This window comes from Nocardia sp. NPDC049220 (assembly GCF_040647855.1).
In the GTDB taxonomy this organism is placed as follows: domain Bacteria; phylum Actinomycetota; class Actinomycetes; order Mycobacteriales; family Mycobacteriaceae; genus Nocardia.
On record NZ_JBEZDA010000006.1, the window covers coordinates 163,666 to 208,741 of the forward strand.

At 63.7% G+C, this 45,076-nt stretch carries 16 protein-coding genes (1 of these 16 cut by a window edge); 10 read left to right on the top strand and 6 right to left on the bottom strand.

Annotated elements, in window-relative coordinates:
* The 6 genes from AB0C34_RS17850 to AB0C34_RS17875 form a co-directional block, all read left to right on the top strand.
* Positions 1-665: the 3' portion of an AraC family transcriptional regulator gene (locus AB0C34_RS17850; protein ID WP_357073605.1), read on the top strand. 319 nt of this gene lie to the left of the window's left edge; the window shows 665 of its 984 coding nt (coding positions 320-984); the start codon falls outside the window, past its left edge; its stop codon occupies positions 663-665.
* Between the two features lie 905 nt (positions 666-1,570).
* Positions 1,571-3,157, top strand: coding sequence for an NAD(P)/FAD-dependent oxidoreductase (locus tag AB0C34_RS17855; protein WP_357073607.1), 1,587 nt, complete (start codon positions 1,571-1,573; stop codon positions 3,155-3,157).
* The gene (locus AB0C34_RS17860; protein ID WP_357073610.1) at positions 3,154-4,488 is read left to right on the top strand and encodes an FAD-dependent monooxygenase; all 1,335 of its coding nucleotides are present in this window, start codon (positions 3,154-3,156) and stop codon (positions 4,486-4,488) included. Before AB0C34_RS17855 ends, AB0C34_RS17860 begins: the two co-directional genes overlap by 4 nt.
* 14 nt (positions 4,489-4,502) lie before the next feature.
* A complete protein-coding gene (locus AB0C34_RS17865; protein ID WP_357073613.1) occupies positions 4,503-4,805 on the top strand; it encodes a hypothetical protein in 303 nt (100 codons plus the stop codon).
* Positions 4,806-5,152: 347 nt separating this feature from the next.
* Positions 5,153-6,232, top strand: a complete 1,080-nt coding sequence (locus AB0C34_RS17870; RefSeq protein ID WP_357073800.1) for a polyprenyl synthetase family protein — start codon at positions 5,153-5,155, stop codon at positions 6,230-6,232.
* Positions 6,233-6,610: 378 nt separating this feature from the next.
* On the top strand, positions 6,611-7,078 hold the full coding sequence (locus tag AB0C34_RS17875) for a hypothetical protein (protein ID WP_357073616.1): 468 nt from the start codon (positions 6,611-6,613) through the stop codon (positions 7,076-7,078).
* A 242-nt stretch (positions 7,079-7,320) separates the two neighbouring features.
* Here the strand turns inward: AB0C34_RS17875 and AB0C34_RS17880 are convergent, their stop codons facing one another.
* The gene (locus tag AB0C34_RS17880) at positions 7,321-7,494 is read right to left on the bottom strand and encodes a hypothetical protein (RefSeq protein WP_357073619.1); all 174 of its coding nucleotides are present in this window, start codon (positions 7,492-7,494) and stop codon (positions 7,321-7,323) included.
* A 109-nt stretch (positions 7,495-7,603) separates the two neighbouring features.
* On the opposite strand from AB0C34_RS17880, the gene AB0C34_RS17885 reads away from it, so the two are divergent.
* Entirely contained in the window at positions 7,604-8,221 is a 618-nt protein-coding gene (locus AB0C34_RS17885) for a hypothetical protein (protein ID WP_357073622.1), read from the top strand.
* 346 nt (positions 8,222-8,567) lie between these two features.
* The gene (locus tag AB0C34_RS17890; protein ID WP_357073625.1) at positions 8,568-10,196 is read left to right on the top strand and encodes an NERD domain-containing protein; all 1,629 of its coding nucleotides are present in this window, start codon (positions 8,568-8,570) and stop codon (positions 10,194-10,196) included.
* Position 10,197: 1 nt separating this feature from the next.
* Here the strand turns inward: AB0C34_RS17890 and AB0C34_RS17895 are convergent, their stop codons facing one another.
* On the bottom strand, positions 10,198-11,382 hold the full coding sequence (locus AB0C34_RS17895; protein ID WP_357073628.1) for a hypothetical protein: 1,185 nt from the start codon (positions 11,380-11,382) through the stop codon (positions 10,198-10,200).
* 657 nt (positions 11,383-12,039) lie between these two features.
* Here AB0C34_RS17895 and AB0C34_RS17900 point away from each other — a divergent pair.
* Complete coding sequence (locus AB0C34_RS17900) at positions 12,040-12,666, top strand: cutinase family protein (protein ID WP_357073631.1); 627 nt, start codon at positions 12,040-12,042, stop codon at positions 12,664-12,666.
* A gap of 330 nt (positions 12,667-12,996) precedes the next feature.
* On the opposite strand, the gene AB0C34_RS17905 is transcribed toward AB0C34_RS17900, so the two are convergent.
* The gene (locus AB0C34_RS17905) at positions 12,997-40,407 is read right to left on the bottom strand and encodes an SNF2-related protein (RefSeq protein WP_357073634.1); all 27,411 of its coding nucleotides are present in this window, start codon (positions 40,405-40,407) and stop codon (positions 12,997-12,999) included.
* Entirely contained in the window at positions 40,368-40,736 is a 369-nt protein-coding gene (locus AB0C34_RS17910) for a hypothetical protein (protein ID WP_357073637.1), read from the bottom strand. The genes AB0C34_RS17905 and AB0C34_RS17910 overlap by 40 nt, the downstream gene beginning before the upstream one ends.
* A gap of 520 nt (positions 40,737-41,256) precedes the next feature.
* Here AB0C34_RS17910 and AB0C34_RS17915 point away from each other — a divergent pair.
* The gene (locus AB0C34_RS17915; protein WP_357073640.1) at positions 41,257-41,994 is read left to right on the top strand and encodes a hypothetical protein; all 738 of its coding nucleotides are present in this window, start codon (positions 41,257-41,259) and stop codon (positions 41,992-41,994) included.
* Between the two features lie 350 nt (positions 41,995-42,344).
* On the opposite strand, the gene AB0C34_RS17920 is transcribed toward AB0C34_RS17915, so the two are convergent.
* Positions 42,345-42,731 (bottom strand): hypothetical protein, encoded by a 387-nt coding sequence (locus AB0C34_RS17920; RefSeq protein WP_357073643.1) that lies wholly within the window; start codon positions 42,729-42,731, stop codon positions 42,345-42,347.
* Positions 42,732-42,930: 199 nt separating this feature from the next.
* A complete protein-coding gene (locus tag AB0C34_RS17925; protein WP_357073646.1) occupies positions 42,931-43,935 on the bottom strand; it encodes a ParA family protein in 1,005 nt (334 codons plus the stop codon).
* Between the last annotated feature and the right edge of the window lie 1,141 nt (positions 43,936-45,076).

Consider the following 45,076-nt stretch of genomic DNA (forward strand, 5'->3'; position numbering starts at 1 on the left):
AGGCAGTTACGTTGGGGCCAGGACGGCCCGCGTTGCTTCGCATGAACAAGCCGCTGGGTGTAGCGCATGATGATGGCGCCCGCGCACTGATTGTCACGGTCCCTCCAGGTGGGATCACGTTTGCGCAGGCCGAGAGCGCCCCCCTCGCCCTGGACAAACGACGTGGCACGCTTGCAGCGGTGGTGGCGCTGATAGAAACTCTGGCTCTTAACCGTGAGACGACGTCCGCGCTCGAGTTTGTACAGATCTATCAACGGGCAATCGAGCTACTGGCACTGTCACTTGACGAGCGCTGGACACCACAACAGACGCGACTCGCAGCGGTTGCACAGGCCGCTAAAACCTATGTCGTGGCACACTCTGACGACCGCGATGTCACGCCAGATTCGATCGCGCTCTATTTGAACTGTTCCAAACGAAAAGTTGAAGTCGCACTACAAACCGTAGGGGAATTGTCTCCCGCCCGACTGCTGACTAAACACCGATTGGATCGAGCCCAAACACGGCTTCTGACCGAAGCCAGCACGATCACCGAAATCGCGTACGCATCCGGTTTCGGTTCGCCCACTGCCTTCGAGAAGGCATTTATAGATCGGCACAATGTCCCTCCAGGAAAGTGGCGACGCGAAGCACTCACTCAAACCTCCAGCCGTCGAGACGGTTAGCCACATTTCAGCGACAGCCAGCGATCTCGATGATGGCAAACCCGCTTGAGATGCGCGCTCCCAATCCGCAATGCTGGGCAGATAACCGTTCCCGCCCGGCAACGGTGTGCGGCAGCTTTGATCGTCCAGCCTGGTCAGCGGGTCGAGCACCGTACTGGCAGTGTGCCACGACCGTCTTCGGGGTGTGCTGCGCTCCAATGCCGTCCTCACCCTTGCAGTTTGGATGAGTTTCACAATCTGTGTTCGCACACAGCGTGTGAAGTTGCGTTGACCGTTCGTTCGCGAGACCGAATAGTTCAGAATCGTGATTACTGCCCGCGGATCGCGGTTCGGTCCTCGGAACATTTCGTCCCGGCCGCAAGTCCCGTCACCCGAATGGCGTTGTGCTGTGTGCGGGGTCGGTTCGGGAGGCAAACGCGACGCGCACGATCATTCTCAGTGCCACATCTCAACTCCGTTCTCCTCGAATGTATTCGGTGGCCCGTCACAAGCGCAATGTCGCCGACCTGCGACGCCTGATTTTCCGTTCTGGTTGCCCCGGCTGGTGGTGACCACCACGCCGCATCGTCTAGGTGGTCATGTGGCGTGGAAGCACACCTGGCCCCCGCCCTCGTGTGAGCGCAGGCCTTGCGCCGAGCCAAAACTCTGGTCTACCAACGTTGACGTCCAGCATGCGCGCCACAGCGCTTGGCGAATACCCGCGTCGTGCCTTCATCGCCGTCGTCATCTTCGCGGCTCGCGGCGAAGTTTCCGCTGCGCCCGACGACCGCGGGGCGCGGATGTACCGCACCAGCTGAAAACAGCTTGTCGCTATCGCCGCATAGGTCGAATAGCTCCCGACCAACTTCACCGCTATGGCCCCGCTGGAACGGTGCCCGCGGCACCAGCACAGAAAGGCACAGCGTGTGACGAAAACCAGCACTGACCTCGCGTCCGCTGCCCACAAGCCGACACCCCACTCGTCCGAAACGTTCACCGAGACACGCGCCTTGAGAGTGGTCGTGGTCGGCGCAGGATTCGGTGGACTCGGCGTCGGGCGGGAACTCAAGCAGGCCGGGATCGACGAATTTCTCATCTTCGACGAAAATCCGGAAGTAGGCGGAGTGTGGTGGGACAACACCTACCCCGGAGCCAACTGCGACATCCCCTCGCACCTGTACTCGTTCGGCTTCGACCCCTACGAGGACCCCACAACCCGATACCCTGACCAACAAGCCATCCTGAACTACCTGCGCGAGATCACGGACCGCCACGGTCTGCGTCCGCATCTACGCCCGAACACCGCCATCGCGGCCGCCTCCTACAACGACGCTGACGGCCGTTGGGCCATCACCACCCGCAGCGGCGAAACCTACTGCGCCGACTCGGTCGTCTGGGCGGTCGGACAACTTCACCGGCCACACATCCCAGAGATCCCGGGCCAGGGGGCCTTCGTCGGTGCCGCGTTCCATTCGGCACGGTGGGACCACGACATCGAATGGGCTGGCCGCGACGTGGCAGTGATCGGCACCGGATCGAGCGGCGCGCAGATCGTAGGTGAGGTCGCGCGCACGGCTCGCAGCGTCACGGTGTATCAGCGGACGCCGGCATGGATACTGCCGAAGCCGGCTGACCGCTTCGGGCCGCTGACCCGTTGGGCGTTCGCGCACTTCCCCGCCCTGCATGCGCTCTATCGTGCGGCGATCTATCACGCCACTGACCGAGTGCTGCCGGCGATCATGACCGGCGGCTGGTCCGCGCGGCCCGCGCAATGGGTCGCGCGGATGCATCTGTGGTGGCGAATCCGCGACCGTGAGTTGCGAGCACGATTGACTCCGCGCTATCGCATCGGCGAGAAGCGCATCCTCATCGACAACAGTTTCTATTCAGCTCTGCGGCAGCCGCATGTGCAGCTCGTCACCGATCCGATCGATTGCCTCACCACCGACAGCGTCCGCACCAGCGACGGCACCGAACGGCGTGCCGATATCGTCGTGTGGGCCACCGGCTTCAAGGCCCCTGAATTTCTGGCACCTATCACGATCCGCGGCCGCAACGGTGTCGCCCTTCACGAACAATGGCGCGAAGGCGCCGAAGCGTTCTGCGGGCTGGCTGTGGAGGGGTTCCCGTCCATGTGGTTGGTCGCAGGACCGAACGCATTCCACCCGGCGGGATCCAACCCCACGATGAAAGAGTTCGCGACCCGATTCATAGTGCGCGGTATCCAGTATCGCGACCAACTCGGCACCGCGATCGAAGTGAGCCCGGACGCAATGCAACAGTTTCGACGCTGGTTGGACACCGCCATAGCCCGAACCGTCTGGTCTGATGGCGTACACAGTTGGTTCAAGCACCCCTCAGGTCGCGTCACCAACCCGTGGCCAGCGACAAGCAGATTGTTCGACCAAATGACCCGCCAAGATCCGGCCGTGAGCTTCGTGGCGGTGCCCCAGGTGCAGTCACGCTCGCTGCCGCAGCCGTCATCGGTCAGCGAGGAGGGGCGCTCGGCATGAGCGCAACCATCGCCGAGGGACGTGGAACCGTCGTAGTTGCCGGTGGTGGGCTGGCGGGGACCCTGGCGGCCTCGGTGTTGCGAGAGTTCGCCGATCAGGTCGTGGTGGTGGAACGCGACCGCTACCCGGCTGAGCCGGGCTGGCGGCGAGGTACCCCGCAGTCCAATCACGCGCATCTGCTGCTCGAGGCGGGACACCGCGGCCTCGAGGAACTGCTGCCGGGCATCCGGGCCCAGCTGCTGGACGCGGGCGCAGTCAGTGTCGTGGTTGGCTCTGAACTGCGGTGGCGCAACGCGGTTGGATGGATGGCACCTCACGAATCCCCACTCGCGTTCCTGTCACTGACTCGTTCTCTGCTTGACCACATCGTGCGTTCGCGGGTACTTAGCGACCCTAAAGTGCATGTCGTCGAGGGGACGAAGGTCGTCGGGTTTCTCGGCGATGCCCGAGCGGTGACCGGTGTGCGGACCCGCGAGCTCGGCCGAACCGCCACCATCGATGTGCCTGCCGACCTGGTCGTCGATGCGTCGGGCCGCGACAGTGCAGCGGCCAGGTGGCTGGCAGAGCTGGGGTGCCCGCCGGCGCCGACGACCGAGGTAGATGCAGGGTGCGCCTACATCAGCCGACTGATCCACCTCGACCGCCGCATGGTCTCCGGTCTCGGGTTCGGCGCCCTCTACGTGCAAACCTCCCCCGGCCAGCCGTGGATGGGTTCGATGCTGCCCGTCGAAAATGACCAGTTCATCGTGAGCTTGGGTGGCATGCACAGTGCCCAGCCCGGTCAGGGAGAAGCCGGGTTCGAAGCCATCCTGAACCGGCTGCCCGACCCGATCATGCGGGACATCGTGCACCAGGCCGACTCCGCCACCAATGTGGAATGGCTGCAAGCCGGGCCGAGCATACGCCGCGACGTGCGGCAAGACCCGGACGGGCTGATCAGGATCGGCGACGCGGGACCCAACAAACTCAATCCGGTCTACGGCCAAGGCATGACCTGCGCGGTCCTCGCGGTCCTCGCGCTGCGTGATGCCGTCGCGCAGCACAACGGCATCACGCCCGCAGCGCAGAACGCAGCCCGCTGCGGCGCTATGGTGGCGACCCACCCCGCCTGGCTGATGTCCAGCAGCGAAGACGCCCGCTTACCAGAGACCGTCGGCGCACCCCGCGGGCCATTGATCCGAGCCCAGCACATGCTCTTTGATGGCATCTCGCTCCGAGCGACGAAGAAGCCGCGGGTCTCGGCTGCCGTCGCGTCGGTGATGGCGATGGTCGAGCCGCCGACAGCACTGATGCGGCCGAGCGTGGTCGCGGCGCTGCTGGGAATCGGCTGAGGCGGATGAGGTAAATGACACAGACCGATCCGAACACGTTCCCGTACACGCTCATCCCGACCACCCCAGTCACCACCATGCAGCGTGACGCCCACATACGTCAATTCACCATGATGGGTGACCCGGTCACTGACACGGTGGTTGGGATGTTCGGCCAGCAGCACCCGGCCGGCGAGAGCCGGGCGCTATTCGAGCCGGCATTGACCCACGGCATCACCACTAGCGATGGCTGCCCCGCCGAGCTGGTGCGTTTTTTGCCGATCTGGAAATGCCCAGTTGGGCCGATGAGGAGCAGCTCGACCTGGCGGCGCGCATGATCGGTCGCGCAGGTCGGGGCGGACGGCTCGGTGGCTGCCGGCCGTCGCCGAAACAAGTCCGCCGTGCAGCGAATGATGGCTCAGCACCAATGCAATCCAAGATTCGACCGCCGTGATCGCTACTCAGGTCAGCCACAGCCATCACAGACCAGCGCCACAGTTGGACGGCCCCGACTGAAATCTGCATCAGAGCAAACACTTCCGGTTCCTGACCTGAGAATCCGGGCTCAGCGATCCGGCTCGCGGCCACCACTTTCGTCTCGTCCTTAGTCCCAATCGTCGGCACCCGCACCTTCCCATACACCTGGAGCGCACCCATGAGCATCACCGAACCACTTAACGATCAAATGATCGCCCGATCAGTAACCGCGACGACGCCCCGCACGGCTCGGGAAGCCCACGCTACGACTGCCAGCGACCTGCTTCGCGAGGCACGGACTCTTGTCACTCCTGTACTGCGTGTCTGTGTCGCCACGCAGCCGACCCCGATCCGGCGCATCGCCGAGTACCACTTCGGATGGACGGACCTCGATGGCTGCAGGCACGCGACCGATGGCAGTTGGGGTGAAGGGGAGCGCGCCGCGCTCGTACTGGCTTGCGCACGGGCGGTCGGCGGCCAGACCGCACTGGCAGTCCCCGCGGCGGCCGCCGTCGAACTCGTGCACAACGCCTCTTTGATCCACGACGACGTCGTAGATCAAGACACCATGCGACGGCACCGGCCCGCAGTTTGGACCGCTTTCGACACCGCGGCGGCCATCCTTGCCGGCGACGGGTTGTTCTTCTCGTCGGTCGAGGCGCTACTGGACAGCTCATCTCGGCACTCTGTCACCGCGATCGCGGCATTGATCGATGTCGTCAAACGGCTACTCGCCGGTGAGCGCTCCGACCTGGAATTCGAGCGCCGCCGTGACGTCTCGCTGGCTGAGGCAATGGCGATGGCCGCCGCTAAGACCGCGGCCCTGACAGAAGGTGCCTGTGCGCTGGGGGCCCTCTATGGCGACGCATCCCGTGAGCAGATCAGCGCATTGCGTCTGTTCGGGCACCACTTGGGCATCGCATGCCAATTGATCGACGACTACATGGGGATCTGGGGCGAACCGGTGGTGACAGGCAAACCGGCGCTTGGCGACCTGCGCCGGCACAAGAAAAGCCTTCCGGTAGTGGCCGCGCTTGAGACCAAGACACAGGCCTCGACCGAACTGGCAGCACTGTATTTCGACGAAGGCCCACTGACCGACGCCCAAGCCGCTAAGGCCGCGGACCTGATCGAGCAGACGGGCGCGCGCACCTGGGTACTCGACGAAGCCCGCAACCACAGCGCCAATGCCCTCGAATATTTGGCTGCGGCACGACCCACTGCCGAAGGATTCACGCAGCTCACCGCACTTGCCGGCCTCGTTGCGAACCCCATCGCCCTACCCTGATCGCCTGGTTGTGTCAGAACCTGAATGCAAAGCAGAATGCCAATGAGTCACGCCTCGACGACAACGGGCGCTGCTGGCGGCGTCACGCCGCTACCGCACGGGGGTAGTGCAGCCAATCGAGGCCGTCGAACGCGACCTCAAGGATCCCACCAACCTGGTCTACGTACCCAAGCGAATTGTGCACAACTGCCAGGTTGTCATCGAACTTGCCTGTTGAAGAGCGGATTTCCTGCGATTCACACCACCGAGGCGGACACCGGTGGCGCGATCGAGTCCATGTGGAAGTGTAGGCACGTGTCGATTCGAGTCCGAAACATCAAACACCTCAGCTTGATCCGTCCGCGCGGTGCGGTGGTAGTCACTGCCCTTGTCGTCACCGTGCTGGCAATGTCGGGGTGTGGCGCGACGGCCTCCGAGTCGATGAAGGTCGGCGACTGCGGCTACTTCACGCAGGGGCAGGCGAACCGTGAGTGGGATCTGCAGCGCCGTAGCTGCACCGACCCCGAGGCAGCGCTTGTCGTCGTGCGTGAAGTTTCGACCGCAGAGTGTCCTGACCACTCGTTTAGCTGGTCCTCCCGCGGGAAGTCGAGTACAACGCTATACGTCTGCACCCACATGAATGCTCAGGTCGGTGACTGCTTCAACGACCCGAAGAACAAGGATTGGCACCTGGACCGGTTACGGAAAGTGCCGTGTTCGACGGCGGGCGCCTACCAGGTGAACACCCGCGTCGAGAGCCACGACTATAGCGTCTGCCGCACCGCGATCCGCAAATACGGCGAGACCGCCGATATCGAACACAAGCAGCCGCCAGTATCGTTTTGCCTGAACCGCATCGGTACCTGACGAAATCGTCGCCGAACGGCAAACGATCTTGTCCCCGCACAGTGGCGTGGTGCTGGTGAATCTGCCGATTGTCTCCGCCATCGTGGATGTAGCCGCGGAACACTCCACTCTGCCGCATTGAGTTCGAGGTCGCTCCGAGGGTGTTTGCCGCGCACGAACAACCCTGGACTATCAACACTGTCCATGCCGCGTTGCGCGCGCTCATCGACGCAGGCACGCTCCCCGCAGCCAGTGATGGCACTCTATGATCGCGCGGTCGTTATGCGACTCGGCTCGGCGATATCTGCCTTCTCGAACACGATGTGGTCGATCACCGCGTCAAGGCTCGACAGATTGCTGGCGAAGCCGATGTAGTCCACCGCCACCACCTGGGCCTTCGACTCCCACTCCAGCCAGGTGGTACACCCAGTTCGCACCGATGAAGCCCGCGGCGCCGGTCACGAGGTAGGTGGACATGGCTGCGGAGCACAGCCGAGACCTGCCCGAAGATGAGATTGTGTCGGTGCCCCGAGATAGCCTTTTTGGATGGGATTCGACTTGCCCAGCTTCATCGCGGTGGACACTCTCGCTGGACCAGACGCCGTAGATGGAGTCGTGATCCGCTCCGACCTTCTGCCGCCGAACACGCACGGCTCGAACCTTCGGGGGCTGCTGACGCGACAGATGTGGGATCGACTGCGTACGCCGGTCTGCGACGCTGCTGGTAACCGCTGCGAAATTTGCGGCGTCCAAACCATTCGCAACCGTCGACCAGCCCGCCCTGATTGCCACGAGAAATGGGCTTTCAAGTTCGTCAGTGGTCGCCTGATGCAGCAGCTACAACGCCTTATCGCGCTCTGCCCTGGATGCCACCAAGTGCAACACGTGGGGCGTGCCCGCATGAACGGCTTTGAAGCTCAGGTGATTTTCCAGCTTCGCGAATTGAACGGCTGGACTGCCGAACAGGCTGCAGAAGACCTGGATCGGGCGAGCCACCGCGTCGCGTTCTTGCATCGGTTCGATTGGGACTTGGATTTGTCCGCGCTCACAGGGCAACTTCTCATCGAAAACTATCCCCAGCTATACATTCCGGCAGTAGAACGGCCGACTCTGGGCAACTCCTATTTCCGGCTGCCACCAGCGGTCCGTTCGAGCTTGACATAGCCACCACTGTCCCAGTCGAGTCGGACATCGCTACAGAACGCTCAATGGCGCTGTAGGTGGCCCGTTCATGGTCAACTGAGCATTTCAGCGGGTTGAAGTCCAGCATGATGCGTGAACTACCTGCCAGTCCATCGACCATCGACCACTCGGAAAGATGCGTCGCCGCAGCTCGTGGAGCATCCTGCACCGTCGAACCGACGTCGTGCTGTCCGTTTGAGCTTGGCTCAATACTTCAACAAGCATCCCGCCTTGCTAGCGTGATAGCATTCTAGCAAGAAGGGTTCGCTAGGCGCTGAGGATGCTCGGGCTTATTTGAACCGCCCGCGAGCATGAAAAGGCCAGGTTTATGACGACCGAAGCGTCCATTGCTGAGGACTCGGCTGTGCTGAGGGAGTGGCGGCTGGACATTCCAGGTGCACGCCCCATCTTGACGCCGAACCAGCAGCGCGGCACCCATTGGTCCGTAACCGACAAAGCCGCCGAACAGGTCGCTGAACTGGTTACCGAGTGGTTGGAGCCATTGAAGGATCGACTTCCTCCCATCACTGGACCTGTATCTGCGTACATTATTTGGCGCGCACCCGATAATGTTGTGCGCGACAGCGACAGCCTCTCAACCTGGGGCAAAGCAGCCCAAGACGCATTGGTGAAGGCCGGAATCCTGTCGGATGACAACCATAAAATTGTGTGCGACACCGCCTATCGCATTGATGTTGACCCCGCGCGAACCGGTATGACCATCATGCTCATCCCCAACCCCGCCCGTGCGCCGCTGGTCCCTGCGACTGCACTGATCGACGCGCTCACTCCCTCAGCTGCGCCAGTGGTGGAACAGCCTGCTGCACCAACTTCTTTGACGAAGCCAGCAGTTTCAGAGTCGAAGCGGCGATCGCTTCGAGCTGTTCCGCCGCTCCCACAAACAAGTGAATCCGCTACTCGTGCTCGGGACGATCGTCCAAACCGCACATCAGAGCCGTCGATTCTGATTCTCAACGGCGACCGTCCGAAAATGCCACGCTCGGAGAAGGAGGTGATCAGCTGGCTGCGGGAGCTGGGCAGTGTGTCGGGTGTCGCGATCTCAGGCTGCTTGGTTCCTCGGGATGATCGCGAAGATATTAGCTGCGAGGCTGACCTGCTGCTGTTCACCCCGCATGGGTGTGTGGTGCTCGAAGCCAAAAGCCCGCAGCCTGGTGATGGTGGGAATCTGCCGTGCCTCGCCAACGATAGGTGGCGTTTCGACGGATCATCTGAGGATGCGCTGCTTGTCAGTGGCAAACATACCAACCCGCTTGATCAAGTACGGCGTCCGGTGTTCGGTCTGAAGAATCTGATCGAACACCTCACCCAACGCGAGGATGTCTTCGTTTCGGGCGTGGTGATCGTCGTTCCGAATGGCGCGCCGATCACGCTGAAGAAGCCGGCGATCCTGCCAGACGGATTCGATGTATGGCTCGGCGAAGGACCCACACAGCTTCTCGCCGATCTGAACCGCACGCTTGAGCGCCGCTACAGCGTGTGGGATGCCGAGATGGTACTTGGTGTGCTGCATGCTCTGGAGATCACGAGTATCACGCTTGATGATCTGCGTAAACGCGGGTTCCCCGCCGACCGTAGTGCTGCCGTATCGAAATCGACGGCACTCGCCGTCAGGCCTGCAGTTGAGATCGTCCCAGTCACCCCACCAGGACTTCCGATGGCGCCCCCGCCACCATCATTGGCGGTTATCGACAGTCACCTCGACTCTCGAGTAGTGTCCGCGCGGCCCAACTTGCACATCGGCAGCAGGACAATTACCGCGGGTGCACTTGCTGTTGTTGCTGGTTGCGTTCTTTGGTCGATGCTGACACAGAATTCGGATGCTCCTGCGCCAGCGGATCCGGGGCACAGCCAGGTCACACCGACGGTCTCCACGCCGAAAGTGCCGGACAACTACCAAGTCCCGAAGGCGTGCTATCCATTTCAAACTGGTTGCTGACTCAAGATGGCAGTGGCTGATTCGGATGTGCGATGCGAAGCTGGGCGGCATAGCCATCCAGACCGTATGAGGATCCCGTCAGCCCGCTCCATGCGGTAATCGACAGGATGGGCGGGTCCGAGATCCGTTCGAGGAAGCACCACTGTTGGAACAGTTCGGCGTCGGTGATCAGCTGCCACGCCTCATCCGCCCGAGCGCCCACAACCCGCAAGTTGTCGAGCACAACCGCGGCTCGCCGCTGTTCGGCGGCGTCGAGCACGACAATGGTGCGCTGCAGGTGATCGATCTGCCGGGCGATCCTGTCCCAGAGCTGATCTCGTGTCGAAGTCTGCTGTTGCGGCGCACGGTGCAGCACGCGCTCAAGGGTTTCCACGCTCGACAGCCACTCCCACCGGGTCAACATGGGGACGTCAGCGGCTGTTGTGGTGTGTGGCACGATCCTGGTGACGCGCGCGGTATGCCAATCTTCGTGAGCCGCGTCATCGGTGATGAGAGTCAACGCAGCAACGCTCTGCCCACGAGTGTCGAGCAGCTGTTCAAGGTTGAACAGGGCTGCCAGCACTCGATGCGCTCGGTACGCCTCCCCTGCGGTCAACCCAGAACGGTCTGGCTGGCGGAGGCTTTCGGCAAGACCGGTGGTTCGAAGCCGGCACTGCCTCACCCACTCCGCGCCGGCCTTGTCAGTGGTGGACGGGCCAGAGGTGACGCAGTCCGCCAGATCGGTGACTTCGTGCTCGAATCCGCTGCGACCCCAGTCCGCGGTCACATAGTCGGGCTGGATCTGCTCCAGTAGCGGGGCGTCCGGAAACTGTGGCCACACCCAATTCGGTGGAACGTCTCCGAGTCGCACCTTCTCCTGCCACTCGCGAAACAGCTCCAACCAGCGGATTCTCGCCCACATGCTGTACTCGTGACCTCCAGCGTCGAGTACGTCGGCGAATGTCGTGTCGAGGCGATCTGCTTCCTCGAGGGTCAACGCGTCACTGCCGTGGGCGGCTGTGCTGAGCCAGGTGGCGAGAGTTCGGATACTTGGGTCGGTGACTGGTTCGTCGACGCCAGCCGGCGCGATACCCAGTGTTCGTTGCTGAGCGAGCAGCGCTTCCAATTCGTGTATTCCGTCGATGATTTGTTGGCGGGTGGGATTGTGTTCTCGCAGTGGCGGCGACACGATGGTGTCGTCTGGCATGGCAATCTCCTTGTAGCGAGACGATGAGGTCGAGGCTGGCGGATGTGCGGTGATGGCTTCAACTCCGAGGACCGGCTTGCACCCAGCTGAGCCTTCCTCGCCCTTGCGGTGAGTCCAGGGGCCTGCGAAGCGTTGGGTGGGTGGGACGAAGGATGCATTGATGTCACTGACGTTACGACCGAACAAGGCGGACTTGGACGTGACTCACACTTGCGGTGTGAGTCCGATACGGATGCATGACAATCCCCGATGTTCATTCAGTGCGGGTGCCGCGTTCTGTGTTCTGTGGGGCGCTTGGGCGCGCTGACCCGCCGCGCGAACAGCTCCTTGCCGGGCGCCCCGCGGCTGCTTGCCAGTTCGCGGTAGTTGAGAGACAGATGATCCGCGGCCGTCGTCGCAATACAGACCAACCGCGGTCACAGCGCTCTCCATCGATGGGCTAGCACCAGGATCTTCGTCGGTGAACCGAGCAATGGTGATGCGCCGGCCAGCAACGGGCGAGCTTTCCAGGTCGTATGCCGGTGTGGCTGAAACTCCCACTGCGCGTGCGAAGTGCACGTCTACAGCACCTATCGTCCCGACAGCATGATTGCCATGCTGAGTAGATTGCGCGTCTGCCGAGTACGAGCTGATGCACCCACGTTGTTGACGATCAGAATGATTGTCAGTGTTCTCGCGTTGGTGTTGATGTTGACCGTGCCCAGCGTGATCGGCTCCGCTCCCGCGGCGACTGCCGCGCCGTCCTGTACACCCGGGGTCGAATTGGTGGTCGCGCGCGGAACCCATGAGCCGGGGTATCTCGGGTCGGAGGTCGGGGACCGTCTTACCGTCGCATTGCATGGCGTGCTGGACATGCCGGTGACGGCCTATCCGGTGTCCTATCCCGCCGACCTACTCGATCCGATGTCAGTCGGTCGTGGCAGCGCCGATTTGGTCCACCACCTGATCGAGGTGTCCGCAGCGTGTCCCCATCAGAGGTTTGTTGTTGCGGGGTACTCCCAAGGCGCGGTCGTTGTTCACGCTGCCCTGGGTAGCGATGTTGCGATCATCCCTGGCACTGTCCAGTTGCCATCACAGCTCGCGTCCCGAATCCAGGCAGTGCTGTTGTTTGGTGATCCGTTGCGGCTTGTCAGCGACGCCGGGCTGCCCGGGCCATGGCGAACCGGCAGCTGGTGCACCTACGGCGATCCGATATGCGAGATCGGCGGAAACCAGCCGTTCGCGCACGTCGCCTACGGCGAAACCATCACTGCTGCAGCCTTATTCGCCGCGAGCTCGCTGTGACAACAACTGAGGGCGAATTCGTTCGCCGGACCGACCAGGATCAGACGAGCGGCCGCACGATACAACAATCCGTAGAACGGGCTGCTTGTCACTGACCTTCACGGCGTCGCGATCTCGGCAGGTGATACTTCTTCACACACAGGAAGCACTTGCCGAGTCATGCATCGGCTTCCGACCATCGCGGGTCTTGTTCGTCACACTGCAACCCCAGGGGCGTGCTCCTTAGGTGACGCGGCGGCTGGATGTGACCGTGTCCGTCGCGAGTACTCGACATTCGGTGCGCATTCAGCGAGCGGGTGCGAGCGGAGGCAGTGACACGCTGGGTCGGGGCTATGGCCCGCTGATGCCAGGCTCGCAGAGCGGTTCGGCGGGTTGGGTGTCCACTAACGGATCGGTGGGGGCGGCTGGCGCGCTGTCTTGCATCCGGTGAGAGGCTGGCATCGTGTAGCCCGCGACCGCGGCGGCGAGTTCAGTGATGTGGTTTGACGTCATCTCATGCGGGACATCGCTGACGGGATCCTTCGCCGACGCCAGTCCTTGGCGGGTCAAAGCCCATACGATGTCAGCGACATCAGCAGTCTCATCGACCACCTCGCCGTCGAGGACGCCGTCGAGGACCCGTTGCTTGGCTTGCAACATGTTCCACATGAACTCGTCAACAGTACCCGGCGCGACGGTGACCTTGTAGGTGACGGGCAGGGTTTGGCCGATGCGGTGCAGGCGCTTGGCCATTTGATTGAGTTCGCCAGGTGTCCAGGGTAGTTCGGCTTGAATGCCGGTTCGCGCGGCGGTGAGGGTGTGGCCGCACCCGCCGGCAGAGACGGATACGGTGATGGCGGGAGCTTGGGTCACCGGCAAGATTTGGAACGCTTCCTTGTCGGCTTCTTTTTCCTCAACCGATTGCCCACCTTGAATTTTCAGGCCACCAAACCGCCTGGCGAATCCACCGACAACCTTTTGATGGTGGGCGGCAATCATCACCTTCTCCCCCGCTTTGATCTGCTGGTCTGCCCAGTCGATGACGGCAGGCATCTTGGCGCGGCCCAGGATCTCGCGCAGCGTGTTCAACCGCACAAGATGTTCAGCGGCTTCGGCGCGCATCCTCGCCTCCACCGCCGCGCTGGTGGGATCTTCGTCGAGTTCAGCGGCGATCTGCGCGGCACGTTTGGCAAGGAAGCTGAGAACATCGGCTTCGGCGGCCTCGTACTCGGCCATTACTGCCGCGTCGAGCTGTTCGGCGGTCAGCGGCATCGGGGTCATCTCGAACGGCGGCAGGTCCAGCACATCGTCGGTGCGCCGCAGGTACACGCCCCATGCCCGCAGGCGCTGGTGCAACTCTTCGAGGTGGGATGCTCCGTTGTAGTCCAAGCCATGCCCGTGGGAGCGGCGGGTCGGATCGCAGTAGCGGCGCAGGAAATGCCAGTATTCGCCGAACAGATGCTGCGAACTCGCTGGTTGCCCAGGCGGGGCCAGTAGCCCGAGAATGATCAGCTGCTGGGCCAGCTCTCGTGGCCGGTTGACTACTGGTGTACCTGTCAGATCCAATACCAGTCCATCGCGGGCGGTGACGTCGGCGCCGAGCGCCGCCAGCGCGCGCGAACGCGCCGCGGTGGGTTCTTTGGCCAGATGGCCTTCGTCGAAGATGACCGCTCGCGGCGCGATGTCGGCGACGAGGCGGTCGACCCACAGGAAGTGATCGGGTTTCTTCTCACCATCGGGGGCTGGTGGGCGTGAGGACAACGCGTTGTAGCCGATGATGACGATGTCGGTTCCGGAGGGAATCTCGGTCGGGGTCATGCCCTGCGCGAGGTACACCTTTCGGCCTGATAGCGCGCGTGTGATCTCGCTGTACCAGTTGTGGGTGAGGTCCGGTTTGCAGACGACCACGGCGGGATATGCGCCGTCGACTGCGACGGTTGCCAGTGAGGTGAGAGTTTTGCCCAGGCCCATGTGGTCGGCGTTGATGGCGCGGCGGTTGCGGTGCAGGTGGGATACTCCGGCGTGCTGGTGGGGCATCAACGCCATCTCGGCGGACAGGCCAGGTATTACTACGGGGGCTGCTGCGGCGGCGGTCGACGCGGTCAGGTTCTCCGCTTGGACACGGGCCTGCTCGGTGAGTGCCGTACGTACCTCGTTGGACACCCGCAGTTCGTTTCGGGCGTAGATCTGCAGTTGCTGTTCTGGTTCGACGTGGACGCTGATGCTGATCTCGGTGCCGTCGGCGCCGAAGGTGGTGCTGCCGAGCAGCTGGGCCAGTTCATCGCGTACCTGCTCGCGCGGCGCCGGCGGACAGGCAATCATGACACGACCGTCGTGCATCAGCACCTGGTCAGCGGTGTCGTGCGCCAGGATCCGCGTGGCCAACGCATTCTGTGCGTCTGGGGCGAGTTTGAGCCGATGCTCGGCAAAGACGTCGCGTGCGCGGTGCAGGTCAATGTCGAGGTCCAACCTCAGGATGTGCGCGTGTAGGCCGGGGTTCCAGGTGCTGGCACCGTTGAGCGTCCACAGATCATCGTTGAGGGTTTCGGAGTACTCCGCGCGGATCACCAAGTTGTCGCCAGCAAGGGTGACCGCCGCCGGTGTGTACCGATCGGGGTCGGCGGCCACCTTCTCCCCCAGGACCCGCAGGTCGTCGTCGACGGGAATGCGGTAGGTGTCGGCCAAGTCGATGACTTGCGGCAGAGACGACAGGGGGAACTCATTTGTTTTGGTCGAGTAGTCGAACTGACGACCAGGGATGGCGCGGGCGGCGGACACGAGTTCCTGGTTGTAGCGGTGGAAGCCGAGGAGCACCTTCTCGTCGATGATCTGCAGGTAGGAGCCGTTGACGGCGCGTTCGCGGGCACGGTAGTCCTGGCCTTCCTCGCGGACTGTGGTGCGGGCGGCCCAGTACTCGTCGCGGCTGACCTCGATCGGTTCTGCGAGTAAGTCCGCAGGGGTGAGCCCACCGAGTTGACGGTGGTAGCTGGCGAGCATCCCAGCCGCGGTGACCGCATGGTAGTTGTCCCACGTTTCGACATCGAGTTTGGCCAGGTAGTGCCCGATCGCCACGTCCGCGCCGCTGAATCCGACGTCGTCGCGTTTGACCGCTCCGTCGCACACTCCAGCGAGGGTCTGCAACGCCCAATGCAGTCCGCCCCATTGATGTTCGGACATTGCCGGTGTCGCCGCGGTCTGCGTAACCGGTGCGGATTCGGACGTTTCGGCATCGTCTATCCTGGTGGCAGGGGCGAGCTCGTCGAATTCTGCTGACGTTGCGTCAGTGTTGTCGACAGTCGTCGCCACCAACGCGGGTGGTGGTGTGGGTGCTGGCTGCGTGGAAATGTGGAAGGCGGATTGGCTGTCCGTTGTCTGCTCACGATCGGTGGCAATACGCTGCTCGCTGTCCAGGTCATCGAGCGCTCTTCTGGCGCGAGCCTGTATTTCGTGCTCGTCGTTGATGGCGGCGCGTAGCCGGGTGATGTGCGCGCGGAGGGAATCGAGTTCTTCGCGGGTTTCGTCGGAGATGTTGTCGCCGAGGTCTTTTACCCGATCGGCAAGGCTCATTTCCCGCTCGTTGGCGACGACCAGTTTGCCGAGCAGGTCTTCTTCGGTTTCCTTTGACCGCGCCAACGGGCGATAGGGGTTGTGCTCGCGGGCGAGGACACGGGTGGCGAGATCAGCTTTTCGAGCCGAGACGCGGGCAATGGATGCGTCGAGCTCGATCGTGTCGGTGTCGAGGTTGGACAGCAGCCGCTCCAACGCGATTACCATGCTGCGGCCGTTAGGGATCGATTTGCGCCGCTCCCATTCCGGTCGCCGGTCGGCGTTGTCGCGGCGGCTGGGGTCGGCCCATCCGAAGTCCAACCACAAGAATCGACCTGTCACGCCGACCTCGGCGCGGTAGGTTAGCCCGCCGAGCACACCCAAATCGAGAGTGTCTCCTGGGTTGGCGGTGGCGCTGAACTGCTTGAGTCGAGCGACGAGTGCTTTGCCAGCGTCCTCGCGTTTGTTGTAGGTGACCCCGTCGACGGTCATCGCGAACTTGTTGGCCTTCGTGGAGACCTGCTTGCCGCGGGCGACGTGCATGAGCGCACTGGCTGGCACTGCGGCGGTAAGGAAGGTTTCGGAGTAGGCGAGGTCAGCGGCGCGGCGATCTTGGTCGTTGTCCCAGTTTCGGGCCAAGCCTTGAAGCCGGGCTCGCTCGGCGGTCGCCTCGGCCAGCTGCATGATGCTGGGGTCTCCGGATGCCAAGGCGGTGAGCACTGCGAAGTTCACTGCCTCCTCGCCGATATCGTCCATCTCCCGCACATCGAAGCCGCGTTTTTGCAGCTGATCGATGAACCTGGCCTTTCTGGCGAGGGTGTTGAGCCGGAATTCGTCGAAGGTCCGCTCGGTGACGTAATACAGGACGCGGACCTCGTCGAGCGTGCCGGGGACTTCGGGCCGGTTGAGGTTGCCCTGGCGTTCGATGCGGCCTTCGCGTTGGGCGATGTCGGCTGGCCGCCACGGGTAAGACAAGTGGTGTAGCGCGACGGCACGGTCTTGAATGTTTGCGCCGGTGCCCATTTTCTCGGTGGAGCCGATCAGTACCGAGACGTGGCCGGCGCGGCAGTCGGCGAACAGCGCCTCCTTCTTCGCGTCGGTGGTCGCTTCGTGGATGAACCGGATCCGCTCGCGCGGGACACCGTGTTCGGCGAGCCGTTCGCGGATGTCGTCGTAGAGGTCGCAAGCGTATTTGGCGTCCGAGCCCGGTGTGCCTTCGTCGAGGAACACCAGCTGCAGGCCACCGGTTTCCGGTTGGGGGGTGAAGTCTTCTTCGGAGACCGGGTAGACGATGTCCTTGGTCTGGTCGTAGATCTCAGCGACCTTGTCGACCAAGAACGGGATTTTGCTGCCTTCATCGATGCTGCCGCCGACCAGCCGCATATCCAGGCTGGCGCGCAGGCCTTCACCGAGCGCTTTGAGGACTCCTCCTGGCTTGTCGATCCACTTCTGCTTGGGCAGGGATTTGATGTAGTTACGTTGCGCGTCGGTGGCAGGGATGATGATCTTTTCCCCGCGTTGGCCGTCTTCACCATGCAGGACCGGTGGGGTGGGCAACTTGAGGTCATCGGCGGTTTGTACGTCGGCGAAGGTCCAGTACGCGGCCATCAGCTCCGGCACGTTGAAGAACCGCGCCAGCCGCGATTTCAACTTGTAGCCTTCGCCTTTGGCGTCGGGCTCGAGCGCGGAGACGACCTCGCCGAAGATGCCGACCCAGTTGTCGAAGACGTCGATACCCATCTGCTCGAGCAGCTCCGGCGCCAAGTAGCGCATCATGACGTAGGCCTCGGTGACGCTGTTGGCGATCGGTGTAGCGGTCGCGAAGGTGGCGTAGCGGCCGGTGACGCTGGTGTCGCGCAGATAGTCGATCAGCATGTGCATCTTGGTGGCCTTGTTCGAGCCGTCGATGCCTGCTGCAGGGATGCCGGAGATGGTGCGCAGGTTCTTGAACTGGTGAGCCTCGTCGAGGAACACATAGTCGACGCCGGTGTCCTCAAGGCACACTCCGGGATCGGTGGTCTTGTCCAGTTCTTCCTTGAGCCGCGCTTCCGCGTTCTCCAGAATGGATTCGATCTGTTTGACCTTCATCGATTCCATCCCCACGCCATTAGCACGCTCGAGCTGGTCACGCAGGAACGACAGCTCGCGACGCAGATACCGTTCCTGGGTTTCCTTGCGCAGCGGGACCCGAGTGAACGCCTCGTGCGTGAGAATCACCGCATCCCAGTCGCCTCCGGCGATGCGTGCCATGAACTTCGGGGCACTAGCGCCGAGGTCACTGGCGTTGATCGCCAGCAACTTCGCGTTCGGGTAGAGACTGCGGAAATCGGTTGTCCACTGCTTGAGCATGTGGTTGGGCACCACGATCACCGGCTTGCGTGCCAGCCCAGTGCGACGCAATTCCATCGCCCCAGCGACAATGGTCGCGGTCTTGCCCGCGCCAACCACATGCGCGAGAAGGGTTTGCCCGCACAAGATTCGCCGGATCGCCGCATTCTGATGATCCCGCATCACCCACCCGGGCAACAGCCCCGGCAACGTCAGCGGGCTGGTGTCGTGTTCGGTCGCGACAAGGTTGTTGAGGGTGTCGTTGTAGATGCGGGCGAGCCGTTTGGCGCGAGCGGGATCGGCCCACACCCATTCCTCGAACGCGCGCGCCAGCTTGCGAGCCTTCTCCTGAGCCGCGTCGGTAGCTTCGCGGTCGAGATACTCCCGGCCGTCCACCTTTCGGGTGATCTTGATCGTGGATTCGGTTTTCTGCAGCAGTTCACCGAACAGGTGTTGAGCGCTGCGGTCGAGGGTGCCCCACTCAGTGCGCGCCAGGTCACCGGCATGCGCGCCACGAACCTCCCAGAGCACACCACCAGCGTGTTTGACCGTCGCCTGCTCGAACCCCAGGTGCCGCAGGAACGCGGTGAAGTCCTCGGCGGGAATCCAGGGTGCGCCGACTTTCGCGGTGATTTCTGAGGGGAACAGATCCCGCGGCTGCACCTTCTCCAACGCGTCGACGTTGACCTGGAGGGTGAAGTTCTCGGCGACGGCAGTGCGGGCCGCGGCGAGTTTGGTGCGGACGTTGCCCGACAGGTATAGGTGCCGCGGGATCCACTCCCCTGGCTGTTCGGGGTCGCGGAACGCCAACCCCGCCGCTTCGACCTGACTGGCGGCCTCCATCCGGGAAATCGCGAGCAGGCGTGCGACGCGGTCGAGGTCGAGTCGGCCACCGTCCTGGTCGAGAGCGATCGCCACCGCTGAGTCGATGTCGTCGGCGGCGGTCGGCATTTGCCGCGGTTCCAGGACCCGGGCGTGTAGCACCTTCTGCTCGACACCTTTGCGGGCGCGCGCATCCCAGCGTTCGAGACCGAACAGCAGGGCGGCGTCGGGATCGTCGTCGAGGTAGCTGAACGCGGTCCGCGACTTCCACTCGTCAGGGACCTTCTTCAAGCCCTGCGCTTTGGCGCGGGCGCGGGCCTCGGGCGGGGTGAAGATCCGGCGCTGTCCAGGTTTGGTCAGCGGCGGGTTGGACATCCGGTACCGCCGCCACGATTCCCGCAGCCGGTCACGGATAGCGTTCAACTGTGGGGTGTCGCCGGCGACAGCGGTGGCGCCTTCTGTCGCGTACAACTGTTTGGTCAGCGTCTTGAGGTGGATCAGTTCGATCAGCCGGTCACGTTGGGCCGGATGCACCTCCACCGCGACCGGTTCGTCGTCCTCGATGATGGTGGGGTTGCCGTCGGCATCGAGCCCCAAAGCCCCCTCGGGGAGGTAATCCTCATCGAGCACCGGCAGCTCGAACTCCGGCTCCGGGGCTGGTTCTGTGATTCTGGCCGCTGCAGCCGCGACTCGTTCATCGAGGTCTTCGTCGGCAGCCAGCCGCACCGACAGCTTCGGCCCGAACTGGGATGTCACTGTGCACAGCTCACCCACTACCTGGTCGGGGCGGTTGAGGAAGTAGGTGTTGACCTCGACGGGCTGCTCGTTGCCCGCCAGGACCTGCTGCTGGGTGTACAGCCACGAGTCGTCGACGGCTGGGGGTTCGTCTTCGCAGCGGCGGCGCAGGAACAAGATGTCGGTGACGACGTCGGTGCCGGCCATCCCCGCGTGAGCCCGGGCGGGCAACCGCATAGCGCCGACGAGGTCGGCCATGCCATGCAGTTGCTGCCGGAAGCTCGGATCGGAGTTGTCGAGGGTGTAGCGGGAAGTGATCACCGCGACCAGGCCGCCGGGCTCGACGGCGTGCATCGACTTCAACAGGAAGTAGTTGTGGATCTTCAGGTCGCGGTCGCGGTTGTAGACCGAGTCGTAGGGTTTGCCGTCACCGAAAGGGATATTGCCGATGACCAGCCCGTATTTCGGCTTGCTCACCCGCACGTCCTCGAACGCTTTGTTGATGATCTTGGCGTCGGGGTACAGGTACGCTGCGATCGCCGCGCTTATTGGCTCGACCTCGATCCCGTCGATCCGGATCGGCTCTGTGGTGTCGGTGGGTGCGAAGCCAATGAAATGGCCGGTGCCGCATCCGAAATCGGCTACTTTGCCGCCGTCGAAACCGAGAGCACGCACCGTATCCCACATGACCTTCACCAGGCGCGGATCGGTGTAGTACGCGGTGGTGGTGTTACGGGCCGCGGCCGCCCACTCCTTGTCGGAGAGCAATTGCCGGACCTCGGTGCGTACGGCATCGAGTTTGAGCCAGCGCGCCAACGCTTTAGCGTCGTTCTCTGGCGGCTTGTTCGCGAAGATCCTTGGTAGCGCGCCCCAGCCAGACCATCTGGCCAGCACCTGCTGCTCGTCGCCGGTGGCCGCTGACCGTTTGGCGGCCTGCAAGTCTCGAAGCGTGCGCAGTGCGGCGAGGTTCGCCCGCGCCCGCACGATCTCGCCGGGCGCGCCCAGATCCTCCCGGCTCGTAGGCCGGAACCGGACTAGATCTCCAGGTGCTCGGTCCCCGGCTCCTTGTCCTGCGGTCGCACTTCCTCGTCGAACACGATCGCCGCGGCCTGCATCTTCACTATCGGTCGCTGCCCTTCTGGAAGCCCCACCATCATCTGATCGACCAGCGTCCCGATCCGCACCAGCATCCTGTTGTCCAGCGCGCGGAAGAAACTGTCCGGATCCTCGATCTGCGTCAACGCTGTCGGCCGGTAGGTCTGCCAGAACTCCCGTGCGCGGCGACCGTGCCTGCTCAACTGCGCCATCAACCGTTCCTTCCCTCGTGTCGTTGTCGACCCCGCCAGACGCTGGTGCTGTCGACAACCCATGTACCGGCGCGGACACTCCAGCATCCCGCACCGCCGCCACATCATCCGCATCCCTGGTTCCGACGCTGGTCGGGATCGTACTGACCGCGGCAGACAGTTCGTTCTCACCACCGAGATCGAGTGCGGTCCGACCGGCCTGGTCGAACAGGGTGGGCTCAGCGATCGGCTCGACGGATCGTGGCCGTGCGACCGGGGCGGTGAAGCTCTGTACGGCCGGTGCCGCCTCAGGGGCGGGCGCGGCCGAAGACTGCAGCTGCTCTTCGCCGTGGTCGCGCTCGTGGGGTGCGAGCAAAGCCGCGGCGGCAGCCCGCGCTGTCGGCTTCGCATCATCATCAGTGAGGGCGGTTGTTGCTGCGGTGACGGAGATGTTGTTGAGGATTGCGGCCACATCGAACAATGCGACACCGATGCCCTGGACCAGGGTTCGTGGTGTGCAAGTGGATCGGTCCGGCACGTAGGTGTAGGGGCCGAATGGCGCGGTGAAGTCCCAACGCAGGACGAATGTGGCTGTGTCGTCCGAGGCGCGGGTACTGCGCTGGTTGCTGACAGTCACATACAGCTGCTGGGGGGCGAGCCAACGCCGCTGCTCGCGTGGATCGGAGGCAGCAGGCGCTGGCAGAAATCCCTCAGAAACCGACCACACATGCCGATCAGCGTCAGCGATAATCTCAACCGCGTCGCTGGGCAGCAATTGAGGGGCCAGCCATGCCGCGTATTCTTCGGACGCCTCGACACTGAAGCGACGGATCACCGGCATAATCTGCTCCGCGGTAGCAGCATCAGCGATGGTGATCGAGTCACCGTTTCCGGATTCAACTTCCTCGTCAGTGGGGTGAGCGATGACCTCATACCCCGCTTCGCGGTCCGCAGGGAGCACGACGGTGAAGTAGCGGTCAGCGATCGCGATCTCGAATTCTCGGCCTGCCTGATTGTTTCGGTCCTCGATGTCGATGCGCTCGAAGGCAGGGTTGAAGACTTCTATGCGGCGGCCACCGACGTGCCGGAAGGGCTGTAGCCAGTGCTCCTCAGCGATCTCGCGTCCGATGTCATAGACGTCAAGCTCAAGTGGGATATCCCTGCTGGCACTCAGTTTCGTGATCACCTGGTCGGCGACGACCGGGCCGAACAAGCGATACAGTGCCGCATCACGGAACGAGGCCAAGTGCCCCAACGCAGGGTCTTCAGCAAGTTCGGCGATGATGTCGGCTGCCGAGTCCTGCACGTTGGTGGTGGTGTCAGCGTGTGTAGGTGGGGTATCGGCCGAGTTGAGGTCGCGAAGGGCGCGGTCGATGGCGGTGAGGCTGAATCCGCGCGCGGGTTCTTGATCACCCGGGCGTTGAATAAATGCCTGGTCTTCATCAAAGACGTAGCTGCCGGCGCGACGCACCCAGGTGGCTCGGACCACGGTAAATTCCTCGCCGAGGCCAGCGTAGAATTTCACCTGCATCCGCTCAGCGGGCCGGTCCAACTGGTGGGTCCAGGGGAACCGCATCCGCCAACTCTCACGATGGGCGGCCGCGACCAACTCGATCAACTCGCGCGGATAGACCACACCACCGCGAGGTTCGGGCAGTGCTGGGGGCGGGGGCTGAGAAACCGCCACCTGTTCAGCGAGGGGCTCACTGGTGGTGAAAATCGGCTCGGGGGCTACCTCGGCGTCGACTAGCAGCGTGGTCAGGACGTGCTGGGCGCGCAGCGTCTGGTCTGCTGGCATCCCGAGCGCGGTCAGGGTGTTGGTGAAGTCCTGCTGCCACTGGCGGCTGTTCGGTGCATGGTGGGCGACCTGCTGGGTAACCGCGTTGATAACTTGGTCGAGTTCATCTCCGATCGGCGAGCTGTCGGTGGTCAGTGCCTCCAGCAAGAGAGCACGGGTGTGGGCGACGCGTCGCGCGCCAGCCAGGTTCGCTTCGGCGGCAGCGGTGTCGCTTGCGAGCACTAGTTCGTCGGGTTGGCTGGTGGCCTGCACGACATAGCTGCGCAGCAACTCCACCTCGGCCACTGCGATGTCGACCGCGTCGATTTCAGTGCGGGTGAAGCGGCCGCTGGCTTCACATGCCAGCTGGTGGTTGATGACTACGCGATACTGGTCATTGAAATGCGTGAGTAGATCCTGGGCCGGGTCGGAGTCTTGCAGCACCCGCAGAACAGTCGTCAGATCCGGTGTCTGGTAGTCGGTTTCGCCCCATCCACCCGTGGATACCTTCGTCCATCCCTCTGTGGGTTGGGCGGGTGATCCCGTCGTTTCCACACGCCAGCCGAGCGCGAATTGCCAGTGCTCGCCCTCAAGGTGTCCACGCAGACTCAACGTCACCAACTCGTCGGTGGCGACGGTCTCGGCTTGCCAACCACAGGCGAGGGCGACGGCGGCGATTTGCTTGACGGGATACACCAGAGCGGCCAGCTCGCGGCGGTGCTCGTAGATGTCGGGTGTCGGACGCGGCGAGTAGCCGACCCCGTACCCGGCCCAGGCGGCAGCTTCCTGTTCGGCCTCGAGGACGGCTACGTCACGCAGGTGTTGACGGATGTGGTCCATCACCGTGCTGATGGGGTGATCCCCCAGGGTGGTGAGGATGAGCAGATTGGGGCCATCCTGGTGGTATATCTCGACCTGGCGGCTGGTGATGTGCGGGATGAGCCGGTAGTGGTGCCCTCCAGCGTCGATGCCGAGGATCGGGGTGCCGTTTTCGGCGTGAGCGACGACGCCGACGAACCGCTCATGAACTTGCGCTAGTTTTATCGGCTCAAGCCGCACATCGGCGTGGCCGCTGTGTTGAGCGTTGATTGCGCGCAACATGATCCGATGCGCTAGTTCGGCGCGCATGGCGGCGGCGGTCAGGATGGTACGTCGCGTTCGGCGCCGGTCGTCATCGGTGACCTGTAGGTCATCGGTGGCGGCGAAGTCGGTGAGTGCTTGCTCGGCGGCGATGGCACCGTAGTCCCTGTAGATCCACGATGGCACGTCGGCAGCGAACCGGGCTAGCACTGGGTCAGCGGCGACTTCGGCGGTCAGCGCCTCGATCTCCAGTTCGACGTCGGCAAGCATTTGCAGTAGCTGCTGGTAGGACCGGAATTGCTGATCCCCGGACCACAACGGGTCGGTCCGTTGAGCGGCGGCGACCATCATGCGGGCATGGCGAAAGTCGAGAAAAATGTCGAATGCTTCGATTGCCTCGCGACGGAACGCCTGGCCCCGCGATTCGCGCCGGCTACGCCTGGCCTCGGCTTGAACGGGGGTACAGTCCAGCACATCCGCGCGGTGCACTCGAAGGTAGGTGGACACCACTGTGGACAGCGCGTCAACATCGTGTGCGGTGCGGAAGTCTTCGAGATGGTTGCCTTCGACGGCCAGATAGCGTGTGACATCGGGCAGGTGCCGATAACGGTGGGCGTGGTCTTCGACGATACAGCGGATCTGCGCGAGTTCGAACTCGTCGAAACGTGCGGCCGCGGTGAGATCGGCGACGATGTCGCGCCACAGCTCAGGGTCGACGCGTGCCCGCCAATCAGCAGCGATGTGGAGATCACCGGCAAGCTCGGTAAGCACATTGGTGACCGCTCCGCTGTAGCCGCTGTCGTCAGTGCTGTGCGGGACAGACTCGAGGGTCTTCCCTGACGCGTCGATCCATGTCTGCGCCCGCAAGCCGGCCATTCCCAGGGGTCGAAATCCGCGGTGGCGCAGCAAGTTGTGTAACCACTCTGGGTTGACCAGTTCCAGCGCGGTGTGGGCCGGATCTGTCATGACACGACCTGGCGACCACTCGTGGAACGCGGCGCGAACGAACTCGAGGGTGGTTGGTTCGACGTCAGCTCGACACAGGTCAGCCGGTGCGTGCACGGTGTGAATCCATGCTGGTGGCGTCGCGTTGGTCAGCTCCTTGGCTGCGACGGACACCTCTACGGAATCAGCAGGGCCCGGGCTGATCTCCTCCCCTAGCCCGCTGCTGGCGGTGGCCGCGTTTGATGCAGCGCCAACGCTGTCGAGCAACGTATCCATGTTCGACGCCGGCACTTGCGTTTCGATCTCGTCTCCGTCTACGGAGGCGCCAGCATCGATCTTCCCGACGTACCGCTCCTGAGGGCGGGAGCGTGCGGCCGGTAGCTTGGTGCCGGGTTGGGCGATGTCGTCGATCCGCAGAATGTGCCGCAGGTCGCGGTCGAGCTCGTCGCCGAAGATGCGACTACGGTCGGCGAGGTGTGCCCGCTGGTCTGGATCGAGCGACTGCGCGAATCGTTGCAGAGTCACCCGGGTGAGCGTGGCACCGGCAACAGCACTGTCGGGCAACCCAGTTGTCGCTGCCCACCCCAAGCCCGCCGGACCGAACTCGTAGGACAGACCGGCCCAGTCGGGCCGATACCGCACGGCCCGCTCGTGCAGCTCCTGCGAAAATCCTCGTCGGCACAGCGCGGCGATCCGGTTGTCGTCCCGGCTGCCCAGTGCCGCCGCCAACGCCCACGAGTTCACCCCGTAAAGCAGCAGACGCTGGTCCTCATCCAGAACCACCGGCGGCCGCATCCGAGGCTCGGAAACTAGATCTTCGGTGCGGTCGGCAGCAGCACGCAACTGGGCCTCGGTGGCCACAGCGAACGTCGCTTCGTAGTCGTCGATCCGCAGCGCACGCCGCAGTAGCTGCCGCCGCTCTTCCTGACTGGGGAGAGGCCCAGGCGCCATTCGGGCACTAGGCAAAATGTTGCATCGGGCGAGTTCGTCGCGCAGATCCGTGTCAAGCGTCTTGGCAAATCGGGCGAATTCGGATCGTGTGACGATTGCCAAGTGGTGGTCGTCGGGCAACGGCCCGGACTCAGGTTCAAGGCGAATGCCGCCGCCCTCGCGGGCAACGGTGATGCGGCACCCGGTCCAGTCGGGCCGCATTCGCAGAACCTCGTCCGGAATATTGGCCCAAGAATCAGCCCCAAACAGATACTGGGCGGGTCCAAGAGAGTTGCTGCTGAGAGCCGCCGCCACTGACCAGTCGCTCAACGCGTACAGCAGCAGTCGTTGTGTCGGTGTCAGATCCGCATCCCGTGTGTCCCTCCCGCCGCTGCGACCTGCGATGACGCCGGTGGCGAACAACTCCCCAGAGTCTGTGGGTGGATGCGTCGCGACCCGGTAGGCGGGGTCGGGTAGAAGCGGCACCGTTTCGGGGACAGCGGGTGAGGCCTTGGCGCGCAGGGCCGCGGCCGTGTCTGCGCTCACGGCGGCCGTGGACACGGTAGTCAGATAGCGGGGCGGGATCATCGTGCGGGTGGATGTAGGGCTGTCGTGATCGAATACGACCTCGACAGCCGTAGCCCTGCTGTCCCGGTCATCGTGGTAGCCGCACACGACTCCGATCCGACCGCTTGCCAGCGCGAGCACTTGATCACCTGGCTCGGGGGCCTGATGCAGCATCCTTTCCTGCTGCTGGAGCCAGCGCTGGCCCTGGCGGGTCAGGGCGTAGGCGGTCTCAGCGGTCTGCAGGTGACCTTCGCCCAGCCACCACTCGACGGTGGCTTCGGGTACTTGAGCGCACACCGTGCCCGTGTCGCGCAGGATCACCACAGTGCCGTGATCGTTGACCAGCCGTCCCGAGTGCGCAGCACAGAGCACAGCGAAGTCGTCGTCGACTATGACCGGTGCGGTCGGCAATGGCCGCTCAAGTGGTCTTGCGAGGTATGGGTCTTCGAGGACGTCCGTGACGCCATCAGCGCGGTAGGCAACAGCGACTTCCACGGCGTCCAGCTCAGCGTCGAGTGACACCCCGGTCTCGGACAATTCATCGCTGGTAACGAGGACGGAAAGAGTAGAGATGGCGCGGCGAACTACTTTCAGCCGCAGCGGAAACCGCGGGTTTGCGATGTGGCCGATCCTTGAGCCGTTGGCGTCGTAGCTCCAGTCCCCATCGACCAGAGACCATTTCAGCGAGTAGTAGCGGGGCCCGTCGCTGGTGTCGGCTGCCAGGGTCAGTGTGCAGGTGCTGCCGTCCGCGGTGATGCTCGGCCCAAACGTCTTCCAACCCTGTTCGCGGCCGGAGGCAGCGATGGACTTGGCGGCGGACGCCGGTGGGATGACCCGGACCGTAGTGGTCGAGTTCGTTGCGGTGAGAACCCGGACGTCGGCATTGACCTCATGCAGCTGCAGCGCGGCCGCGGAGTGGATCGCACTCGACAGCTGCGGTGAGTACACCCATTGGCCGTCAATGAGCCGCCAAATCAGTTCGTAGTGGCGGGGTCCGCGGTCAGTGTCGCCGTCGAGCGATACCCGGCAAATACTGTCGTCGCCCAACAACGTGTCAGGGCCCACCACTGCCCAGTTCTTCGCCTGGGCGAATGCGGCAATCCAGACAGCGTCGGCGGCGTACGCATCCAGATCCGGCAGCCGCACAACGTATTCCACCGCTGCCGCCGGGAACCCATTGGCAGTGCCGAACCAGAACCCGTCATAGGTACACAACACGTGTTCTGGCCGGAACCGGAACCCCTCCCCGTCCGCTGACCATGGCAGCAGGATTTCCCATGGCTGGGCGACGTCGGTGCGCGTCAACTTCAGGTAGTAGGTGAGGCCCTCGGCAGATACCCAGGATTGCTCTTGTGACCATCCATGCTCGGAAGCCAACGCCATCCATGACGTGGCCGCCGCCGGCGGGGTCGTAGCGCGTTCCACCTCCCAGTAGGCTTCCCGCTCGGCCTGCGTGCGGAGGTATTCGTGGATCACCTCCCATACATCAGTGATATGCGTGGCGTGCGTGATGGTCAACTGCTCGCCTGGGTTCCTGTCAACAGGGGCGAACGCAATCTGGCAGTGGCCGTCACCGGTCAGGTCAAGACGGAACTGGCGGCCCGCGGCCCGCAGTTCGATGCAGCCGCTGCCCCGCTCATCCAGATCCAGGCGGGACACAAATTCGAAGGCAGTGTTGACGGAGAGCAGTGACATGTCTGCGGAGGCCAGTTGCTGGGGCACGTTCGCGGCCCACGCGGCAGCAGCGACCTGGTCGACGACATAGCCGACCAGGGTGGGGTTGTCGGGGTCCATCACCTCACGAGCAAACGCCCGCTCGGCACGGTCGCGGATGATTCCCTCGTTGAGTAGGATCTCGGCCAGTTCGTAGGTCTCGTTCTCGGCCAGGGGCGCGGCGAAGGCCTTGAACAGCTCCTGGTTCGCGGTGGCCGCGAGCTGGTTCAGCGCTCGGGCAGCGGTGTCTTCGTGGGCCCGTGTGGTGAGCAGGACCTGCACGAACCGATCGACGATGGCGCGGTCGAATCCGAGATCTGGCTCGGGGGTGGGCCAGCTTGGCGGCTGCGGCGCCGGCCCTGGCATCAGTAGTTCGTCGGGAACACCAACAAGGTTTTCGCCATTGCTGGTGAGGATCGAACTCATCCTCTGCCGCAGATCGTCGGCGGTGAGGCCGGGCTGATACGCCTCACGCAAGATGACGTTGAGGTCGAAGGCGCGGTTCTCGGCGGCGATCAGCACCGCATTCAATCCGGCCCAGCCTGGGGAGCTGCACAGTTCAGCGGCGGGGGCGTCTCCGAGGGCGAACGCGAGCTGGTGGGCGGTGTCCTCGGCGGTGCCGAACTCGTGTGCGATGCCCGCGCTGGCCAGCCACGCTACGACCTGCGCGGTGTGCTCGTCGGGGTAGCTGCCGTCCGGGCCGGGTAGGTGTGCGGGGATCAGCGCTGCGGCGAAATCCCGCAGTTTCTGTTGTTCGCTGCTGGTGAGGTCGTCAGTGTCGAGTAGCTGCTCGAGGCGCTCCCACTGCGGTCGGTAGTCACCGCCTGGTTGTGTGGTCGCGTACACGACCTCGTGCACCGTCGTCAGAAGCGCATCGATCTGGTGGTCGGCCAGTGCGCCGAACGCGGTCCGCCGATCCCGGATGCTGGGTGTAAGCGCGTCGCGGATGTCGCTGAACAGATGAAGCCGCTCGATCTCAGCGACGGAGTGGCCACGTTGACGCTGCCACTTGCTAATCTGCTGCGCTGTGTCATCGGCGCCTGAGTCGATCGCCGCGACTTGGGCGTCGATGAACCGCAATGTGGCTTCCCACCACACGACCTCGGTGACGTCCGCGCCCAGAAGGACCGCTGGGGCAAGGCCTCGGGCCAACATCATGGTGTCGTTGGCGAAGTCGGCGGCAGCTGCCAGCTCCTCGATCGTGGCCGCGGTGTCGCTGGGAGCGGCGGGGGTATGTGCAGGGGTCCGAATTTCCTGTAGAACGGTGGCAGGCAACAACGCTGCAGCAGCCAAGTCGTAATCGTCAAGAAACCGGCGACGGGCGTGCGCGGCCACATAGACTGGCCGCCGCCAATCCGACGGAATGCGCCACGGCAATTCGAACTGCCGCACCCCTGCCTCGGAGACCTGTCCTACCCGCAGAAGATGCTCGGTATCTCCTGCCGGTGTGAGGTGCTGAAGTTGCTCGACTTGCCAGGCGTACGCGCGGGCGGCGGCGGCGATCGGAGACCACGCGGGGATTTCCCATCGCAGTGGGTCTTCGGCCTCTGCGCGGTCTGGATCGTGGTCATGGTTTGCAGGGCCGCTCGCAGTCTCCTCCCCCGCGGCGGCCGTCTTGTTCGCTATCGAGAGCGCGGTGGTGACCGCGACGATGTCGACGTCGGGCAGCGCCAGCATGGTCAGTGCTTCCCGAAGTTCAGCAACCGGGTCACCGCCGGCGCGTGCCGCTGCGGCGGTGGCGTCGATGGCGTTGGCGAGTTTCTCACTGTCGGGCCCGTCCAACCGACTCTGCACGGTGCTGAGTGCGCTGTCGGCGGCGGCACGGAACTTCAAAGAACGCTGCCAGGCGTCACGCGCTGACTGGGTGGTGCGCAGTTCCTGTCGCAGTCCGTCTTCGTCGTCGGATCCAGCAACGAGAGGCAGTTCGCGGGTGATGCGCTCGGCAGCAGCAGCCCAGTAGGCGACCTCCCGGACTTCCCGGTCACGGGCGAGGACGAGATCGTCGTTCACGCGATGCGCGTTCGCGCTCAGCTCCCGCGCCACTGCTGCCCATAGTTGCGGATAGATGGGTCCGTCATTGACGGAGGCGCGTACCTGGTCTATCGCGACTGCGGCACCCACCGCGGCGGCGACCTCTCTCACCGCTTCCGGTAGCGAGTTGAGTGGCGTGGTGGCTGCTGCCAAGGCATGCAGTTGGTCGTAGCTGACGGACACCGCCGCCACCCCTTGGGGTAACGGCAGACCCGCCCACCGGGTCAACTCGATGCGGTCGTTGAGAACTTGGATTGCGCAGGACTCCCATTGAGGCCGCCACGCCAACACCTGCTCGGGCATCGACGACGAGATCTGCGAGGCCAGAAGGCCATGGACCGCCGAAGGGTGACCAAGCATCGAGCGAAAGCGTGACGCACCAGGCAGGGTCGAGGACAGCGCGTAGATCAGCAGCCGCTGATCATCCGACAAATCCACATTGATCGGAGTGGGTTCCACGGGGGCGTGCTGATCGTCGACCACATCGGGTCGAGCGGCGGCGGCGCCTGCTTCTGGAACTATGTCCTCTGCGACAGCAACGGAGTTCATCAGATCCCCGTGTGTGCTGGATGCTGGGACACCAGCAGTTTCCGTCACTGTGACAGCCGGACCAGTGTTGGCCGGCGCGGTGTCGACAGCTGTGCGCGGCGTAATCGACTCTACTCCGAGCAGCGACGACACCAGTGCTTCGATCTCGTCCAGCCGTGCCGGCATCGGATCGGGAAGAGTGACCGACGCGGCCCATGCCTGCAGTTCTTCGGCAGTGATCGTGACCGGTGTCATCGTGGGCGGCAGCGGTTCTCGGAACTTGCTCAGGTGCAGTGCTTCACTGGCGGACCGGACCGAACAGCCTGTCCACTCGGGTCGCCGTGAACGTACCGACTGCGGCATCGAGACGAGCAACGCTGGTTCCCACAATCCTGACACCGCGTCGGGGCGTTCGAGTATCGCGGCCAGCCGTCCAGCGCCAGATGTCGATGCGGCAACCGCGTGCAGCAGCAACCGCTGGTCCTCGGACAACACCGGGATGCGATCCGTGCCCACACTGATGGTGGCGGCTTCCTGGCCGCTTACTACGGTCGCAGGTTGTGCAGGCGTCACCTCAAGGGTCGCGATGGCGTGCTCGACGCCATTGAACTGAGCGGGGCCTTTCAGATACAGCTCCTCGGCGACTGCGGCGGCCACCCGCCGCAGCAACAGCGGATGCTTGGCGAGTTCGTCGGCGCCGCCACGCACCTCGGCGTCAGTGGCCGGCGCGCGAAGCTGGTGCAGCAGGCTGGTCATAACTTCCAGTGCCCGCGCAGCAGCGGCGTGCTGATGGTCGCTGCGGGTGCCGTTCCATGGCGCGCCGACTGTGTCGGTGACGGCCCGGGAGACGATCAGATCGAGTGCCCGGTCACATCCGGTCGGGGCGGGGACAACTGATTGCCGTAGCGCTTCGGCTATATGCGGCCCGGTGACATCGATGTCGCGCTCACCGATGCGGCAGCTGGAGTTGGTGGCGTCGAATACCCATCGTTGGCCGTCGCGGTTCCAGACCAGTTCGAGCTCAGTGGGGTCGGGTCGGGTCTGCCCACGCAGCTGCAGCCGGTATTGGTGGGAGTTGTGGTCGAGGGCGCCTCCCTCGATCCACCATCCACGTGGATGCAGGGTCTCGATATAGCTGGCGGCGGTGCGCAGTTCCGTTGGCACCTCAGGTGTGGTGGCTGTGAACGCGCGCGCCCACAGCCACTCATAACTCGGTGGTGGCGCGCTGAGGACTGCGAAGCTCTCTTCGAGCGTGGTGGCCGCGCCCGGGGATCGTTGGTCCACTGCGCCCGTCGTGGACTCGTGTCGATCAGCGGCTGGTTGTGTGGCGGATTCGACACTGTTCAGTTCAGGCTGCCCTGGCTGCCCTGGATTGTCGGCTGTCGTCGCGATGCCAGGCGACGGGATGGGGTGGCGTCCTGTTTCCGCCAGGTCGAGGTCTACCGGTTCTGCATCGTTGCCGGTGCTCGTGCCGGTCTCGGTCTCGACCGTATGCGCGACAGGCGCGTCGTGGTCACTGTTTGTGCCAGCCGCTCTGAGTCGTTCCATGGTGGCTGGTTCGGCCGAAACTTGCTCCGTAGCACCCGCGGTGCGGGCTAGCTCCGCGGCCTCCGCGCGTTCGCGCTCGGCCCGGACCTTCGCAACGATAGCGGCATATTCGGCGTTTTCGCGGAGATGTGCACGTACGAGAGGCATGACCTCGGTGGTGTTGGACGGCCACTTCCGCTCCACGGACGGTGTGAGGTAAGGGTCTCCGAACCCGCCGATGCGCCATCCGCGATGGTGTTCGTCAGCACGCCAAATACTGTGCAGGCCTTGGGATCTGGACAGAGTTGAGAGGAATGCGACCCCGCCTGCTTCGATCCGGTACACCGCGCTTGCGCCGGTGTGCTCGACCGCGATGACCCGTTCGGTGGTGAGGTCCATCCCGAGTTCGATGCTGCGCAGCACAGCAACTCGGGGGCAGTTGGTGATAGCGGTGATGAGTTGGTTGTCGCGTTCGGTGAGCGGCGTGCTGTCCTCAAGTTTGGCAGTCACGGCAGCGATGAGGTCGCTGAGGGTGGCGTGGTCATGGCGCAGTTCGTCGGCCACGTCGTGGGCGGATGCTGTGGTCTCGCCTGGAATCGGCTCGCCAGGGGTGTCGATGATGTCCTGCAGCACACGGTTCACGACCTGCCGAACCCGATGGTCGAGAGGCCCCGATTGGACTCGGGTGTGATCGCGAAGGACCGGGTCAGTGAGGGCGTGTGCGGCTAGAACATCGAGCAAGCAGTTTCGCTGCGCGGCGTCGACCACCCGCACTCGCTGTTCTGGGACCGCTCCGTTGCCGACTGGGCAGTACAGGCGGGTACGTCCGGACTCCCAGATCTCACGTGCTACGTCATCAAGGTCAGGGCCCTGGACGGATCTCCTGCCCTCGGGTGACTCGATCGTAGGTCGCTTGTGCATCAGCTGACCGGGTTCGATCAATTTCCATCCGTAGATGGTCCCGCCGGGTGGCGCGAATGCATGATCGACGGCCCGCGAGCGCTGAGAGTTGTAGGTGTAGGTGTCGTCGGATTGCAGGTCGAACTGGAGGCTGATGCGGCGCATTCCCTGCGCTGTCCTGGCCATGAGGGTTGCCCACCAATGCGGCGGCCTCTGCTCGCGGTCGTAGCCGCGCGGGCTGATGGAGCCGTCCCATCCGTTTGTGCGGGCGAGGCTCGCCAGTTTCAATAGTTCCGGGGGTGGTCGCAGCAGCGGCCATCGGGCTGTGGCTGCGTCTTGCAGAACTGTCTTGCTGTGCACGGGCACCGGCAGCGCAGCGACCCGCACAGCGACCGCAGCCGACGCGGGTGGATCCGCTGCTGCTGTGGCGAGATCCCTGAGGTCGTTGTTGGGGTCTTGATCCGCTGTGGCACTTTTCGGCTCTGGATTGACCGAAACATGGTCGCTGGTCTGAGATTGTCGCGCTGCAGTATCGGGGCGGGATGTCGTGCCGCCAGCAGTGACCGCGTTCGGTAGATCGACAAGTGCACCGGCTACATCGAACAACGTTAGTGAACCATCGTCAGGCTCAGTTGCGGCAGCGCACGCGGCGCGATCGTCGTGCTCTGGGCCGAGGGTCGTGTAAGCGTCCTCGGAGTGCGCCGGAACAGCGTTGATCTTCCCCGCGGGGACCTTCTGCCAAAGGAGGTCGTTTTGGCGCAAATTCTGGGCGGCGGGGTCGGCGAACCGTCGGTTGCCCTTGGCGGCGATCGTGGCGTCATCCAAATGGTCGAGGGCGGCGAGCAACACCCACATCATGGCCTCGGGTGCCGCAGAGGCAAGTTCGGCCTGCAATTGTTCAGGCCCACTCGTGGAGTAGGTGCCGTCGTCGATTGCTTGGACGGCGGCGCGCGCCGCATCGCTGGTTCGTTGACCGCGCTCGGCACCGACACGAGCGGTGATGTCAGCGACGATGTCGGCGATTTCACGGTGGGCGGCGGCGTCGGCGCCCGGGTCAGCCAAAGCATGCGCTTCGTGTTCAGTGGTCCGCGCCAGATGCTCGCGGATCAGCGGCATGATCTGTTCGGCCTGCTCGACCGAACCGATCGGTGCGGCGGTGTCGCGCTGCCACGCGTGGTCGTCGCCACGAAGAGCATGCTCTGTCCACCGCGGGAGATACCGACCTACTGCGGCTATGGCAGTAAAGACACGGTAGGTCTCCCCCGCCGCTCTGGGCGGACGGAAGGTAAACATCCGCCCACCCGCGGTGATGTTGTGATCAGCGTTGAATCCGCTGCGGAAACTTTCGTATCGCTCGAATGGCTCGATCAGCGCGAGAGCGGCAGTGTAGGTGTCTCGGGTCGGCGTTGGTTCCGCTTCTGAGTCCTGATCGGCTTCCGGGACTCTAGCGGTGGACTTGCCCTGCCTGGCGGTGGCTGGCGGTGGTTCTTCGGGTTCGTTATCACCGACGCCCTCTGCAGGCTCGGGGATGCCGGTGGTGGTCGCGGACTTGGTGGCCAGTTCGGCCGCCACAGCGGCTGTCAAACTGGTCTGGGTGGCGCGCAGGTGGCGGCGTGCGTTAGCGACCGCGGCACTGAGATCATCAGAGCCGAGTTCGGAGGTCGGGTTGCCTTGCTCCACCCACCAAGGCAAGTCCGGGGTGGCGTACCGATAGGACGGGACAAGCCGCACATGCTTGTCATCTGGCTCGCCGACGAGGACACCGTCAGGGCTGTGGTGCAGGTCGCCGCCGATTAGGTCCGCGGCTGGTTGCGGGCCGTTGGTGCCGTACTGGCTGTGCAACTGCCGCAAAGCTCGGAGCACTACGTGTTCACGCAGCAGTGCTTGCGAGTGGATCCCGGCCTCGGTTACTGATGCTGCCAGTTCGGGGTTAGCGTCGGGCAGCTGCGCCAGCACCGCGTCCACCGCGCCGTGGGCTAGTTTCGATTGGACGGCATCGCTCATTTCGGTGGGGCCCGATGTCATGAGCTTTCGGTCGCGGGCAACGGCGTGCAGCATTTCGTGCTCAAGCAGTTGCTGTTGCGCCCAGTCGATCAGTGAGTCGCGAACTGCTGACACGTGCGTATATGTGGCGGCGGCGGCGGGTCTGATCAGGTCAGTGCGTCCGGCGAGAGTGAGGGCGTGTGCTTGCGCAACGCGATAGTCGCGCCCCCACACATGCTCGTCGGAAATGCCGACCAGGACTGCCCAATGGTCATTGCGCCACAAGACGTGGATAACTGGCTTCGCATCGATGAGCCTCCAGCTGCCGTACGCGGCTTCGGCCCATACTGGGTGTTCGCCCGGGTCCGCGAGGGCTGGGCCGATGTGGTGGTGGATGTCCGCAGCCAACCACTCTGTTGCGGCGGCGTCAGTGCCTGTCAGCAGGCTGGCGTGGTCACGCAGCGAGATGTCGATCAGCCGGTCGGTGACTTCGTCCAGAATGCGGCCACGCGCGTGCCGTGAAGGGTAGTGGACGCTTGTGTCACGGTGGTTGCGGACAGTGACCATGGGGTCGTCGGCAAGCTCACCGATCACCCACTGTCTCCACCTTAATAACGCACTCTCGTCATGGAACGGGTGCAGCGGGGCCTCGTTGGCGTAGGCGTCGACGACGGGTGCGGTCGCCAGGGAGACGCTGTCGCGGGCGCTGCGGATCCGGTCCAGCATTTCTCTGTAACTGGGCTCGCTGCCAGGATCCCACAGTGGGTCGGTGAGGTGTGCCTGATGCAAGGCGTCGATCGCGGGCCCGTACTCCCCTGCGGCCCCCAGCCGGATCGCGCTGGCGCGTAGCTGCTTACCGGCTTCGGCCCATTCCCGCAGCGGCGGAATTAAGAGCCGCGATCGGAATGGTGTGTCAGCTGCGGCGGCGAGATCCTCGCGGTGTGCAGCCCGAACGTCGTCTACGACTTTCCGCACCCGCTGATGCCCATACCGGTCTACGGTGTATCCGAGACGACTGTCGACGAACTTGTCTGGAGTCGCAGTTTCGGAGGCGAACTCGAACATCGTCCACCGGATCACGGCACGATCAATGTCTGACACCCCGAGGTGCGCCGGCCGCGCCTTGCTCAACGACGCTGCCAGTTGCGTTGTCTGCACCTGCGATGGTTCGGGGCGTGGCCGGATCTGATCGATTTGGAGGACCGTGCGCAGCAGCTGGTCGAGCTGCTTGTTGGTCAGTTCATGATGACCGGCGAGTTGGCGGCGGACCTGTGGTTGCAAGGCATTCGCGAAGCGGGCGATGGCTTGCTCTGTGAGCCGCACCTGATCATCAGGGACAGCGCCCACGATCGGCCACAGGGCGATGGCAGGTGCACGAAGGAAATCCCTGCGAACGTAGAACCTTTTCCAGGCGGGGCGATACCTAAACGCCAGCGTTGGTGACGGAGACTCGAATACGTAGATCTGGTTGATGTCACCAGACTTAGCGCTCAACACTGCCGCGACCCTTCGCGGCTTCAGCGCGTACAGCAGCAGCCGCTGATCCTCGCTCAACAGGTCGCCAGGACGAGGGTCGCTCGGAGCGCCCGCAGTGTTGGCAACCTCGCTGTGCGAGGACGCTATGGATTCGGCCGTGCCATCGGGGCTTTCAGCAGCGGCGACTTCTTCGGCAGATGGTGCATCCTGGCTGCTCGCGTTCGGGCCGGCGAGCTGATCGGCACTGCGCTCGGATGCTCGCGGAATAGTCAATACCGTCGCGTCTTGGCTCGTGGCAATGCGGTAGAGCTCAGCCGCGGCGGATGCGGTGAGAGTGGCGCGCTCAAGAACGGTCAGATTCGCAGGGTCGATGGTGGCGATTCCGCCGCCGTGCAGCGTCTCCCGATCACCGAAAACGACTTCGGCCCACTGCACTGTATCGGTGAGTTCGAGGAGGTCGCAGACCACCCCCGCCTGCCCAGTGTCTAGCCTGAGGACCCAGTCACCGATTCGTGGTCCGCTGCGATGGCCACTTCGCAAGCTGTCGCGATGTCTGTTGCCCGTGTCACTGCACACCATCTGCCCGGTGGCCGTGTCGGTCTTCAGTAGACCTTCGCGAAGTAGCTCCTCCACCGTGGTCAGGTCGGCAAGGGCCGTCGCGGGGCCCTCAGCGGGCCCGAGCACGTACTCGCCACCGTTGCCGGACGCGCGGATCAGTTTGTGCGTCACCGCCTGCAGCAGGCTGTAGCGGTCGAGGATGACCGGCAGTGCACTGATGTCGTCGTCGGGCGTCGACACCGGTTCGGTTTGCTGAGTCTGCGGGTCGGCACCACTCGCGGCCGCTGCTCGCGCGGTAGTGTCGCCGGCGACTGGAGCCGCTGCGGGGGGATCCTCGCGCAGGCCGTCTGCGATGCTGCCGTCGAGGTTGAACAGCGTGTCCGCCGTGTCGGACTTGTCGCTCGCACCTTGCGTTGGGTTGACCTCGCGTGCGAGCGCTGTGGTGCGCTTGTCGCCGGGCAGCGGCGGCTCCACCTGCTTGAGCCTGCTGATGAGGTCGGTGATCTCCCCTATTGACGGCCCGCGGATTGGACCGTCAGGCTGTGTCAGCGACGACTTGCCGCGGTCGTAGACGAATTTCCCGCTCCTGGTGAGGTTCCAGTACAGCTTGATCTCGTATGAACCGGCGGGGGTGTGTGCCTCAAGCTGCAGGTGATAGACGTCGTTGACGGCGTAGCGAGCGTCCTCGTCGAGCACTGCCCAGTGGGCGCTCTGCGCCGCCTCCACCATCTTGACACCTGAACGCGGCGGCACTGGTCGAGCGCCGGGATGGGTGTTGTCCTCGCTGCGACCCCTGGCGCTGGACGCTACTGACCTCTGAAGTGGCTCGTTCTCAGCGTGATGCAGCTGGTCGCCGAGCGTGAACACCGAGTCCTGGCCAGCACCGTGCTCAGCGACGTGCGAGAACCCGCTATGCTCGCCGTTGAACTCCCCCAGATCCCCAGAGTTGGAATCCTCACCGGCGCCGACCGCGTCGTGGGCCTCGTCGCCCAAAGTCGGCGCGCTGGCCCCGGTTGCCTTGGCTAGGTCGGTGACTTCAGCGGAGCTGTCCTCGGCGCGTGCAGAGTTTGCCCATTCGGCAGCGATCTCGGCCAGTAGATGCGCGCGGCGCAAGAACTTGTCCCACCCGGCATGCCCGGCGACCCGTTGCCAACGTTCGCCAGCGGCGGAACCAAACAGTTTCTCCCACCCCGCGGGCAGGGAATCAGTGTTGGTGCGGGTCCGCTCGGCGGCTCGGATCGTGGCGACGTGCAGATCGCTACGCCCGGCAATCTCATCGAGCAATCCGCTGACCGCCAGGGCCGCCGCGGCAGGTGGGTCCAGAGCATCCGGGTGCGTAAACAGTCTGCGGATCTGCGGATCTGCGATCACCTCTCGACGAATCTGATCCCAGGTAGGAGCAGTGTGCTCGGCCGCTGCCGCCCACCAGCCGCTATTGAACTGTTGGCGGATGACGTCCGCGGCCGCAGTGTCCGAGCAGCCTGCGACCACTTCGGCGACAACAGGATCCGCGTCGGGGATCGACTCACTCACCAGTGAGCCGGGTTGGAAAGCCTCGTACCCGAGGGCGCGGTAGTTGAGACTGGCGGGGGCTTCAATGATTTCGAGTGCAGCCTGCACAGTGGCCTGCTGCTCAACTTCGGTGAGATCGTGAAGGCCTCCGGCGTCGTTGATGACATCCTGCACTGCGGTGGGCGATGCAGCGAGTCCCGCGTCGACCGCGATCGCATCAGCCAGCTGCCTGGCCACCTGCTGGTTAGGACCCGCGCGATGGTGGTGGGCCTGCCACACCTGCTCAGCGGCCTCCCGCGCGAGCCACGACAGCCCCTGAGGGTTCTCCAGCAGGGCGCCCACGACGCGCCACAGTTGTTCGTCCTCGACGGTCTGGTCAGATTCGGCGAAGTGGATGTCACTCAGGCACGCCGAAATCAACGATTCGGCGACAGCGACGGCGCCGGTGAGGAACTCCTCACGGTCGCCAGCACTGACAGCTGCGTCTGTGAGTTCCGAGCGGGTGATGACCTCGGTGACAACAGCATCGAGCAGTTCGCTGCGACGCACCTCGTCGGCAACAACTGGCACCGACTGCGGCGGAATGGGCGCTGCCGCCGAGGTTTCGCTGGCGCCGGTGAGCGCAGTGGCGGCCCTCTGCACTGGCCGATCGCCTCGTGTAGTCAGCCACCACTGGTAGGTCGATTCGTCGTCGAGAACATCGACGATCCCGCTGACCACCGCGTCGGCTCCGTCGATGTTCTCGACAAGTTCGACGATGTCGCCGGCCACGACTGCGGCAGCGATCCGTTCGAGCCGCACGAGCTTGCGAGGCGGAACCAATTGCGGATTCGTGCGCGCCGCGTGCACGAGCTGGCGCACCCGCCGGACCAGACCGAGGTCAGTGGCTTCAACCCCGGAACGGCGCTGGGCGGCAATCTCACTCAAAGCGGCGTTGACATCGCCGCTGAGCCGGAACCCCCCATCCGGGGCAGCATCCTCGGCGGTCACAACGATTGGCGACAGATCCGGCGCGTCGACGAATCCAGCACCACCTGCACGTAGATCGCTGAGCGCCGTTGCGGCGCGGCCGCTTGTCCACCGAACCCCGGCCTTAGCGACCAGTGCACTCCGGTTGATCAGACCGCGGCGCAGCACCTCCCTCTGTGCATCATCTGCATGCGTGTTGCGGGTCGTAGTCGGCTGTCCCGCCCGCAGGACGACCTTGTGATTGATGTGCTCCGGTGACTGTCCGGCAGACCGCAGTTGGTCTTCGATGTCCCGCAGCTGGGTGTGCAGGCGATCCCAGCTGGCGCGATGCTGGTCGAGGTCATCGTTCAACCGCGTCAGTACCACGTTCCAGTTGGCCAGCTCATTCTCGGCGTTACGCTGTTCTGCGGTGGTGCGCGCGGCCTGCGCGGAGGCGATCGACGCATTCAGGCTGTACCCGTTGGCGCGGACGGTGTCCAACTCGTGGACGGTGCGTGCCCAGCGATAGATCAGGTCGTTGAGTTCAATGTCCTGTTCAGCGTCTGGCACTCCTGGTTGATCTGCATTTCCAGTTCTGCGGCCAGCGGATCCGCTGATGTCCGCGGTGTCGGTTCGTTGTCCTCGAGACGTTGCGCGATCAACGCGGTCGCGAGGATCTGCCACGTCAGTTCGGTCGCTCTCCCCCACACTCTGGCGACGATGTCGGCTGCCAGCGGGTTGTCCGCCACGTGGCAGTGGCGCCACCGCTGCGGGTCCCGCCTCCGGGTCGCGGCGACGGTGTCGGCCTCGACCAACTGCATTATCTGCGCTGCCGCTGGTAAGTGCGGGACGGTCAGCTCCAGTGAGTGGGCTGTGAGGCTCGGCGGGTTCGCGTCCATCGGATACCTCTCGTCCAGAATCCGTCACCGGCACCCCTTCGAACACCAGGGCCGTGACTGCTACATGCGGACCGTCACGGCAAGTCAGTGCCCGACCATAACGACGGAATTCGGTTGGATCGGCGGCGAACACACAGCGTGTGTGGACAGAAGGAGTCGAACATCTCAGCTGTCACTCGACTTCCGCTGAACAGCGGGGCCGCCTGCGCAGCAAGGAAGGGTCACTGGGAAGTGGCGCCGAATCCAAAAAGGAGCAGTACCAAGACGAAGGGCCAGACCATGAAGACCCCTACTGTCCTGAGACCGCGCGACCAGTTTCGGTCACGCGCACCCGACACCACGCCGGCGACCAACGCCAGCAGCAAGTACAGGTTGACCAGCCACATGTCTGCATCCCCCTCTAAATTTGGATTATTCGGTCCGTGAATTATCTCGCATACCGTACAGCATCATCGGTGTGCGATGCGAGTAGAAACAATGGCGGCAAACTATAACGTAAATGTGTGCATATAATGCGCGGGTGACGAATGCCCCGGTCAACGTGAGGATGCTGAAGGCGGTTGATGCCGCGACCGCGGCAACCGCAGTCGTGGGTGCACTCATCACCGAGGCAGCGTTCCGCTCGGCGGCGAACCGCTCCCCCGACCCGCTATTGCGGCGGCCGGGATGCGGGGCTGACGGCGAATACGAATGGCCGGAACCAGCAGTGCTGGAGTGGGCTGCAACGTACCGGGCAACTGAGGACGAAGCCGAAGCGTGGGGGCTTGAGCACGGACTGATGACTGCCCGCCAGAGCGCGGCAGCAACCGGCACGTCGATCGGCGCGTTCCACCGTGCAGTGTCAGCCAAAACACTCCACAACCCAGCACCAGACCCCTTGTCGAAACAGGAGCTGGAACAAGAAGTCCCCCGACAGTTCCGCCGCTGGGCGTGGTATCGGTCCAGCGAGGTTCGGCACTGGATCCACAACAGGCCCGGGACTGGTAACCGGTCGCCGAAGCGGATCATGGCCGGCGACATCGGACCTGAAGAGTGGACCGCCCACGATTGCGCCAGGGCGGCGGGAATGGACGAGGTGTACCAGTGGCACCGCCTTTGCCGAAAGACGCCGGGTGCACCGCGCCCTCACCGCAAAGTGCGAGGAGCATTCATCTGGGATAAGCGAACAGTCCTGGAGTTCCTGAAGTCTCTCACGATTGACGACAGATGCTTGGGCACCAGTAAGGACACCCCTGTTGCTGCACCACAGCCTGGGTAGCGCCAGAACGGTTCTGCCAGTTGGCTCGTGTGACCGCACACAGGGACAGCCGCGGCGCCCGATCAAGGTCCCGGGTGCTTGCCAGCGGGCGAAGCCGCACCGCTGGCTTAAACAACAACTTCACCTGATGTCCTCGCCACCGCGCGAACGCAACGCTGGGATCCCGCCGAGGTGGTGTGGGCGCTGTTGAACAACAACGTCACCAGCCGCAACTCCTCCACCCGCCGCCACCGTCGGAGACATGCGAACTGATCGTCTGTCGACACGCGACGATAGCGAGAGTACGCGGAGCCAGAACCCCCACCCACCTCGTCCAGCCGAACGTACAAGGCACCTGTTGGTGTTGTTGGCTACCGAGTCCGGGCGTTCTGCGGGAAGAGACGCATCAGGCGATTGGCTGCCTTCTGATTCTTCGTAATCGCCTCTATGCCAAGCCGGGCCACTGCCTGAAGGAAAGCGTTCTCGCTCGCCATGCCTCCAAAGTGGGCCATCCGAGCGGGATCGTCCGTGTGCCACTTAATGCGTGCTGCCATCAGCTCCTCGACGAAGGCATTCTCGACCGGGAAGTTCTTCCGCTTCACGTGGGGAGACTTCTTGGCCCGCGGTGCGGGCTTGGCCGCCGCTTGGGGTACCGCCGACACAGCGTGCGGGTCGGGCCCGACCAGATCCACCGGGGCGTCGTCGAAGTCATCGTAGGTGCCGTCCTCGATCTCCTCCCTTTTCGGAGGGTCAGGCACGACACCGAGTGAAGTCGGTTGTCCTACTTGAGGGTTGGTCGGTGGCGGCAGGACACTTGCCTGCTCTGAGCCCGCCCCGAAATTGCCGAGATCGGCTCCTCCAGCAGCGAATGCAGCCCGGTTCGGACGGTCTTTTCCTCGTGCGCCAGCCATGGTCAAATCTCCTAACTCAAAATGAATGGATACACGATCGGCTCGCTCACGAAGCGTCGGTCAGTTCTGCAGCGTCATCGGCGTCCGCTTCTCCGAACAGCACACTCTTGATCTTCGGGTCGAGGTCCGCATCTTCCAGCGCGTCCAGGATCCCGTCCATACGCTCAGGCGCGACGACGTTAATCACAGACAGGGCGATCCTGCTGTAGCCCGCCGCGATCACACCGTGGGTGCCGCCGCTAGTCACCATGCGCGACACCGGGAGATACAGCGGAACGGCGTCGGCAACCACCACTCGGAGCGGCAAGGACGGCGTAAGCATCGCTACTTGTCCGTTGAACCGCTTCTTGAGCCAAGCGTCGGCGTCCTCAACAACCTCACGGTGTTCCCGCTTGTTCGTCATCATCGTCGCCACTCCCCCTATGGCGTTCAGCTTCTTGCCGGAGTAACTGCTGAAGCTCACTGCCTTGTCAATCGTGCGGATGAAGCCACGCAGGCTCAGTGTCTCGGGCTGCAACGGGAACAGCACGTGCAACGCGGCATGCAAGGACAGGAAGAACGCGGGCCCCTCGGTTCCGGGCGCGTCCAGGATCATTGCGTCGTAGTACTCCCCCAGACCACTGTTCGTAAGCGCAATGTGCAGGCGGCTCTCAGCGTCGGTGCCGGAGACACGGATCGCGTTCTCCAGCCCGTCCTGAGGTGCGGGCAAGATGTGAACCTCACCTTCAGGCAGGAGCTGGCCGCCCCGATCCCACCGGCGGTCAGACTCCGGCTGCCAGGGTCCGGGCATGATGATCGCCGCTCGAGGATCGACAGTGCCTTCGAGGACTTCCTTGACGGATGGCCCTCCTATCGGCGCGACTGTGTTCGTCATTGCCGACAGTGCGCCGTTCGGGTCAAGGTCGACACCAAGGACACGTAGCCCGAAACGGGCAAGGTTGTCGATGATCTGTCCGCAAAGCGTCGACTTCCCCACCCCGCCCTTGCTGGACAGGACCGCCACTCCCTTGTGCCGGCAGTCGAAACCTCCGATGCTCGCGAGGTCAGCCACGCCGACCTCCAAGTGCAGCTTGTTCGCCGAGCCAGCCGAAGTCAGCCATCTCGTATCCCTTCTCCGTGCCATAGGACTTGGTGCATCAAAACGCGGGTCACGCGAGGTAGGCGCGTAACACAGTGTTGCTGTGCGAGACCCGCATCCTGCGTTCCGCATACTACGCAGGAAAGGTAGCGCAGCTGCGCTAGGCGCGCCGACTGTCAGCAGCGTGTTCAGCATGTCTACTGCCTTAGGCGCAGGCCATGTCGACGCTGGTGAACACGTACAACGCGCTCACTAATACTCTGATGGCTTATGCGCCGTTGATGTGTTGAACGCTGCATCTGCTTCGGGTGCGCTGTGCGCTGAACACATGGCTGATGCATTCTGCGGTTTACGCATCAGAGGGGCTATGGGAGCTGTACACGTGTGCGATGGCGTAGATGCTGAGTGCGCACTAGATGTATTTACCGCATGAGATGTCGAGGGTTCATAGCGCAGGGTCGGCGTAGAGGGCGCGTCTGCCGTGTTAGCCGCAAAGGCTTCCATGCGCGCTTTCAGCGCCCTATGCGCCTGCAGCAGTATCAGTGTTGCTGCTGTGTCAGGCATCAAAGGTGCTTCCTATCCATATGGGGTGTAGCACATATGGTGCATAGTATGAGCTGATCACACCAGAGGTGGTGTACACGCGATAGGCGCAGTCTGTGTTAGTCGCGCTCAGGACATCTAAGGCGTTGAATGTGACTTTGGCGTATGAAGCAGCATTTACGCACTGTGCATGCTCGGCGCAGGAGACGCAGTCCACACCTAACGCACACCGGATGCTATAGCTGTCCTGCGCGCTGCGCACGTACACGATGGTCAGTGCGCATTGCGTGCTTGATGCGCTGTATGTAGTTGTGGCGTGATCACTGGGTAAGGCGCTCAACGCATGTGAGGCGGTCGGGGTGTAGTGAGCAGATCGTGCGCTCTGGGCGTCGTAGCTGTTTGCCATGCCTGAAGCGTCTAGTACGCCTTGCGTGGCAGACACGCCTTGAACTGCCAGTGCGCATTGCGTGCTCGATGCGCTGTATGTAGTTGTGGCGTGATCACTGGGTAAGGCGCTCAACGCATGTGAGGCGGTCGGGGTGTAGTGAGCAGATCGTGCGCTCTGGGCGTC

Bases quoted from the DNA above. Each gene is read 5' to 3' on its own strand.
- AB0C34_RS17860 (WP_357073610.1), top strand. From the start codon at position 3,154: ATGAGCGCAACCATCGCCGAGGGACGTGGAACCGTCGTAGTTGCCGGT.
- AB0C34_RS17865 (WP_357073613.1), top strand. From the start codon at position 4,503: ATGACACAGACCGATCCGAACACGTTCCCGTACACGCTCATCCCGACC.
- AB0C34_RS17870 (WP_357073800.1), top strand. From the start codon at position 5,153: ATGATCGCCCGATCAGTAACCGCGACGACGCCCCGCACGGCTCGGGAA.
- AB0C34_RS17885 (WP_357073622.1), top strand. From the start codon at position 7,604: ATGGGATTCGACTTGCCCAGCTTCATCGCGGTGGACACTCTCGCTGGA.
- AB0C34_RS17890 (WP_357073625.1), top strand. From the start codon at position 8,568: ATGACGACCGAAGCGTCCATTGCTGAGGACTCGGCTGTGCTGAGGGAG.
- AB0C34_RS17895 (WP_357073628.1), bottom strand. From the start codon at position 11,382: ATGCCAGACGACACCATCGTGTCGCCGCCACTGCGAGAACACAATCCC.
- AB0C34_RS17900 (WP_357073631.1), top strand. From the start codon at position 12,040: ATGATTGTCAGTGTTCTCGCGTTGGTGTTGATGTTGACCGTGCCCAGC.
- AB0C34_RS17910 (WP_357073637.1), bottom strand. From the start codon at position 40,736: ATGGACGCGAACCCGCCGAGCCTCACAGCCCACTCACTGGAGCTGACC.